This is a genomic window from Acetatifactor muris (assembly GCF_024623325.1).
Classification (GTDB): domain Bacteria; phylum Bacillota; class Clostridia; order Lachnospirales; family Lachnospiraceae; genus Acetatifactor; species Acetatifactor muris.
Window position 1 is genome coordinate 1 of record NZ_JANJZD010000026.1, and the last position, 57,671, is coordinate 57,671.

Consider the following 57,671-nt stretch of genomic DNA (forward strand, 5'->3'; position numbering starts at 1 on the left):
AGAAAATATGTAATCAAGCTTACGGAAGATGAATACAAGGAGCTTAAATCCATAATCCGTAAGAAAGCAACTTCAAAAACAATACGCTGCAGATGCCAGATAATCCTTGACCTGGACGAGTCGCATGGAAAAGTTCTTACCCATGAGCAGAGTGCTAAGTCCAACGGCGTCTGTCTGGCAACAGTCACAAATACTGTTACAAAATACATAAACGGCGGTGTTAATGCTGTCACTGAATTTAAAAGAAGCATAAACTCAGATAATGCAAGGCGCAAGGTTGACGGGCGCGTGGAAGCCCGGCTTATCGAGCTTGCCTGCGGGCCGGTCCCGGAAGGCCACTCCCGCTGGACAATCCGCCTGCTTGAGGAGGAAGCCAGGGTCATTCTGGAAACACCTGTGAGCAGGGAGGCAATCCGGAACGCATTAAAAAAAACAAACTTCGACCTCACAAAAACGACTACTGGTGCATCCCGGCAAAAGAAGACCCGGAATTCATAGCCTGTATGGAGGATATCCTTGATGTATATGAGCTTCCTTATGACCCAAAGCGTCCCGTTGTCTGCATGGATGAAAAGCCTTACCAGCTTCTGGGCGAGGCCAGGGCGCCCCTGCCGATGGTACCTGGGAGCGACCGCAAAACGGATTCCGAATACATCCGAAATGGAACAGTCAGCATATTTGCTTTTGTGGAGCCGCTTGGCGGGACGCACCATGTAAGCGTGCGGGAGCACCGTACAGCCGTCGACTGGGCGGAGGAGATCAAATATCTCGTGGATGTCATGTACCCGGATGCTGAGAAAATCATCCTTGTAATGGACAACCTCAATACCCATAAGCCGGCTTCCCTCTATAAGAAGTATCCTCCGGAGGAAGCAAGACGCATCATCAAAAAACTGGAAATACATTATACCCCAAAGCACGGCAGTTGGCTGGACATCGCCGAAATAGAGCTGAATGTAATGACCCGGCAGTGCCTGTCCCGCCGTATAGCTGACATTGAGCTGCTGCGCAGCGAGCTGTCTGTATGGGAAGCAGAGCGTAATACAACAGCAGCAAAGGTTGACTGGCATTTTAGGACAGGTGATGCCAGAATAAAGCTTAAGTCTCTATACCCCAATTTTACTATCGCCTCTTAAAAGGCGGTAGTAAGGTTAAATATCGTCATGTCAGTACACTAGGCTTAAAATATTCCTCTAATACTTTCTTTGGATTAATAGTAACTATATGGTTTATTATCAATGAAATATTATCAATACTTGAAAATACTGGTAGAATGGGTTGTGAACTACCAGCTTTTTTAAAAAAGATTTTAGTAGAATTGAAAAAAAATATAAATGATAAAGGCACATAAGATTAATCTGAAAAAGTAATTATGCTCCTTGGATGTATTACTTCGTATATGAATAAAATATATACGTCTCCATTTGTTACACAAAAGGTCGATTTACATATCCTTTCGGAATTGGAGAATATTTATTAACAATAGGATGGAAATTAACTCCTAACGATCTAAAAATGCTACTTCTCTTTGGTCAAAAGAGCTCCCAGAAATATGATATAATAAGTACAACATCACTGATCAGTGGCCAAGGTCATTTAGTTAACACCTTAGCCAAAGGAGCTCTCCTCAAAATCCAAACAAGGAGATTCTGCGCCCTAAAATAGATACTGCTAAAAAAACAGTCCAGTAAAAATCCAGGGCATTGAAAAAGCCGGAATTTTTAAAGGACTGTTACTTTTTTACCTATCAGGAGCCTAAATTGTTATTTTCCGATAGCCCCCCTGTCCCGTTTTTCACAGCAGTTTTATTTTGGATGATATCGCTGCAACTCCTTGACTTTTCGACCTCTCCCCGACCTATAGTACCCTCTTTCGCTCCAACAGCCTGAAGCCACCTCACCCCGGCAGACTGGACGCCACGCATAATCCGCCCCAGCCAACCCTGGAGTTAGGGTATGCATCCTCCCCCCGCAGCGCCCGCGCCCCGGCCCGGAGGTAGGCCTTCACCTTCTCCCCGTACAGAAAGGGATCATTCCCCCGCACAATCCCCCACTCCATCAGAAGAGCCGCACTGCCCGCCACGATGGGTGTGGCGAAGGAGGTCCCCGTAAAAGGATTATAGCCTCCGTAAATATCCGGCGCCAGAATCCCCACCCCCGGTGCAGCAAGATCCGGCTTTGCCAGCCCTGCCGCCACTATACCGATGGTCCTGTTGGCATCCGCATATCCCCTTCCTGAGAAATCCGCATAGGACTCGTATGTGCTGTCATAGGCACCCACGGAAATCACTTTTGCGGCTGTGGAGGGAATGGTCAGCGTCACCTCCGGAGTAGACCTGTAAAAACCTGTTCCCGTTCCGCGGACAGCCGCCGAAGGCAGATAGAAATAATATCTTCCCGTCACTACCCGCACAGGCTCCAACCGGATGGTCCACACTCCACTGTTAATATAATTACGTTCCAGCGGCAGCATTTCAAAGTAAATCTCCTCCGGTACCGCATAAGGGGCGGGCTCGCCGAAATAGACCATGATTTCCGTCTGCTCCAGTCGGAGCACATATTTCCCGCCATTGATCATTTCAGGCAGCTGAGCCTCCCGGCCTCCCGGAGAGCGCAGATAAATCCGATAATCATCGCAGTAATTTTTCCACAGCTGGACATTCAGGCTGCGTTCATACTCCGCCACGGCAAGCTCCACGGAAGCCGGCCTGGCCACCGCATTTCCCATACGACTTGGAACCGCCGCACTGCTGCTTCCAAATGCGCTTCCAGAACCGCCCCCAAAACCGGCGCCCGGAATGCTGTCTGAACCCATCGCACCGCCTCCCCCGCCGGTGCCTGTGCGTCCGGCTGTACCTCCGTTCTCCTGTCCCTCCAGCAGATTACCCGCCAGATGTCCTCCGCTGTTTCCCTCGTTTCCGCTTCCCACACAGATCACTGTACGGCCGATCTCAGCCGAATTGTCCAAAAATCTTTCCAGCAGAGAGCTGCCGTCATGAGCACCGTAAGTATTGCCGAAGCTTAAATTGATAACCACTGGCATTTTCAGCTCAATGGCCTTTCTGACAGCATAGGTTACACCGCGCATGATTTCCGTTGTCCGGGGAAAAGAGGATACATCCGGCAGTCCAAGCTTTACAATCAACAGTTCTGCCTCCGGGGCAACTCCCTGATAGGCAGAACTGTTTCCTGCTGCGATGCCCGCCACTGCCGTTCCATGTCCGCTCGTGTCCACACTGGGGAGCAGCTCAAACTGTTGTCCGGCCGTAGCCGCGGATAGAGCCTGGTTAATCTGGTCGGAATCGAATTCCACCCCCAGGCGGAAGCCCTCGGGCGGGCGGCCCGCAAAACTGTCTGCAGTTCCCGGTTCCATTCTATCCTCTGTCTCCGAAATTCCTTCTGCCCCCAGTGTTTGATCCCATAGATACCGTATCCTGGTACTGCCGTCGCTGTTTCTGAATTCCTGCATTCTCCAGTCGATCCCACTGTCCAGAATTGCTACCAGCACACCCTCCCCGGTAAGATAAGGATCCCGAAGCGTCACCTGCGCAATACAGGAATTTGCCGTGGGCGTTTCCACTCCGTAGAAAAACCGTTTCGGCTTTTCCACATATTCTACCTCCTCCAGCTCTGCCACGCGCTCCACCAGCTGTTCCGGCACCGTCAATACCGCATATCCCGCAATCAGATATTCCACGCCTATATTCAATGCCTTCAGCGCATCCAGGCTGCCGTGGTACTTGACAATCAGCTCCCATGTGCGCGTATTTTCATCAAATCCGGTGTTCAGTTCTTCCGTTTTTTCTCTGACTTCCTCGGGTGTCTGCAATGCCAGCTGCAGCAAATCTTCCAGTTTCTGATTCATATAATCTCTGCCGGACCGTCTTGTTCCGTTCCCTTTTTCTTCTCTATACTATATCCGGGACCCGGGAAAATGGTGCTATTCCGAACTGCTTTCCTGTCCGCTGACAGATGCCGCCACTGTGGCGGCATCCGTCACTTCGGGCCCCTCCAAAGAGACTTCCGCATTCTCTGCCGCCTCTCCGGGATCGGCATATTCCTTCTCCTCCTCTTCTCCCCAGAGAGAATCGTATTTTTCCCGCTTCTGTCTCTGGACCATGGCGCCGACATTTTTCGCTGTCTGATACATTTCCATGCTGAATTCCATCAGCTTTTTCTCATCCGCCGCCGGCACAATGGCTCCGCGCATAATTCTGCGCGCCACTTCCATGATTTTCCCCATGTCTGCCGCATAGTCCCGGGCCGCATCCTTCTGCTGGTCCGCCACCGCCGCATTCCAGTATGCACAGTATTGCTCAGATAATTCGTTCAGATAGTCCTGATATTCATTCTGCTTTTCATCCAGCGCATTTAAGGTCAGTTCCAGAGTGGCCGCTTCCGAGGCATATTTCTCCTGTCCGCCCGGTGTCCGTTCCATTCTGGAACGCAGATTCTGCAGTTGTTTTGATACATTTGATTTCTTCAGCCGATAACTTTTTATCTGTTCTCTGTAAATTTTCTGAGCCTCTCCGATTTTCATGATTCCACCATCCTTATCCATGTACAAATGTCTGCATTTCATACCACAGTTTCTGCCGCAGCCTCTCTCCGGTTTTTACATATGCAAACCCGCTGAAAAGCAGCTTTCTCTATTTATATCGTCCTTTTTTCTGAAAAGCGCAATCCCTCACCTCTTCCTGTAAAACGGCAGGAACCTCTAATGATAAAATGCGGCCTGTATGCTGTCGTAGCCGGCTATGCCATCTGCTTTCAGGCCGAGCTTCCGCTGCAGGGCCAATGTCTCCTTTCTCGCCGTCTGCCCATACAGACCGTCTGTGTTCTGATGGTGTCCCAGAATTTCATTACATCTGCGCTGCCACCATCTTACTACCTGCCCCGAGGATCCCACAATGTATTGTCCCCCGGACATTTTGGCTCTCAGTCTGATCTGTTTCCTGACATATCTGGTTTTTGGTCCGTCCAGCCCGTCCTCCTGCAGCCTGGCTCCGTTCTGGTCCCGGATTCCGTCTTCATTTGCCGCAATCTGAAAGTCCAGTATGTTGAGATTCTTCTGAGCCTCCTGTTCCTTCCTGATCGTGCTGCCGGAAAAATCTGTGTAAAACCGGTTCAGGTCCACCTTTCCATGTACCCCCGCCAGTTTTCCTCCGGAAGTAAACTGCCAGATATCCGCCGCGTCCGCCTCGTCTTCCGGCAGCACGGAAATATAGCGGGCATACCAGACATATACCTTCTCCAGCGCCTTCGTAATTTCCGGCATATCGAAATAATTCTGCAGATAATCTCTGTTCGCATAAACCACCGGAACATAACCCGCATCCCGGACACGCCGCAGAAAGGCAACCGTCATATCCGTACACAATCTCTTCGTAACAGCCACACCATGTTTCCTGGCATAGTTAACCGAATCATATTCAAAGTCAAACGCAATCGGACAGGTACTCCAGTATTTTGCCGCCTGTGCTATGGCATAATCAGCTTCCTGCTCTGCCATTTCCACCGTATAAGCATAAGAAAACCAATACAGCACCACATCCACATCCAGATTACAGCATGCCTGGGCATTTACCACATACCGCTCATCAACATTATTTTTCCCGTATCCTGCCCTCAGACCTATGCATCTGCAGCCTGCATCCCGAATACGCTTCACATCCACCTGTCCCTGATGCGCGGAAAGGTCCGGTCCTTCTGTAATTACTTTCTTATTCATTATCGTCCTCCATATATGGACAACCACATTACTGCCGTTATCCGATTCCCAATACTATACGCGGACGATATGCTGCCTGTGCTTTCGGCTGTGAGATTCCCGCTCATTCTATAAAGTCAGATACCGCTGCCGGATTTTGTTCCCGACAGCGGTATCTTTATGTTATTACTTATTTCAGCTGGCCTTCCAGCACCTTTGCCGCCTCCGCAATGCATTCCGGAATGCCCGCGGGATTCTTGCCGCCGGCCTGTGCCATATTGGGACGTCCGCCTCCGCCTCCGCCTACTTTTCCGGCGATGCCTTTGATCAGATTACCCGCGTGGGCGCCTTTGGCAAGGGCGCCTTCTGTAGCCATGGCAATCATATTCACCTTACCGTTCTGGGCTGACAGAAGGACGACAACACCTTCTCCCATCTTCTCCTTCAGCTGATCGCCCAGATCCCTGAGCCCGTTCATATCCACATTGTCAACGCTGGTGGCCAGAAGCTTCACTCCTTTCACCTCCACCACGTTATCCGTTACATCCCCGAGAGCTTCCTTTGCCGCTTTCGCCTTCAATGACTCCAGCTCGGAGGAAAGCGTCTTCACCTCCGCCAGCAAATGCTCACATTTTTCCACCAGTGTTGCCGGAGTCGCTTTCAGCTTCCCGGCAGCCTCGTTCATGGTCCGCTCCAGTTCTTTATAATAAGCAAATACACCATTTCCGGTCAGTGCCTCAATCCTGCGGATCCCTGCGGCAATGCCGTTCTCAGCCAGAATCTTGAAAGCGGAAATGGACGCTGTATTCGCCACATGGGTACCGCCGCAGAGCTCCACGGAGAAATCCCCCATCTTCACCACCCGGACTTCCTCGCCGTATTTCTCTCCGAACAGGGCCATAGCGCCGGTCTTCCTGGCATCCTCCACATTCATGATCTCTGTCACCACAGGCAGGTTCGCCGCAATCTGATCGTTTACGATCTGCTCCACCCGCTCCAGCTCTTCTTTTGTCATGGCGGCAAAATGACTGAAGTCAAACCGCAGTCTCTCACCGTCCACATAAGAACCGGACTGTTCCACATGAGACCCCAGCACTTCCCGAAGTGCCTTGTGCAGCAGATGTGTGGCACTGTGGTTCTTACTGGTATCCCCTCGCTTTGCAGCATCCACGGTAAGCGTTGCGGTATCGCCGACTTTGATCATTCCCTTCGTGACAGTGCCGATATGTCCTACCTTGCCTCCCAGAAGCTTCACCGTGTCCTTTACCTCAAAGCTGCCGTCCGCCGTGGCAATGACTCCCGTATCTGCATTCTGACCGCCCATAGTGGCATAAAATGGAGTCTCTTCCACGATAATGGTACCGTTCTGTCCGTCCGTCAGCGCCTGGACCAGTTCCGTTTCCGTGGTCAGCACGGTGACTTTGGAATTGTGCTGCAGTCTGTCATACCCCACGAACTGTGTGGTAACGGAAGGATCGATGGATTCATACACAGTCACATCCGCCCCCATATAATTGGTCACTTTCCGGGCCTTTCTGGCAGTCTCTCTCTGCTTCTGCATACAGACACCGAACCCCGCTTCATCAATGGTGAAGCCCTTCTCCTCCAGAATCTCCTGTGTCAAATCCACAGGGAACCCGAATGTATCATATAATTTAAAAGCGTTCTCTCCGGACAGCTCTGTGACACCTGCGGCTTTCATCTCCGACTCCATCTGTCCCAGAATGCTCAGGCCCTGATCGATGGTCCTGTCAAACTTGTCCTCTTCCTGAGTAAGTACATTCAGAATAAATGCTTTCTTTTCTTCCAGTTCAGGGTACCCGTCCCTGCTCTCGCGGATCACGGTCTCGCTTAAGACAGCCATAAACTTGTCCCTGATGCCCAGCAGCCTGCCATGCCTTGCCGCACGGCGAATCAGTCGACGGAGTACATAGCCCCGCCCTTCGTTGGAGGGAAGAATGCCGTCGCTGATCATGAATGTAGTAGAACGAATATGATCTGTAATCAGACGGATGGAGACATCCTTCACCGGATCCTTTCCATACTCCGCATTTGCTATCCGGCAGATTCTGTCCCGAATTGCCTTCATGGTATCGATGTCGAACACAGATTCCACATCCTGCACTACCACGGCCAGACGCTCCAGTCCCATTCCGGTATCAATATTTTTCTGGGACAGTTCTGTATAATTTCCGTGTCCGTCATTGTCATACTGGGTGAATACATTGTTCCACACTTCTATGAAGCGGTCACATTCACAGCCCACCCTGCAGTCCGGCCTGCCGCAGCCATACTTGATTCCACGGTCATAGTAAATCTCGGAACAGGGGCCGCAGGGACCTGCGCCATGCTCCCAGAAATTATCGCATTTTCCGTCTTCATCCCGGTAAAAACGGGTGATCTTCTCCCCCGGCACACCGATTTCCCTGGTCCAGATATCGTATGCTTCCTCATCCTCACAGTAAATAGAAGGGTAGAGACGCTCCGGGTCCATGCCTGCCACTTCCGTCAGAAATTCCCAGCTCCAGCGAATGGCCTCATGCTTGAAATAATCTCCGAAAGAAAAATTCCCCAGCATCTCGAAGAAAGTAAGATGACGGGCAGTCTTACCCACATTCTCAATATCACCTGTCCTGACACATTTCTGGCAGGTGGTCACTCTACGTCTGGGCGGAATCTCCTGCCCTGTGAAATAAGGTTTTAAGGGTGCCATTCCGGAATTGATGATCAATAAGCTGTTGTCATTATGCGGCACCAGCGAAAAGCTTTTCATTTTTAAATGCTCTTTGCTCTCGAAAAAGTCAAGAAACATCCTTCTCAGTTCGTTTACACCTATGGGTTTCATGTGTTCCTCCTCCAGAATCCATTGTATACCTTCCGCCGAAAACGCCTTTTTGTGTTTCCGGTATCCATTCCATTATAGCACTTATTTTTGTTTTGTCATTAAAAAATTACCCCTGCATCACGAATTCTGCATCACAAATTTCCCTGCCAGCTGGTACACCTGCCGCACCTTTTTCGAAGACAGATTCCATCTTCTCAGCTCCTCCAGAATCAGCTCCGGATGCCTTCTGCTGATATCCCGCAGAGCATTTCCGGCAGATTTCCGCACATATTCGCTGCCATCCTCCCTGCGCGCCGCCAGAAGCTCCACGGCGATCCGGGGATTTTCCCTGAAAAAGGGACGGTTGGTCCAGATGCGCAGGCCTTCTGACACTGCTCTGCGCACATTGGCATTGTCATCGTTTATCCATTCCTGAATCAGAGGCAGCGCCTGCTCATAACCCACGATTTTACAGTGATTGTCGAAGGCCATTGCCAGAATTTCCTGTACCTTCCAGCTCTTATGCCGGCTTACAGTCTCCCTGAGAAAGGAAAGGGCATCCGGATATTGATGAGCACAGTACCCCAGAAGAAGTACTCCCACTTCCTGAAGCTGGAAATTCGCCTTCTCCCAGAGCGTATATCCTGTCTGAAGGCATTCTTCCAGAGAATTGGAATGATAGAATTTCTGCGCCTCTGTCTTAACCAGCTTTAAGCTGTCCTTTTCCGGAATCGTCTCCTCCAGATAAGTGATAAAATCGTTCATGTCCCTCTCCTCAAACTCCTTAAAATGCAAATTCCTGCTGCTCCATCACTTCGATCTGCGACACGATCACGGTCTCTTCCTCCGACCCCCGCATGTGCTCCGCCTTCAGATACTGCATATCATTCCTCAGATTCGCAGCAATCAATGTCAGCACATAGATATTGTCAAATCGGTTATAGATGGATTCTCCTCCCAGTCCGGAGAGACAGATCAGCTGCGTGTTGGCCTTTCTCGCCATATCCATCAGCGGTTTCAACAGATGCGAGGCATTGGTCTGCGCAAAAGGATTGTCCATCAGCAGAACCTTTCCCTCGTTTCTCTCGGCGAAAATGTCCGAGTCATCCCTGCGCATATAATAAAGCAGCGCCGAAAGAATCACGAATGCGGACAGAAAGCCCTCTCCGCCGGAATTCTTCGCCACATCGGCCCAGGTGATGGGATATTCCCGCTGGGCCTCTATCTTGTACAGTCGAATCTGCACATTGCCGATTCCCACCACAGCGTCATAAAGGCCTTTGGTGGTTATCCTGGTGCCCAGGAACTCCTGTACATTCTGATTCTCCTCCAGCAATGCGATTCCCCTTGCCGTGATGTCATCGAGATAGTCCTCGAGACGCAGCTGGTAAATGCTTTCGTTCTCCGCCCAGTCCGGAGGTTCTATCTTCAGCATCTTCACCGTCCGCTCCCGCACGGTTATGGTGGAATTGCGGTCTATTCTGTTCAGATTATCATGCACCTCTTTCAGATAATCTCCGGTCAGTTCCACTATCTTCGCCTTTTCCTTCTCCACCAGTGAAATATCCACCTGGAGCTTCTCCATCAGGCTCCTGTAAGAGGCAAGGGTGGTCTCCAACTGTCGGATCACGCGTTCCGGCTCCGCTGTCAGCTGCAGCATGGCTTCCAGGGGCTTCTGATAGAATTCTTCCGCAAATCTTTCCTGCCGTATCATCCTGTTCAGAGCCCGCTCCAACTCTGCCCGGGCTTCTCTTCGCCGCTCCATGCAGGAATTATAATCCCGAATCAGAAGACCTTTCTGCTTTGTCAGTTCCGCTCCGATGAGACGGGAGAAATCAAATCCCCATTCCACAGCCTGTCCGCACTCAAAATCCTCATACTCGGCCAGAGCCGCCAGATTGCTTTCATATCCCTGAAGCTTTTTCTCTGTCTGCTTTTCCTCTTTCTCTGTCTCTTTCTGTTCGTATTCCAGTCTCCGGATTTCCTCGTCAAAGCGAATGGTCTGAATGGCCTCTCTGGCCATGGGGACGTCCTTCCGGCATCGCTCTCTGATCTGTCTCTGCTTGCCTTCCCTCTCCTGCCTGAGAAGCGCACAGCGGATTTCCTCTTCATGAACCAGACCGTTCTGCCTGTTTATCCGCTTCTCCTGGTCCTCCAGCAGAATTTCCTGGTGCGTCTCTTCCTTTTTATCATAGGGTACGGCTTTCCAGGCACTCTCTTCCAGAAGATACTTCTCTGCCAGTGATTTCAGCTCTTCCACTGCTCTTACATAACGCTTCTGCGCCTTCTCCGCCCGGCCTTCCAGTTCCTTCTGCTCCGCGCTGATACCCCCTGTGATTACCTCATAACGGGTTTCGGCCTCCTTCGCAGCCTGCTTTGAGATTACCTCCACAGCTTCCGAACCTGTACCGCCTGCTCCGGTATCCTCTTCCGCCAATAGAGAATACTGCCGGTATCCCGCCAGCCGTCCTCTGCTTACCTCCGCCTGACGTTCCAGTGCTGTCAGTTGATTCCCCCTCGTGACCAAAGCCTGCTCCAGTCCGGTGATTCTTTCTTTTTTCAGCTTCTGGAGATTCAGAATGCGCTCTTTTTCCTGACGGTTCTTCTCCAGCAGCCTGCAGTCCTCCCGGAAAGCTTCATAGCTTCGACAAAATCTGTCGAAATCTGACAGGCGCCTGCCCTGATTCAGAATCTGCCGCTCCAGTTGTGCCGCCTGCTGCTCCTTCCGCATCAGTTCATTCTCCTGCGCCTCCAGTTCCTCCCTGCCGCCCAGAATCTCCTGCTCCAGAGCGCAGATCTTCTCCTTCAGAGACCGTATCTCTTCCTTCAGCCCTTCGTAAGCTTCCCTGGTTACTCTCTGTCCCCTGATCTTCTCCTGATGACCGATGTATTCTGTATATTCCGCCTTCTTTGTATCAATCGCCTTTTGCAGCTTCCGGATCCGTATCTCCTGCTCCGAAAGCATTTGCCGCAGCTTCTCCTCATCCAGCAGGTTCTCATTGAACCACAGATAAAAATGCAGACCTCCAAAGGAATTCACCGCACCTTCCCGGGGCTCTCCCTTTTCCAGCTCTTCCCTGCGTATGATGGGAACCGGGGAAGCGGTGTAAACTTTCTCCGTAAATCCGGACAGTCTCTCCAGTTCCTGCCCTGACAAAATGAGAGAATAGGGCAGAAAGGGCTGCCCGGCCACCAGCTCCCTGTTTTGCTGTGCCGAAAGCTGATTCTTTTTCAGCCATTCCATTCCATAGACAAAATGAATCCCGGCTTCCTCCAGCATCCTCCTGAATTCCTCCGATAACTCCAGCACCTGGCCCCGAACCGTCTTCCTGTATTCCTTTTCCAGCCCGTCCGCTTCCTTCTCCATGCCCTGCCGCACCAGATCGGTATCCTGGAGCTTTCGCTGTACCGTCTGCAAAATTTTGTCCGTATCAAAAATTTCCTTCCGGTCCATACCAAAATACCGCAGAATCACCTCCCGGTCCGCCAGCTCCTTCTCGTAGGCAAGCTGCAGATTCTCCGCCTCCTTCCCGGCAGATTCCAGTCTGTTCTTCTCTGCTGTCTTATCTTCCACAAAACGCCTTGCGCTTCTGAGCTGTTCTCTGTACGCTTCGGCTCCCCTTTTTGCTTCGTTTTTCTCCCGTTCGCAAGCCTTCAGCTCCTTCTCATATTCTGCCTGTCTGATCTGCAGAGCTCCGGCCTCATATTCTCCCAGAAGATTTCTGTGCCATTCCTCCCCATAGTCCCGGTTAAACCGGTCCTCCTCTCCGTCAAATACCCTTAACCGCGCATTCAATGCCCCGATGGTTTCTGTCAGGCAGCTTTCCGACTCCCGCAGCTCCTCCAGCTTCTTCTGCTCCTGCACTTTCTCCTGCTCCATCTCCCCAATGGACAGAGAGCACTCTTCCTTTTCCGCTTCCTGCTTCCGGCACAGATCGGTGTAATACTGCCAAAGCACTGTGCCCAGCCGCACTCTTTCCGGCTCCAGATTCTCTCTTCTCTCCCTGCACAGCTGCAGCGCCTGAAATTCTCTGTCTCTCTCCTGCGCACACTCCTCCACATTCTCCTGCTGCTTTCCGCAGGCAAACAGATGAAGCTTTCCCGTGATTTCATCCCTTCTTCTGGTCAGGTCATCTCCCTCTATCCGCAGCATTTCCAGATTGCTCTGTGCAAAGCGTTCCCGGTCTGCAATCTCATGAAATTCTCCTGACAGTTTCCCATATTCCAGATTTTTAATCGCTTCCTCCAGCTCCTCCATCCGCCTGCTTATGGATTCCGCGTTGCTTCTCTCCTGCTCTTCCAGTTCATGCAGCCTGCGGATAAAGTCTGCTATCCGGCTCTTCTGTCCCTCCAGTTCTTCCGACATTTCCCGGTACCTGACAGCGTCTTCCCTGATCTCCTCCGCCTGCGTCTCGAAAGCACGGATGATATCTCTGCGCTGAATTTTGGACTGATTATCCTTGTACTGTCCGGTATATTTCTCCATGATATCCTGGAATTCCTTCATCCGGTTCCTGTCCTGATTCAGCTTATTCTCCACCGCCTCCAGCAGCCATTTTTCCACCAGTCCCTTTTCGTCCCTGCAGTCGGCGAACAGATCCGATAATCCGGACTCCTTCAGATTGACCTTCTTGATGATTGTCTCCCATTCCTTATAATAAATCTGGTATTCCGCCAGCTTCGAGAAATACTGTCTGGACTGAGAGGCATTGCTCATATCATAATAGGAAAACGGAACAGACCTCTCCCTTTTATAATTTTCAAAAAGCTGTCTGCAGGCGGCAAAACTCTTCAGTGTGATATCCTTTTTCGTCTTCTCAACCACAGGGAGATGATAAATATCCTGCTGACAGCGCGTCCGGTATTCCGCAATGAAATTAATCATCTCCAGCTCATCCTGGCGTTCCTCGGAAATCTCCTGACTTCTGCGGACCATCATTCCTGTCAGCACATATCCCGCACTCTGGTCCAGCTTCCATTCCACCAGAATAAATGTAGGCTTGCCGGTGGTAAAATAGCCGGCAAAAGGGCGATCCTTCGCATTCTGGTATCTCCTGTGCACAAAGGGCGCCGTAATCATCTGCACCAGCACCGACTTTCCTCCGCCGTTTCGAAGGGACAGCAGCGTGCTCTCCCCGTTAAACTGAAAGGTCTCGTCACTGATTCTGATGGCATTGTTATTGTAATTCAGATTAATCAGACGAACAGCATTTATTTTACTCAACTTCCTGTCCCTCCAGCACTCTCTTCACCCGCTGAAAATGATTCTGATTCAGCAGATTCCAGTCCATAAACTGATCCAGTTTCCTGGTGGTCTTGATCATCTCGTCCTGCTCCACATACTCAATCAGCCCCTGCTTCTGAAGGAAATTCAGAATATTGTACAGAAAGCCCTCCTTTGTGGTCCTGGCTCTGGAACCCTTTTCATCGGAGCGAAGCGCCTCATAGGCCTCCGCCATATTGGAAAAGGCAATTCCCTGCTTCTCCTCTTCCTCCTCGCCGAACCGCTCTGTCCCCTCTTTCAGCCTGGCGGAAATGCAGTTCTGAAGTTCTCCCACACGCATATAATCCCGGGTCTTACTGGTGGCCCCCTGCCCGTCGTAAAATTCTACCAGCAATGTGAGAATAACGAACTGAGAGAGGTAATAATCCCTGTCCGTCCCATTTGATTTACACAAAGTCTGCTTCAGCTGCGCCTTGGAAAAGCCCAGAAAGGTGTTGTCCTCCCTGGGAATCAGATAGATTACATTCCCATACCGCTCGATATCGCATTCCGCCGACTCGCCCTGAGATTTCACCAGATTCTGAATTTTCTCATTCTCGGCATAGGCGCGAAACAGTCTCTCCTGGGTCTCTTCGCTCAGCTCATGCTGCTCCAGCAGACAATAAAAAATCTCCTGTCCCATCCGAATCTCGTCCATTTCATATGCCATATGTCTTTCCCCCGGTCACCCGAATCAGCACATTTGAGCAACAGATATTTTTCAGCCTGCCCGACTCATCCGGTACATTCTCAAAAATGATGGCCTTTCCATCTTCTATTCTGTAGACCTCTATCTTTTCCATACGCATTCCCCGGCTGTCCTCCAGATTCAGGAGCATTTCATTCAGCTGAAAGCCCCCCGAGAACTCACTGATATAATTCCGCCTCTCCTCCCGCAATACTTCCACGTCAATTTCCCTGCCTTTCAGCAGTTCCACCATGATTTCCTTGAAAATCTGCACATTGGGAATCAGTCCGGAATAAAGCACAGGCTCCCGGCTTTCTCCATCCTGTGTAAACCCTGCCCTGATTTCCTCAAGAGATATCCCGTCCTTCCCCGCCTCCAGAGCCTTTTCCAGCAAAAAGCTCAGGCTCTCCTCATATTTTGCCAGTTTTTCCTGTCTGCGGCGCTCTTCCTCCTCCATCCATGCGTCATCCCCGAATTCCATCACAGCCTCCGCTTCTTCCGACTCCTTTTTCCTCAAAGGTCTCTGAAGCTCTGTGGACTTTTTCAGATTATAAATTTTATCCGGTTCGTTTCCGAAGAGAGGCCGCAGGAAAATCTCCAGCCGCTCCAGCCCTTCCGGCTGTTCCAGAATCTTTTCATACAGCGCATTGCGCAGAGAAAATCTGCGGATAAAAGACATCTGCGCCAACTGCTCCAGCTCCCTGGTATAGAGAGACTTCAGATCAAAATGGCTGTTCAGAATCTTCTGATGCTCGTCGATGGTACGGGCCAGATACCGCTCGATAATGCTGAGATTATTCAGTTTCTCCTCTTCCTTTTCGTCCAGACGCCGGACATTCAGATTCATTTCTTCCAGTTCCTTCGCCCGGCTCTTCACCAGTTCCCTGTAGCTTTGAAATTTCTGCTTGGTATCACTGATAGTATCCAGATTCGCCTCCAGAATCGACTCGTAATCCGCCACCGAATAACTCAGCGCATTCCTGCGAATCCGACCGCAGGCTTCCTCTATCTTCTGCAGCTGAATACGCAGAAGATTAAATACATTCTTAATATCGTCAACCGCCTTGTCATAGCTTTGCTTTTCCAGATGCATTCTGAAAATCATCTCATGAATGGTCAGTTTCATATTGCTTTCGATTTCCAGGGTGGACAGCAGCAGATTATAGCCGTCTTCCGTGAGGTAATAAGAGGTTCTGCGCACCTCCGCATCCACATACACAATCCGGTTTGCCACATAACTAACATTCATGGTCTGATACTGCCGCTCCTCAAAATCGAACCCGTCAAAGTACATAGCTTTCCCCTCATTGGAGAGCACCACATTGACAATGAAGTCTCCCAATGCCTTACAGTCCTCATAACCCATATTTTTCTCAAAATAACGCATGTTCAGGCTGTCCACATAAGCACCGATATCATCTATGGTGCAGTTCTCCTCTTTCAGAGACTGCTCCATGATATACAGCATCACGGCAAAAATCATATTAATCTGCTCGTCCGGCTTCTGGAATCCATGCTGTTTCCAGATGGTTTTCTGACTGCTGTTGGCAAAAAGCAGCACATATGCCCCTACATGCTTCATTCGCTTTGGAAATTGCTTTAAGAATTCGTACTGCATACTTCTCCTTTTGGGCCCCGTGGCTTCCTTTCCCCCCGTCTCACTCCCCTTCGCCGCAATTTTGGCCGGCTTCCCCGAAATCCGCAATATTGATAATCTCCTGGGGAATATACTTTCCGGACTCCAGAATCTGCCTCATACGTTTCCTCGTCTCTTCCGAAAAATGTCGAAAAAAACGTCCGCTCAGATTCCTGTTCTGCTTCTCGCTGGTCTCCGGCAGCAAGTCCAGACCGAACGCCCGTGCCTTTTCCAGCATTTTTTCATAAGCCTCTGCAAAAGGTCTGACCGTTTCAAAGAGTCCCTCCAGACGCTCATAGATGCCGATTCCCTCATAATCCAGATCACCGAAATAGAAAATCTGATTCCGGGAATCATTCATATACGGTTCCACACAAAAGCGAAAATCCTCAAAAGACCTGAGAATCCCCTTTCCCGCACCGTAAATCACCGTTCCAATCTCCACTCCGAAAATGGTCTGCCTGCACACCGCAGCGTTCCGGGTGATACCATCCATAACGCCCAGGAATCTGCGCATACTGTAAAAAGTATCTTTATTTTCCAGAATCAGAAGTGTCTGAGGCGCTTTCCTGCTGCAGGAATAATAAGCCAGCGGTTCCGTGGTCTCATAGACGCTCAGCTGCTCCAGACGGATTCCGCAATGAGCCAGAATCCTTCTCCCCTGTTCCTTTTGCAGGAATTTCTCTCTGCCCCATATCTGAAAGCTTCTCTCGTTCAGCGACACCCGCTCCGGCTGCCCCCATCCCGCCTTTTGCTCTCGTCGTTCCAGGAAATACCGGTTCAGCATTCTGACCCACCGGGCCTCCGACCGGTATACCTCCGGATGTCTCAGATAATAGTCCGTACACAGAACCGGATCCATCCCGAAATTCAGCTCCTCCAGCTCTTCGTGATAATCCGGCTTCTCCTCCTCCGCCCAGTAATACAGATGCAGCGCCGGTTTTTTCCCATTCAGAGGAGAACTTTTCACCGGTCTGATTCTCTGCGCTTCCATCTGGGCAAGCACATAATCGTACTGTGCCTGGTAATCATCAGTCCTGCTTTCTCCAAGCAGCTGTTCCAGCGGGATTTTCTTCATATTTTATATCCCTCATATTTACAGACGACTAAACGCCTGGCACCGGCATTGGTATAAGCCATAATTTCACAACAGTTCAATGCCCTGTCTGAACAGTTACCATCTTGTGAATCTCTGTGGTCATATAGTCGGCAAATTGAACCGTCTTCTCTGTGTCAGCACTGATTTTTTCCCCGGAGGCGTAGCATTGAAGCGCCTTTTGAAGCAATACATGAAACGCTTCCGGCAGATGCTCCAGTCCCCACTCTCCACCGGATTTCTTCGACAGGACCAGCCCCTCCCGAAGATACCCCAGCACTCTGCACAGATTCAATGTCACATAGAGCGGATTTATCAGAATATCCTCCCGGGCATTTTCCATGTCATACAGAATGCTGTCCCTGTAAGCTTCGGCGGGAACTTCTCCGAAGACATCCTCTATGCCTGCTCCCCACAGACAAATTCCATATCTGCGTGTAATCATGAAATGCGCCGCCAGATCTCTGTCCGTTCCCCGCATTTTTTCCACATATTCCTGTGGGTTCCTTTTATACCATTCCAGGTGAGCTTCGGAAAAGTGGAGTTCAAAAGGCGTGGGGTAGACAAAGGGCCTGCAGAACTCCCTCTTTACCAGACTCAACTCCATTCCTTTTCCAGGCCCTTCTTCGTCAAGGCGTACCACATGTTCCATAAAGTCCGCTTTCACAGAATCCGGCACATCTGCATTTACAATCACCAGCAGATCCAGGTCGCTTATCTCCTGCTGAAAACAGCCCATGGCTGCAGACCCGTGCAGATAGACTCCTGTGAGATTCTCACCCAATACCCTTCTGCACATCTCTGTAAAACGGCACAGCAAATCCTCGTAATCCATCCCAGTCTTCTTTTTGTATATAGTTCTCATTCATCTCTTCCTGAACCTCCTCGAAGCGGTGATCTCTCCTTTCCCATACCGATGCCTCGCCCATGCTGTACTGGTACCTGGCGCATGCTGTGCTGATACTCGATGCACATGCCGCATTGGTGCCCGCACACATGCCGCATTATCACTTTGCCACAATGTTCTGCAGCCATACTCCTTTCTTCACCAGCACAAATCCGATAATACATTTCACCCAGTCTGCTATCTGAACCATGGCGAAAATGGCAATGACAGGCAGCGCTGTCATTCGGCTCAGACAGAATGCCACAGGCACGCTGACACACCAGACAAAGACACTGTCGAAGAGAAAAGTTACAATCGTCTTGCCGCCGGAGCGAAGGGTAAAATAGGTGGCGTGCATAAATGCCGCCTGAGGCATGAAAACTGCCTGGGCCAGAATAAACTGTACCGCCACAGCCCTGACTTCGTCGGTGGTCTTGTAAAGCTGTGGAAACAGCGGCGCAATAAAGACCATCAATATGGCTACCCCGATACAGCAGGTGACAGAAAATGCGATAATTTTATTATCCGTATCCCTTGCTTCCTCCATCTTACCCGCGCCGAGAAGCTGCCCTATGATAATTGCCACCGCATCTCCCAGGGCAATAAATACCACATTAAACATATTGTTGATTGTATTTGCTATATTCAGACCTGCGATCACACTCAGACCCCGCACGGAATAGCATTGTGTCAGCATGGCCATCCCCGAGGACCACAAGGTCTCATTAACCAGAAGAGGCGCACCTTTGATAAAAAATTTCCCCACAAGATAACCCGGCACTTTCAGCGTGCGGTAAATGCCTGTAATATAAGAATTCTTCTCCTTGTGCCCATGGGTCCACAGAATGACCACAGCTGCCTCCACATACCTGGAAATAACGGTTGCCACAGCAGCGCCTACCACCCCAAGGGCAGGCAGACCCAGCTTCCCGTATATCAGCAGATAATTCAGGCACAGGTTCACTGTCACTGCGGCTATGCCCGCCTTCATCGGTACCACAGTCTCCCCACATTCCCGAAGCGTACTGACATAAATCTGCAGCATCATAAATGCAGGAAGGCCCAGAAGCATCACCTGCAGATAATTTTTCCCATAATGTAAAGCCGCCGCCAGATCTCCTCCGTCATTGTTCCCGTTCAGATACATCTGAATCAGATTGTTCCCTGAGGTCAGCAGCAAAAGTACGGCGCCGGTGGTCAGAATCAACGCCATCCAGAATTTATAACGGAATGTATGTCTGATTCCCTCGTCGTCCTTCTGCCCGAAATACTGGGCCGTGAAAATCCCTGCGCCGGCCAGTCCGCCGAAAATGCACAGATAATACACCATCAGCAGCTGATTCACAATCGCAACCCCGGACATCTGCTCTGTTCCCACCTGACCTACCATAATATTGTCCAGGAGACCGACAAAATTCGTAATTCCGTTCTGAATCATGATGGGAACCGCCACTGCCAGAACCATTTTATAGAACGCTTTGTCACCGATAAATTTTTTCCCGAATCTTCCTGCCATAAGTCCTCCCCGACCGTCTTCTCTTCTGTCTCCGACCGCTTTTGTCTGTCTCCTGTCCGGCCGATTTCAATCTCGGCCCTCCCACAGAATGCCACTGTCCCGAAAATACATAACAGTTACAAATATATCATATAAAATGAGAAAAAACAAGCCCCCGCCTTGCGGCAGGGGCATTCCAGACAGTTTATTGGATTCCAAAGGTCCAGGCCCCTGGAAATTTACAAAGCAAATCAATAGTTGACGATCTGTCCGAAATCCGGTTTCAGAGATGCGCCGCCCACCAGGCCGCCGTCAATGTCAGCCTGTGCAAACAGCTCGGACGCGTTGGACGCAGATACGGAACCACCGTACTGGATACGGATAGCAGCAGCTGTCGCATCATCATAAATCTCTGCGATACAGTCGCGGATTGCCTTGCAGACTTCCTGTGCCTGCTCTGTGGTCGCCACCTTGCCGGTGCCAATCGCCCAGATAGGCTCATAGGCAACCACTGCGGAAGCAGCCTGCTGAGCAGTCACATTCAGGAACGCAATCTTAATCTGCTGACGAACAAAGTCAATGGTCACTCCCTGTTCTCTCTGGGTCAGAGTCTCACCGCAGCAGATAATCGGTGTAAGATTGTGCTCAAACGCCTTCAGCACTTTCTTATTCACAGTCTCGTCTGTCTCGGCAAAATACTCTCTTCTCTCGGAATGACCGATGATGACATATTTCACACCTGCATCCACCAGCATGGCGGGAGAAATCTCGCCTGTGTAGGCACCTTTCTCCTCGAAATACATATTCTCGGCGCCGATATGAATATTGGTGCCCTTTGCCGCCTCCATCGCAGGAATGATGTCGATGGCAGGTACACAGAATACCACGTCCACAGCGTCATTGGCCACAAGGGGCTTTAATGTATTTACCAGTTCTACGGCCTGACTGGGAGTCATGTTCATCTTCCAGTTGCCGGCAATGATTTTCTTTCTTGCCATAATATAAATCCTCGATTTCTTTTTATTTATCAGAAAAAGCCTTAAACCTTTTTCCTGTGATTTTCCGTCATGCTTACTTCTCAGCCCTGTCTCTTCAGCCAGCCATCAGGCAGACTGGTCAGAGGCGGCGGCAGAACCACACGCTTTCCCACCGCCTCAAATGCCTCTGCCAGATTTGCATCGACTTTTCCCGTGGGATTCGGAGAAATATTAAGCATAAAATTAATGTTTCTCGGAAAATACTCCCGCATTTTCTGCAGAGCCCATTCTGCTCCGGCAGGTTCCGTAACAGGATCTTCCTTTCTCCAGAACCAGGTACCCGTGAGCTTGTTACAGCTCACCCCCGGCCCGGCAAAGCATTCATCTGCTTCCTGACCTGCCGCATTCTCATAAAATACCACATCTGTGCCTTGAAGTCCCTGTGAGCATCCTATGTTCATGAACAGACAATCCGGCTGCAGTGACTTTACCAGACAATCCAGCTCTTCAAAGGGCAGCATTTCATATGACGGGCCTCCCCAGGGTGCATTCCAGCCGTCCACAATCAGAAAGGGAATTTCGCCGTATTGTGTCAGAAGCTCCGTAATCTGCCCTTTGATCAGTTTCTTATGCTCTGCCGTACAGGCCTTCCGGCCGATTCCGGCAGTCAGATCCAGAATGGAAAAATACAGTCCCGCTGTTATTCCCGATGCGCGAAATGCTTCCAGAAATTCTCTCACAACATCTCTCTTACATGCCGCATTTTTCACACAATGCTCCGAATAAGCGGAAGGCCACAATGCAAATCCCTCATGATGCTTTGTCGTCAGCGCTGCAAAACGGCATCCTGCGCTTTTTGCAATAGCCGCCCACTCGCAGCAGTTCAGTTCAGCTGGATTCCACCCCTTTTCATCAAAGGGATAACATCTGGGGGCCCCGCTGTTCTCATGATCAAATTCCCAGTCAATGATATCACTATCCTGAAACTGTACGGTTGCGCTGTTAAAATGGATGAACGTTCCCAGGCGCAAATTGATAAAATCCATCTGATTTTTCTGCAGTCTATCCATATTCCATTCCCTGCTGTTTATGAATTATTTGTCGTTTCTTTTATTTGTCGTCCGCTGCCGCGACCCACGGCGTCGCAGGACTTCTCCGCGGCATGTCTCCGTTTCTTTTATTTGTCGTCCGCTGCCGCGACGCCGGGAAGCACCTTGCCCTCCAGGAACTCCAGAGAAGCGCCGCCGCCGGTGGAGATATGGCTCATCTTGTCGCCGAAGCCCAGCTGATTTACCGCCGCTGCGGAATCACCGCCGCCGATGATGGTGGTTGCATCTGTCTCAGCCAGAGCCTTTGCCACTGCGATGGTACCTGCCGCCAGGGTAGGATTCTCGAATACGCCCATGGGGCCGTTCCATACCACGGTCTTCGCACTTTTTACGGCTTCCGCATACATCTCGGCAGTTTTGGGTCCGATATCGCAGCCCTCTCTGTCCGCGGGCATATTCTCCACACCGTACACTTCCACTTCAATGGGAGCGTCGATGGGGTTGGGGAATGCGGCCACCGTCACGGAGTCAACGGGAAGCAGCAGCTTCTTGCCCAGCTTCTGGGCCTTTTCGATCATTTCCTTACAGTAGTCCAGCTTCTCATTGTCCACCAGAGAACGGCCGATCTCATAGCCCTGTGCTTTCAGGAAAGTGTATGCCATACCGCCGCCGATGATCAGCGTATCACACTTCTCCAGCAGGTTGGAGATAACATTCAGCTTGTCTGCCACCTTTGCGCCGCCCAGGATAGCCACGAAAGGACGTACCGGATTCTCCACAGCATTGCCCAGGAAATTGATTTCCTTCTGCATCAGATAACCAACTGCATTCTCGCCGCCCTTTGCGGTGATGCACTTTGTGACACCTTCCACGGAGGCATGTGCTCTGTGGGAGGATCCGAATGCGTCGCATACATACAGATCAGCCAGGTCAGCCAGCTCTTTGCTGAACTCCTCGCCGTTCTTGGTCTCTTCCTTGCCGCGGAAACGTGTGTTCTGAAGCAGCACCACATCTCCTTCCTTCATGGCTTCCACAGCCTTGGTTGCCGCTTCGCCGGTCACATTGTAATCGGCAACGAACACGACTTCCTTACCCAGCTTCTCGGACAGTCTCTTTGCAACAGGTGCAAGAGATTCGCCTTCGTTGGGGCCGTTCTTCACCTTGCCCAGATGAGAACAGAGAATTACCTTTCCGCCGTCGTCAATCAGCTTCTGAATCGTGGGCAATGCAGCCACGATACGTGTCTCATCGGTAATCTCACCGTTCTTCAGAGGAACGTTAAAGTCACATCTGACCAGAACTCTTTTGCCCTTTGCGTTGATGTCATCAACGGATTTCTTATTCAAGCCCATTTCCTTAAAACCTCCATTTTATACGATTCCATGTCCGTCTGACAACGGACTTTCCTGTAAAGAAATAAAGAGGCCCGGTCCCTAAGACCGGACCCCATAAGGTCGTTATGCCTTTACACCATCTTAAGCCAGCTCGCTGAAATACTTGATGGTACGAACCATCTGAGAAGTATAGCTGTTCTCATTGTCATACCAGGAAACAACCTGTACCAGAGAGTTGCCGTCTTCCATCTTGGAAACCATGGTCTGGGTTGCATCGAAGATAGAACCATAGGTGCTTCCAACCACGTCGGAGGATACGATCTCGTCCTCATTGTAAGCGAAGGACTCAGTAGCTGCTGCCTTCATGGCTGCGTTGATGTCTTCCTTGGTAACCTCACCCTTTACAACCGCTACCAGAATGGTGGTAGAACCTGTAGGGGTAGGAACACGCTGCGCGGAGCCGATGAGCTTTCCATTCAGTTCAGGGATAACAAGGCCGATAGCCTTTGCAGCACCTGTGGAGTTGGGAACGATATTGCATGCGCCTGCACGGCTTCTTCTCAGATCGCCCTTTCTCTGAGGTCCGTCAAGGATCATCTGGTCACCGGTATAAGCATGAACAGTGGTCATGATACCGCTCTGGATTGCAGCGAAATCATTCAGAGCCTTAGCCATGGGAGCAAGGCAGTTGGTAGTACAGGAAGCTGCGGAGATAACAGTATCTTCGGGCTTCAGTGTATCATGGTTTACATTGTAAACGATAGTAGGAAGATCGTTTCCTGCGGGAGCAGAGATAACAACCTTACGTGCACCTGCGGTAATATGTGCGGATGCCTTGTCTTTGGAGGTGTAGAATCCGGTACACTCCAGAACAACGTCTACCTTCAGATCACCCCAGGGAAGATTCTTAGCGTCTGCTTCCTTGTAGATGGTGATGGTCTTGCCGTTCACGGTGATATTGTCCTCGCCTGCTTCCACGGAGTCAGCATATTTATACTTACCCTGGGAAGAGTCATACTTTAACAGATGTGCCAGCATTTTGGGGCTGGTCAGATCGTTGATTGCCACTACCTCATATCCTTCTGCATCGAACATCTGTCTGAATGCCAGACGGCCAATACGGCCAAAACCATTGATTGCAACTCTTACTGCCATTTTTAGATTCCTCCTGAAATATTTTTATATGTTTCGGCAATCCTTGTCCATCTTCGTGGATACAGCGAATTGTCAAAATTTTATCAGCAAGGATATTTTACCCAATCTCGCAGGATAATTCAAGATGTAATTGAAAAATAATTTCCAGATTTTCGGAAATTTTACACTTTGTTTAGAATTTTTGGGTATTTTCAAATTCCGTATTCTGGTATATGATGAGATCAGGCAGCAATTTCATACCAGAAAGGAAACCTTCTTATGATTACAGCAGATTGTCACTTACATTCCTCCTTCTCCGCCGATTCCGATACCCCCATGGAAGAAATGGTCTTACAGGGAATCCGCCTGGGACTGGATACCATGTGCTTTACGGAACACAATGATTTTGACTATCCTGTATCTTCTGATCTCACAGAGGATGCTCTCCTTCTGAACACAGATTCCTATCTTTACGACCTGGCCGGTCTGAAGGAGAAATATTCGGACAAAATCCGCCTGCTTTTCGGTGTGGAGCTGGGTCTGCAGCCGGAAGCCATGCGGCAGAACGCGGTTTATGTCAAATCTTACGAATTTGATTTCATTATCGGTTCCTCCCATGTCTGCCATGGAAAGGACCCCTATTATCCGGGCTTCTTCGAAGGTCGCAGCCGGGAGGCTGCCCTGAGAGAATATTTTGAATCCATACTGGAAAACGTTCGGAAATTCTCCAACTTTGATGTATACGGACACCTTGATTATGCCGTGAGATATGCCCCCGGAAAGGATGAATGGTATACTTATGAGGCATACAGGGACATCCTGGACGAAATTCTGAGCCTTTTAATTCACAAAGAAAAGGGAATCGAGCTGAATACCGGCGGAATCAAAAGCGGAATGCAGGATTTCCATCCCTGCATGGGCGCGCTGAAACGCTATCATGAGCTGGGCGGCGAAATTATCACCATCGGCTCCGACGCTCATAATACCCAGAATATTGCAGGGCATTTTAACCGTGCGGCAGAAGTGTTGAAGGAATGCGGATTCCGGTATTACTGTGTCTTCGAAAAGAGAACACCGGCCTATTACAGACTATAAGGTAAAAGCGCCGCAGCCTCGTTGTCCGGACTGCGGCGCTTACCTGTCGGCGCGGGCATGACATTATGTCCTTTATTCCCTGTCCTCTTCTTCCAGCACTTCGTTGAGTTCATTCCTGGCGTCCATAATCTCGCCGTGTTCACCGTTCTTCAGCGCCGCCTCAAAAGCGGTGATGTATTTATCCAGCTTCTTCCTGCGGCTGCCCAGCGACTCCTCGTACATTCTCTCCGCCCGAAGCAGCACCAGCCGGTTCTCTTCGTAATCCCGGGGCTGAATCTTCAGATAGGCCAGTTCCTCCATCCGCTTTCTGGCTTCTTCGTCCGTCATCTGGCTGTCCTGACCCCTGATAATCATTTTGCGCTTCTCTCCCGTGGATACCACCGTGACCTCAACTTCCAGAAGCGAGTTAATGTCATATGTATAGGTCACATCCACGGACTCCTGTCCCTTCGGCCCCTTTGGAATGTCAATCTCCAGTTCACCCAGAAAAAGGTTATTCCTGGCAAAACGGCTTTCCCCCTGGAGCACCTTGACACGCACCTTACTCTGATTGTCCCTGGCCGTGAACAGCCTCTCCGTATGCGAGGCCGGAATCACGGTATTCCGCTCGATAATCGGACAGAATCTCCCGTCCTCATACTTGCCTTCGTCGTACTCCACCACTACTTCCGTGCCCAGCGTAAAGGAACACACATCTGTGAGAATTACTTCCTTTACTTCCTCGCGCCTCTCCTTCATAGCCGCCTGTATTGCCGCTCCCAGAACCACCGTTTCGTCCGGATTCATCTTCGTGTCCGGGAACTTTCTGAACAGGCGTATCAGAAAATCACGTACAATGGACAGTCTGGTGGCGCCGCCAATCAGCAGCACCTCATCGATCTCTCCCAGCTTCAGTCCCGCATCCGAGAGACTTTTCTTCACAGGCTCCCGAATCTTCATCAGCAGCTCTTCACAGGCATCCTCATATTCTCTGTAGTAAATCGTCTGCTCCAGCTTTTCTTCTCTGTACAGGAAGCTGATTGTCACCTTGTCTGTCTCATTCAGGGCACATTTTGCTTTCTCCGCCTCCCGGAATAACCTGGCCTGCTCTTTCTCGGACAGATTCTGAAGCTGCTGATCTGCCTTCTGCAGAAAAAGTTTCACCATGACTTCCGTGAAGTCCTCTCCCCCGAGATAATTGTCTCCGGCCACCGCCCGGACTTCCAGAATATTGTGATACAGCTCCAGAATAGATACGTCAAAAGTTCCTCCCCCAAGGTCGAATACCAGGAATCTGGTATCTTTGGTTTTGTCATACAGGCCATAGGCCACAGCCGCGGCAGTGGGCTCGGAAATCATGCGCTCCACCTTCAGACCTGCCAGTTCTCCGGCACGCTTCGTGGCCTTTCTCCTCTTATCATCAAAATATGCCGGCACGCTGATCACAGCCTCTGTCACTTCTTCCCCCAGAAAGCTCTCCGCATCCTCCTTCAGAGAGCGAAGCACCATGCTGGACAGCTCCTCCGGTCTGAAATGTCTGCCGCTCAGAATATAGTCCCGTTCGGTACCCATGCTCCGCTTGAAGGTCTCCGCCACCGTATCGGGATACAGACTCTTCCGCTCTCTTGCGGTCTCTCCCACATATACATTGCCTTCTTCATCCACGCTGACCACAGAGGGCGTCAGATTTTTCCCAAGCCTGTTGGGAATGATTTTCGGTCCCTCTTCCGTAAAATATGCAACTAAACTGTTGGTTGTACCCAAGTCAATTCCTACTATCATTTGATTCCTCATTTCCTGTGCTGCTTTTTCTATGCCGCTTTTCAAAGCCCAAAGCCAATATGCGCTTTTTTCATTGTATCACCTGACTGCCTGCGGTGTCCACGGTAATTTTTGCAAATGCATCTCAGCATATCTTTTTCAACAGCCACACAACTGTCACAGAGCATGCATAAACAGCCACAATGGTAAGCGGCAATGTCAATAAGGGCATATGGACGCTTGAAATGCCACATGCTTTATGGCCAGCATATACTCATCCCAGGGCTGGATTTCCAGATTCCTTTGCAGCACTTTCCCGGCCTCTTCCCGCTGTCCCTTTCGCAGCAGCCAGAGAATCCGCGCGCCTTCCATCTCCTTGCACAGAGGACAGGTGCAGAAATGACAGATTTCCGCGCTGTTCTCTCTGTTCAGGATTTCCTCCAGCGCAGCATCGGATTCCGTATAATACCCGGCCAGAAATTCTATCTGCAGATGCCCCTTTTCGCGGTTATAATATGTGCTCTTGCCGTCCCGCTTCTCCTTTTCCAGCCACTGGCAAAGCTTCTGCGCATACTTTTTCCCCTTTTCGTGGTTGCCGCAGAGGATACAGGCAAATACGGTATCACAGATTCTTCCCTCCATGGAATCCGTCTCCATCCCCCTTTGAAACATTTTTTCAAACGCTTTCACAGCGGCAGCTCCTTCACCGAACAAAAGCTCCGTCCAACCTTTGCTGTTATAATATGTCAGATAAGAATTCGTTTCCTTCTTCCTCCTGCCGCCCGAAGAAAATACAGCCTTCACAGCTCTGTCCACAAAATCGGCACGCAGTTCCTTTCTCCACTGTCTCAGAAGCCTGCGGGCTTTCTCTTCCTCTCCGGAGACCTGATACAGTCCCACAAGCTTTTCATAGAGAGTCCATTTTTCCTTCTGATAAAAGCGCTCATAGACTGCAGCAGCCTCCCCGATGCGTCCTGTGCGCAGATGATACTCCGCCAGATTGTCTCCAAATTGCCGGCCTTTGATTTCTCCCGCCAGACTCTCATATTGCCTGTAAGCCTTCAGCGCACTCTCATAATCGCCCAGCAGCGAATACAGATTCCCCATATCCGCATAAATCACCGGCGACATTTCCTTATCCATATACAGAATCGCCTTTTTGATGAAAAAAAGAGCCTTCTCGTATTCTCCAAGGTATTTATGTACAAAGCTCAGACCGTTCAGCGCATAGGGGTTGGCAGGATTTATCAGAAGGGCCTTCTCAAAATCCTCCCGCGCCTCCCCGTGACGATGGGCCGCCCTGTGGAAAATCGCTCTCTCCACCAGCATAAAATCATCCGGATAATTGTATAAATATTCCGTCAATACCGGCAGACCTTTCTCATAGAATCCCTTTCTCCCATTTTCCACATATTTCAGAAAATTTTCCCGAAAGAGTTTCAGTTTGCCGTTCAGCTCACTGATTTCCATGGCTCCGTGCTCCATCTGATATGCGTACGCATCCAGAATCACACTTTTCACCCCGTTTTTCTCCGCATCCTCCAGCACTGATTTCAAATCATCCTGCCTGTCCAAATCCAGAAATACCTTCGCCAAATATTCGTAGGATTTCGGAAAACTGGGAAAATAGCGAATGCACTGGCTGGCGGATTTGATGACGCCGCCTGCATTCAGCTGCCTTCTGTATGCCTCCAGGGAAGAGGCGAACGCAGCGAACACCTGGTACTCATCCGCCAGCTGCTGAGAGAGCTCCAGACTCTTCTCATATTCCTCCAGCTCCATATAAATCTGAGCCTTCTCCAGCAGTACTCCCACATCCTTTGCACCGCCTGTGAGAATGCTGTCGCCTTCTTCCAGCGCCAGCAGAAAATTCTCCCTGTCCCGGAATCCCAGATTATGATAACACTGCATTCGGATTAAATGCGACTGCCGCAGTCTGTCCCTGTCCTTTTTATCCGCGGCTTCGTCGAATTCAGTTCTCTTTTCTATCTTCTCCTTCAGCAGAATTTCCCATTTCCGGGTCATTTCAATGGATTTCTCATACTCCGCCTGCTCCACATAAAGCTTTGCCAGCAGTCCGCTATACTCTGCTTCCTTCTTCGGCGGCAGCAATTTTTCCAGTTTCATGGCCAGCAGAATCCCTCCGGTGATCTTCCCGTCCTGCAGATAACACCAGCACAGCTCCAGAGCCGATTCCCATCCGGCCGTCTCCCGGTATCGTTCCTCCAGCTCCCTCTCCAGCTCCCTGTTCACTTTCCGGAGAATTTCCAGAAACCCATCGTCACTGCCTGCGGCAAGTACCTTTTCCGCACATTTTTTTGCCTCTCTGTATTTCTGTTTCTCATAATACCATTCTGTCAGGCGGACGTTGGCCATATAGTGAGAGGCATTCGCAGATTTCAGTTCCTGATAGCATTCCGCAGCCCGGTCTCTGTACGCTGCCCTTTCTTCTCCGCTGACTTCGCCTGAGGCCTGCCAGAACAGTTCGGCAAAGTTATAGCAGATCATGGCGTCCTTCGGGTACCTGGCCCTCTGCTCTTCCATAAGCGCTGTCGCTTCCGCCCTCTTCCCCTTCCGCAACAGGACATTGGCACGGCTGATCTCCATCACCGGATGCCGGATATTCAGCCTGTCCGCACACTGCACACAGTTTTCCGCCTCTTCCAGATTCTCGTCCCGAAGCGCCTGCCAGCAGCGGTCATAGTACTCCAGGAACAAATCATATTCTGCGTCATCCGCCCCTTCAAACTGATCAAATTCCAGATCTTCTCCCCGTTCACACCGGCCCACAATATAGTAGACGAAATTGGCGGGAAATCTCTCCCGCAGATTCCGGGCGTCTCTCACAATGGAAAGCTTCCGGTCAAAAAGCTTCCAGACCGCGGTAGGCAGCTTAAAATGCTCCGTCAGATAACGCAGCAGCTTCATGCGGCAGTTTTCCTCCTCCTCCAGAGACAGGAACAAATCGTCGTCAAACAGCGCCTTCCATGCCTCCGCATCCCGTCTGGTCCGGATATTGCCGTAAATTGCCGCCGCTCTCTCCAGCCACAGACCGGAAGGGGTCGTATCCCGGGGCATCTCCTCCTCGTCCTCATCCTCCTCGGCAGCATACCTGCAGGCTTCCTCGTACGCACTGCGCAGTCGCTTAAATCCTTCGGGATCATCCTCCGGATTGGTCACTGTAAGTCTGTCCCTGTATGCGTTCTTAATGACCTTCCCATCCTTTGTGCTTTCTATCCCCAATACCAGAAACGCTTCCGTCCGGTTCATGTCAGCTCCCCCTTCTTATTTGATTTCCGCCGGGCCATAATAGCCAAAAGGGGCAGAAGAATCCTTCCGCCCCCATGTTCCCACACTTTCGCAATACAGCCCTTAAAAGCTAAATTTATCTGCAAAATACGCAGCCAGCTTCCCGATTTCCACTCTCTCCTGCTCCATGGAATCCCGGAAACGAACCGTTACGCAGCCATCTGTCTCAGAATCAAAATCATAAGTGACACAGAAAGGCGTCCCGATTTCGTCCTGACGGCGATATCTTTTCCCTATGTTTCCTCTGTCGTCATATTCACAATTGTATTTCCTGGAAAGCTCCGCGTATATTTTCTCCGCGCCCTCCCCCAGCTTTTTCGAAAGGGGAAGCACACCGATTTTCACAGGCGCCAGAGCAGGGTGGAAGCGAAGCACGGTCCGCATATCCCCGCCTTCCAGCTCCTCCTCGTCGTAAGCCGCACACAGGAAGGCCAGCACTACACGGTCGGCCCCCAGAGAAGGTTCAATGACATAAGGTATGTATTTCTCCTTCTTCTCGTCGTCAAAGTAACTCATATCCTCTCCGGAAGTATTGGCGTGCTGTGTCAGGTCATAATCCGTCCTGTCGGCAATTCCCCAGAGTTCCCCCCAGCCAAAGGGGAATAAGAATTCTATATCCGTGGTGCCCTTGCTGTAGAAGCAAAGCTCCTCCGGGCTGTGGTCGCGAAGCCGCATCTCCTCCTCCCTGATTCCCAGAGAGAGCAGCCAGTCACGGCAGAAGCCTCTCCAATACTGGAACCATTCCAAATCTGTGCCCGGCTCACAGAAGAATTCCAGCTCCATCTGCTCAAATTCACGGGTCCGGAACGTAAAGTTCCCTGGGGTAATCTCGTTACGGAAGGACTTACCTATCTGCCCGATGCCGAAAGGAATCTTCTTCCGGGAAGTTCTCTGTACATTTTTAAAATTCACAAAAATTCCCTGGGCAGTCTCAGGCCGCAGATACACAACACTCTTTGCATCTTCCGTAACCCCCTGGAAAGTCTTGAACATCAGGTTAAACTGACGGATATCCGTAAAATTGTGCTTTCCGCAGCCGGGGCAGGGAATGTTATGTTCCTCCACAAATTCCTTCATCTGTTCCTGGCTCCATGCATCCACACTCTCGGTGAGCACAATGCCTTTCTCCGCGCAGAAGTCCTCGATCAGCTTATCTGCCCGGAATCGCTCATGACATTCCTTGCAGTCCATGAGAGGATCGGAAAAGCCGCCCAGATGTCCGCTGGCCACCCAGGTCTGCGGATTCATCAGGATGGCACAGTCCACCCCCACATTGTAGGGACTCTCCTGCACAAACTTCTGCCACCACGCCTTCTTTACGTTATTTTTCAGTTCCACACCCAGATTGCCGTAATCCCAGGTATTGGCAAGGCCGCCGTAAATCTCGGACCCGGGATAGATAAACCCTCTCGCCTTTGCCAGTGCCACTATTTTCTCCATTGTCTTTTCCATTTTCAGCCGTCCCTTTCTTCGTTATAAGTTCAGCAGCAGGCGTTTGCACCGTCCGCCGTCTCCATTCTCATTTCAGCAGAATATACAGAAGCCCGTCTTCCCCGGAAGGTTTTATGCTTCCGTCCTCATTCACCGACGCGCCTTCACTGATAGATTCCACCCTGCCCGGACAGTAAATATCCGCTTTCATATCGGTGATCAGCACCTTTTTATCCGCATCCCACGCAGCCTGAGGCGAACCGTCCTTCACGCTTTTCATGGCCGCATTCCCGGTGTCAAAACCGTTTATCCCGGCCTGCTGCACAGTGCCGAAGAAAAATGTCTCCCCCATATAATCAGAACAGCTCTCCCAGCCGTCAAAGCGATAGGCCACCACCACGCTGCCGCCGGCCAGAGCTTCCACCTTTTCAACGGTCACCGCCGCTTCCTTTCCTTTTTCCGCATTATAATCCGCCGCTTCCTGCTCTGCCATGGCAGCCAGCTCCGCCACATTATAATACGTTTCCCCGAATTCTCCTGTCTGCCATACCGTAACTTCTCCTTCTCCGCCCACAGATACGGCAGGTTTATCCACCACATCCGGCACCTTCGCTCCTCCGCATCCGGTCAGGAGTACCATACACAGACAAATGCTCACCGCAAACTTTCCAATTTTTTTCATAATCTGTACCAACTCTCTGAAATTCTTTAGTCATTGTATCAGAAAGATTTCCTTTTTTCAACACAGAGTTTGCAGAACTTCGAGACTTTTGAATTTATGTCCCACAAATCGCTTCATGTAACAGGCCGCCACCGTTTCCAGCTGCTCCAGAACAGTCTCTGTCACAGTGAAGGTATACAGCTTCTCCACAGGACTCACCGCTATGTACCGCAGTGCGTAAATCGTAGACGCTTCCGGCTCCATGTCACCCGGGAACAGGGAAGCGTCTGCGGAAAAATCCGCTGGAAATTCTCCGTTCACCGCCATTGCCCTGCATTCAAACACACAGCGGACCAGGGGGTTCGGGAGAGAGGCCGCTCCCAGCGCCCGAAGCGACTGGTACAGGAGCTTCAGCATCTCCCGCTCATCGTTGTTCTCCCTGGTGAGATAATCTGCTACTTCCGCAAAATAAATGCCGTAATATGCGCCAATATAATCCGTCCGAAGCTCTTCAAAATAATTCTGAATGTCCGCCTCGGCAAGTGTGTAAGCGTTCTTTCCCTCGTAAAGCTTAAAGCATCCGAAGGAGAAGGGATTGGTCGCTGCCGTCAGACGGCTGCCGGAGCGTCTGGCCCCCCGGGCAAAGGCCGTCAGCTTTCCCCTCTCCTTAGTCAGCAGGCTGATATGCCTGTCGTACTCCCCCACCGGGGTCTGCTTCAAAATGATGCCCGTCACCAATATATATTCCTGCATGGCCGCCTTCTCCCGCAATCCCTGCCATATCCGTCTCCTGTCTGTTGCTGGACACAAAAGACAGGTAGTCTTCTATTCTGCCGCTGTTTTCAAATTGCTTCCAGTATCTCTCTTCCATTTTGCATCCTCCGTATATAAAAAGATATCTTTAGAGTCTGCATTTTCAGCTTTTATATTCGCTTTCAGGTACTGGAAATATCTTTCGGGTTATAGCCGAAATTTTTCAGGAGAAAATCACTGTCACGCCAGTCCTTCTTCACCTTCACAAAAAGCTTCAGGTTAATTCTGGTCTCCATCATATCCTCAATTTCCCGTCTGGCCGCGGAGCCGATTCTTTTCAGCATCTGTCCGCCTTTGCCGATGATGATTCCCTTGTGCGTCTCTCTCTCACAGGTTATGACAGCTTCAATGTGACAGATACTGCCGCATTCCTTCATACTTTCTATACTCACGGCAATCCCGTGCGGAACCTCCTCTTCCAGCAGACGAAGCGCTTTCTCCCTGATCAGCTCCGCCACAATCTGCCGCATGGGCTGGTCAGTAACCGTATCTTCATCGTAAAGAGCGGGACCATAGGGCAGATACCGCAAAATGCATCCCAGCAGTTCGTCCACATTGTTCCCCTTCAGCGCCGATACCGGCACAATCTCCGCGAAGTCAAGCTCCTTCCGGTAGCTGTCGATAAAGGAAAATACTTCCTCCCGGTTCACAGTATCCGTCTTGTTGATTACGAGGATGACCGGAATTTTCACTTTTCGCAGCACTTCGATAATATGACGGTCTCCCGCACCGATATAGTTGGAAGGCTCCACCAGCCACAGGATTACGTCCACCCCTTCCAGAGTGTGCTCCGCCACATTGACCATATAATCGCCCAGCTTGTTTTTCGCTCTGTGGATTCCCGGCGTATCCAGAAATACAATCTGCCCCTCCTCCAGAGTCAGTATAGTGCGGATTCTGTTCCGCGTGGTCTGGGGCTTGTCGGAGGTAATGGCTATCTTCTGTCCGATCAGCCGGTTCATCAAAGTGGATTTCCCCACATTCGGCCTGCCCACCAGAGTGACAAAGCCCGATTTATATGACTTGTTCTCCATGCTTTCTCTTTTCCGCGGTTCGATTGCCCCGCTCTGTTTTATTCTTCCCTTTTTTCCGGCCCGTCATTTTTCTCATCCGGCGCAGGCTGCGGCTGCTTCTCCTGCCAGACAGGTGCCGGACGCTGAAGCTGCTCTTCCAGCTTCTGACGTTTCTTTCTGCGATGCCTCCGCAGAAGCACCACAGGCACCGCTATCCCGGCTCCCCAGATAATCAGATAGGGAATGCTCACCAGAAGCCAGACGGCAAAGTCCGTCGCGCCCTTCTGAATCTTTCCCACATTCTGCAGAAAGCCTTCCGAAATCCGTTCCCGGACTGTAGGTTCCGCTTCCGGCGTCAGGTCTTTCACCTCGGAAATATTCATATGTATCGTACTGTAATCCACCAGATTGTCAATGGTGCGCAGTTTCGATTCCATGCTTTCCAGCTGATAGCGTACTTCCGACAGACGCTCTTCCAGCGTGATGATCTCCTCCACATTCTCCGCCCTGTCCAGGAATTCCAGCAGTCTGTTCTGCTCCGTGCGGAGTGTGTTCCTGCGGCTTTCCATATCCACATAGGACAATGTCACATCATCTGTGCTTTCGCTGCATCTGACTATATTTCCCGCATCGGACACCTTCTCCAGAAAGCTGTCCGTCTTATCAGAGGGAATCCGCACTGTCATATCGGTGCTCCGCATACGCCGGCTGTCGGAAAAGCTGCTGCCGTTAAAGGTATCCATACTCTCCACATAACCGCCCAGCTCCCGAACCCGGGTCTCCAGAACCCTGACCAACTCCTCGAACTCTCTGGTCTCCACCTCCAGGCTGACTTCCCGGATAATCTTGCGGGCATCCCGTATTCCCACATCCTCCGTCTGCAGCAGGTCCGCCGCGTCCCCGCTTATGCTCTCCTGATAAGCTCCGCCCTCCGCATCATAAGCCCCGTTTTCGGAGAACATATCCTCAGCCATCCCCGTCGCTGTCACGTTTCCGTCAGAAGCCCCGCACCCCGTACATAACAGAGCCGCCAGCACAAATGCAGAAAATCCCCTCCAGTTCCCGTTCTTCCTCATAACCTTCCCTTTTCCTTTCCCGGCCAGTAAGCCGATACAATCTCCCTAAAACCGCGGCCGATTCTGTCCGCATATTTTTATAAAAGAATCCGCCTCTGACCTATAGAACGAAAAATGCTAGAAAAGGTTCTCAATTTTCATAAACTTATCCGCTTCCGCCTTTATTTTCTGCTCGCTTCCCACAACACAGAGACAGTCCTCCTCCATAAAGGCCCTGATATACTCTGCCAGTCCCCGGATGTCTTCCGGCTGTGCGGCGATAATTTCATCTCTTTCCCGCTGAATCATATCCAGAGTAATGCCCCTCATATAGGCTTCTCTGGAACGTCTGCCTTTGGCTGCGGCCGTCAGAGGTATATCCAGCTGGCTGAAAGTACCGATGATATACTGTGTCATGGTCCGTTCGTCGGCATCATACCGGGCGATAAAGTCTGCCGCATTCTCATACACATGGATGGTCTGTCCCAGATTGGGATCCCGGTAAGACACAAAATAGCAGTCTCCCATCCTTCCAAATCCGCACATACAGCCGTAAGCACCGCCTTTTACACGGATGTTCGTCCACAGATATTCATACCCCATCATCACGCTCAGCACTTTCAGCGTCCCTTTATAGGGAAGCCCTTTCTTCCGGAAATTCCCCGCACGACAGACATACTGTACCTGCCCGGAAGTCATGAATCCTTCGTTTTTCCTGGAAATTCCCGGCACATAGCTTTCCTGCTTCACTTCACAGGTGTACAGCTTATCCTTAAGCGCAGCCACGGAAGCCTCCAGATTCTCAAAAGCCTGTTCATCCCCGGTGAAGTCCACCATCAGATTCTCCGGGCGGAAAATCATTCTGCACAGGGTCTCAAGCCGTTCTGTCAGAGACTCTTTTTTCTGCTCAAACGCTTTCTCCAGACCGGAGGTAAGGCGATACTGTGCCACCCCCGTCAGCTCGTCGCTCACGGCATATTTCACATCGCCGTAAGACAGCGCCCTGGTCAGGGCCACACTGTGTCCCGCTTCCAGCATATATTCCTGATATCTGGAATTACCCTCCGCCAGAATTTCCTTCAGTCGCTTTGTATCTGTAAAGTCGCTGGTGAGAATCAGTTCCTCCATAAGCTCCATTGCCCTTTCCAGATTGGCATACAAAGCCTTTGTTCCCACTTCCAGCGTTATGGTATATTGTTCCGGCTTCTGCACGTTGGCATAACTGTTGCAGGAAACCACAATCTCTCCGGTGGCCAGATTGATTTCGTTGCACAATTCCGCATAGGAATAATGGGCAGTGTCCACACGGCTGAATACATTCTGCAGAATACCGATATAGGGGAAATAATCTCCGGGAATGTCCTGCACTTTGAACATCAGCCGCAGATAACCGATTCCATTGGTAAACACATTGTGATACAGCGCCGGAACGCCGGCCAGCGTTCTCTCCTGGTTAATCAGAGGCTCCGCCTTCTTTTTCATGTCCTCTCTGGTAAGCAGCGGAATCTTCGCCAGATCCTCCGGCGCATCCCCAGTCTCACGGAAAGCATCCAGTGCGTCCATCATGCTGTGCACATCTGCAATCTCCTCCTGAGACATCCGGCTCTTAATCTCTGCAAGCCTGTCTGCAAGGGCCTTCTCCTGCGCTTTCGCCAGCCCTTCCTTCGGCTGCAGGATCACCATGGCAGCATGAGGATTGTTCAGCAGCCAGCGGTCTATCAGCTTCTCAAAATAACCCTCCTCCACCTTTGCCCTCAGCTTCGCATAAGTCTCATTTGCCTCGATATGAATAAAGGGTTTCCCATCGTCATACATCCAGCTTCCCATCACCTGCAGGCCGTACATCAGTCCCTTCGGATAACTGCCGAAGTCCGCTTCTCTGTACTTGAATTCGTAATGGTTAATGGCCGCCAGCAGCGCCTTTCTGTCAAATCCTTTCCGGACAATCTCTCCCAGCACTTCCCTGATCGTATCCAGGAATTCCTGTTCCCTGCTCACAGCAGTCCCCTTTGCCACCACACTGAAATAGGGCTGCTTCAGATCGTTATCATAAATGCTGTACACATCTCTGCCGATTCCCTTCTCAATCAGGGCCTTCTTCAGCGGAGCCCCGGGCACAGTGCAGAGTGCAAAGTCAAGAATCTTAAACGCCACATACAGCTCTCTGTCCAGAGTGTCTCCCACGGACAGACTCCAGGCCAGATACGTATTCTCCTCCGCACTTTCCCCCTCTCCCACAGGAAATTCCCGCACTCTCCGGACAGGTACGGCAAAAGGTGCTTCTGAAGCCACCACAGAATCCACTTCCAGCGCATCGAATGCGGAAAGATAATGTTCGTCGATAAAGGCAAGCTTCTCCGCCATGTCCATATTGCCGTACAGATAAATGTAGCTGTTGGACGGATGATAATAGGTTCTGTGGAAATCCAGAAACTGCTCGTAGGACAGTTCCGGAATAGTATCCGGGGCACCGCCGGATTCATAACCATATGTGGTGTGAGGATACAGAGCTGTGCTGATCTCCCTGTACAGCACATTGTCGGGAGAGGAAAACGCACCTTTCATCTCATTGTAAACCACGCCGTTGTATGTCAGTTCTCCTGCTTCATCCAGCTCATAATGCCACCCTTCCTGCCGGAAAATGGCTTCATTCCCATAAATATTCGGATAAAAAACCGCATCCAGATAGACGTGCATCAGATTCTGGAAGTCCTGGTCATTGCAGCTGGCCACAGGATACACAGTGTGATCCGGATAGGTCATGGCATTCAAAAAGGTGTTCAGCGAGCCTTTGGCCAGCTCGATGAACGGGTCCTTAATGGGGAACTCCCTGGAACCGCAGAGAACGGAATGCTCCAGGATATGGGCCACGCCGGTGGAATCTCTGGGCGTAGTCCGAAAGCCGATGTAGAACACCTTGTTGTCATCGTCATTGGAGACAAGCGCCACTTTCGCTCCGGTTTTCTTATGCCTGCACAGATAAGTCATACTGTTGATATCCTTAATCTCTCTCTTCTCGATGACCTCATAGGCTGTTAATTCTTCCACTCTCATTTTATTTCTGTTCTCCCTTCCTTACATTTTCGGTGTACTGTATGTCTGTCAGTTCCTTCCTGTCAGCCAGGGAATCTCCCGTCTCTTCCGTCCGGGGAGTCCCCTGTATTCCTCTCATGTGAGAGTAGCCAGAGCCAGCTTGCTGACACGCAGTTCCTGTATCACATATCCCTGCTTCTCTTTCTCCGCCGGCGGCACATTTACCAGCTGTTCCACGGTAAGCATTCTGGTCACATAGCGCTTCTTCCCCGGACCGTTCTGCTTCCTTCCGAATAAAAATTTCTTCTCCTCTATGACATTTACTTTGACTTTCGCCTTCATCTGCCTGTATATTTTTACCAGGAAGCTTTCGGGAGCCAGGTAATACAAATGTGTCTCCAGCGTATCCTCCGGGCTCGCTTCCGGCAGAATATAGTGCTGCATAATCAGCCTGAATTTGAACAGGATGTCCTCCTGTTCCAGAAGTTCCCCGAATGTATACTTACATCCCACATAGATGTTGCCTGTGTCCTGCATACTGTATTTATAATCTTCATATACCGTCTTCTGCATACTCAATATCCTCTATTTTGTATCCGCTCATCCGCATGGCATCCTGAATGGCCTTCATGGAAAGCCCTGTCTCCCGCATCAATTCTTCCGGTGTCACCTTCCTGTGATACTCTCCGGCAAGCTTTCTGGCCTTGTCTGCCACCCGGTTTACCCTGTCCGCAATGCGCTGATCCCTTTTCTCATTTTCCGCATGATCCCGAATAAAATCCTCCATGGCATCCATGATAAGCCGCACCAGCTTTTTCTGGGCCCCGGCGGCATCCGGAGCCCCTTCCAGCGAACTCACAGCCATGGACAACGCCACATTTCCCTCTCCGATCAGGTCCTCCAGCGGTACACCCTGTCCGGTGTAAAGCCTTGCAATATCCGCCACCTCTTTCAGATAACTCTCCGTCAGCCGCTGTCCCGCCTGCCTGTCTCCTGCCATTGCAGAAAGAATGCAGGCCTCCCTCTCTCCATCGCTGCAGACGGGAATCCCTGCTATCTCATCCAGGTAATCCTGCAGATAATTCCTCTCTTCCTCTGTCAGAAACGCATCCGAATCCGGCGGCTCGCCGATTCCCACCCCATGCTTACTCAGATAGTCGTATACCATCTGCAGCTGGGCATCGCTTAAATCCAGAGCGGCGAATTCTTCCCGTACCTGTTCCTCACTGACGCAGTTCCCCTGTTCCCTGGCAAGCCGGCGTACCTTCTCCAGACTCTGTACAAATACTCTCTCATCGGATATCATTTTCTTCCCTTCCCCCGTCTCCCTGTATTGTAACCCGTTCCATACCCATATGCCCGACAGACTACTTCACATGTGTATGCGTAAACAGGTGCTGCTGGCAGTACTCATAATTCCCGTTACATTTGGAACAGAAACGGAATTCCAGAGTCGGATCATCATCCTCCGTCTGGCCGCAGACAGCACATTTATGCTTCGTCACCCTGGAGTTGCGCCTGATGTCCTGTCGGAATTCCACTCTGCGCTTCATCTGCCTCGGCGTCATATGAATATGACTTCTTGAGGTGACAAAGAAAATCAGGAAATTCAGCAGAGAAGAGACAATGGCAATCCTGATTACAAGATTTCCGGAAAACAGGAAATCATACGCCAGTACCAGACCGTATAAAATTCCCAGCCATTTCACTTTCACCGGGACCAGGAACATCAGCAGCACCTGCACATCCGGAAAGGTGGCCGCAAAGGCAAGGAATATGGACATGTTAATATAATATGTGCTGAAAAACAGAGAAGCCATAAAGGAACCATTATAAAGGCCGATGCCTCTGCTTCCCATGAGATACTGAATTCCCAGCCAGACAAAGCTGCCAAGTACGGTGAACAGCATGCCCGACAGCAGATAGACATTATATCGGTAGGTTCCCCAGGTATGCTCCAGGCTGGTTCCAATGTTATAATAGAACAGAAGCATAATAATCGTAAAGGGGTCCAGGGAAGACGGCGGTATAATCACCCAGGTGAAAAGTCTCCAGACCTGCCCGTGCAGTATGGCATAGGGATTCAAGGTGAGATACATGAGAAAATCGGCATTAATCAAGTCAATCACATAACCCACCACATAGCAGAGAATCAATATCAGCGATATATTCTGAATCGCATATTTGCCAAATCTTTTTTCGAAATTACTCATTTTGTTCAGTCCTCCATCTGTTTTGTCCCGCATATATTTTATCATTCCCGTTTCCATAAGTAAACCAGACTTTTCCTTATTTTATATAAAAATCAGTTTTTTTATAAACTTTTCACAGCTTTTACTATTTGCATTTTGCTTTCCTGTGTACTATAATGTCTTAAGTTGTCATGAATTGTTTTAAACCTTTGGAAAGGATGATCTGAATGGACTTCACAAGCAAAACTGCAGTTTCTGACGATGCCAGTCTCGGCGATGCCGGTCTGTGCAATGCCAGTCTTGGAGATGCCAGCCTTGGCATTGATATCGGCTCCACCACAGTCAAAATTGCAATTCTGGACGAAGAACATAATATACTGTTTTGTGACTATCAGCGGCACTATGCCAATATCCGGGAGACACTTGCACAGCTTTTGGAGAAGGCATACCATCAGTTGGGAAATCTCACCCTGCATCCCATGATTACGGGGTCAGGAGGTCTGACTCTGGCCAACTGTCTGAAGGTCCCTTTTATACAGGAAGTCATATCCGTGGCCTCCGCCCTGCAGGAGATGGCCCCCAAAACCGATGTGGCCATCGAGCTGGGCGGCGAAGATGCCAAAATTATTTATTTCGAAGGCGGTAATGTAGAACAGCGGATGAACGGTATCTGTGCCGGCGGCACAGGTTCCTTCATTGACCAGATGGCCGCTCTGATTCAGACAGATGCCTCCGGACTGAACGAATATGCCAGAAATTATCAGTCCCTGTACACCATCGCGGCCCGGTGCGGCGTTTTCGCCAAAACGGATATTCAGCCGCTCATCAATGAAGGTGCCACCAAAGAGGACCTTGCCGCCTCCATCTTTCAGGCTGTGGTCAATCAGACCATTTCCGGGTTGGCCTGCGGCAAGCCTATCCGTGGGCATGTGGCCTTTCTGGGGGGGCCTCTGCACTTTTTATCGGAGTTAAAAGCCGCTTTTATCAGAACGCTGAAGCTGGATGACGAGCATGTGATTGATACGGCTAATTCCCATCTTTTCGCCGCCATCGGCTCCGCGCTGAATGCCGCGGCTGACACCTTCTGCACCATGGAAGAGATCCTCCGCAGGCTGTCTTCGGAGATTAAAATGGAATTTGAAGTGGAACGTATGGAACCTTTGTTTGCCGGTGAGGCAGACTATAATGCGTTTAAAGACCGGCACAGTCAAAGCCATGTGAGCACAGCGGAGCTTTCCGCTTATCACGGGAACGCCTTCCTGGGCATTGACGCCGGTTCCACCACCACCAAAATAGCCCTTGTGGGAGAGGACGGTTCCCTTCTGTATTCCTTTTACGCAGGCAATGACGGAAGTCCGTTAAAGACGGCAATCCGCTCCTTAAAGGAAATCTACGAACAGCTGCCGGAGGATGTACATATTGTCCGCTCCTGTTCCACCGGATACGGGGAAGCCCTGATGAAGGCGGCCTTCCTGCTGGACGACGGTGAAGTGGAGACAGTGGCTCATTACCATGCCGCCGCTTTCTTCAATCCGGAAGTGGATTGTATCCTTGATATCGGCGGACAGGATATGAAATGCATCAAAATCAAAGACCACACGGTGGACAGTGTGCTGCTGAATGAAGCCTGTTCCTCCGGATGCGGTTCTTTTATCGAGACATTTGCGAAATCCCTGAACTACAGTGTGAAAGATTTTGCGGATGCGGCCATTTTCGCTCCCCATCCCATTGATCTGGGCACACGCTGCACTGTGTTTATGAACTCAAGGGTAAAGCAGGCCCAGAAGGAAGGCGCCAGCGTCGCGGACATTTCCGCCGGTCTTGCCTACTCCGTCATTAAAAACGCTCTGTTTAAAGTGATCAAGGTATCCGATGCCTCTGAACTGGGAAAAGAAATCGTGGTCCAGGGCGGTACCTTCCATAATGATGCCGTCCTGCGAAGCTTTGAAAAAATCGCCGGCTGTCAGGCAATCCGTCCTGATATCGCCGGTATCATGGGCGCCTTCGGCGCTGCCCTTATCGCCAGAGAGCACTTCAGCAATGGTTATGAGACTACCATGCTCTCCTATGAGAAGCTCTGTGCTCTGAAGTATGAGACCAGTATGGCCAAATGCCGCGGCTGTACCAACAGCTGCAGACTCACCATCAACAGATTCTCCGGCGGACGCCAGTATATCTCCGGCAACCGCTGCGAACGTGGCATCGGCGGGCAGAAAAATGCTCACAATGTCCCCAACCTTTATGAGTATAAGCTGAAGCGTCTCTTCTCCTATTCTTCTCTGGAGGCGGATAAGGCCGCCCGGGGTGTGGTGGGAATTCCGAGAGTCCTGAACATGTATGAGAATTATCCTTTCTGGCATACCTTTTTCACCGGATTGGGATATCGCGTGATACTCTCCCCCATTTCCACACGTCAGATATACGAGCTGGGCATAGAATCCATTCCCAGCGAATCTGAATGCTATCCTGCCAAGCTGGCTCACGGGCATGTGGAGTGGCTGATCAGACAGAATGTGGATTTTGTATTTTATCCCGCTCTTTTTTATGAAAGAGATGAAGTGGAGGGAGCAAGCAACCATTACAATTGTCCCATTGTCACCTCCTACTCTGAGAATATTAAAAACAATATGGAAGCAATCAGCAGCGGAAAGGTAAAGCTGCGCAATCCGTTTATGTCTTTTCAGAATCTGGAGACAGTGACCGATGCCCTGACAGAGGAATTCTGCGAACTGCCTGCTGAAGAAGTCTGTGCAGCTGCCGCCGCAGGCTGGGAGGAACTGGCAAAGGCCCGAAAGGACATACAGCTAAAAGGAGAGGAAATTCTCGCCTGGCTTAAGGAAACAGGAAAGCACGGCATCGTTCTGGCAGGCCGTCCCTACCACATAGACCCGGAAATCAACCACGGCATCCCCGAGCTGATTACCTCCTTTGACATGGCAGTGCTGACGGAAGATTCCATCTCCCACCTGGGCTGCCCGGACAGACCTCTTATTGTATCCGACCAGTGGATGTATCATTCCCGGCTTTATGCCGCCGCAAGCTACGTGAGGCAACAGGAAAATCTGGATTTAATCCAGCTCAATTCCTTTGGCTGCGGCCTGGACGCAGTTACCACCGACCAGGTGAATGACATTTTATCCGGTTCCGGGAAAATCTATACCTGCCTGAAAATCGATGAGGTAAACAATCTGGGGGCCGCCAGAATCCGAATCCGCTCTCTGCTGTCCGCCATCCGTGTGCGGGAAAAGGCACAAAAGCATCCCGTCTGCTGTTCCACAGCCGCGGAGAAAGTTCCTTTCACAGAGGAAATGCGGGAAAATTATACCATCATCTGCCCGCAGATGTCGCCTGTTCATTTTGAAATCATAGAGCCGGCATTCCGCTCCTGCGGATATAATTTCGTAATATTAGGCAATGACAACCGGCACTCCGTGGACGTGGGACTGAAATATGTCAATAACGATGCCTGCTACCCTTCCCTTCTCGTGGTAGGGCAGCTTATGGAAGCTCTGCTGTCCGGAAAATATGACCTGAACAGAACCGCAATCGCCATGACCCAGACGGGAGGCGGCTGCCGCGCCACCAATTATGTGGGATTTATCCGCCGCGCACTGAAAAAGGCCGGTATGGAGCAGATCCCCGTTATCTCTCTGAATCTGGCCGGACTCGAAAGTAACCCGGGGTTCCATCTGAGCGCCTCCCTGTTGGTCCGGGTAGCCATGGCTGCGGAATTCGGCGATATTTTCATGCGCTGTATCTATCGGATGCGTCCTTACGAAGCCGCACCGGGCAGCGTGAATGCCGTACACAGGAAATGGGTGAGCGAAGTTCAGAAGTTTGTCTCCGCGAAACATATCAGCCTGCGGAAGTTCCGGAGACTGTGCAGAGAGATTATCCGGGATTTTGACCGGATTCCGACACTGGATGTGAAGAAGCCCCGGGTGGGTATCGTGGGAGAAATCCTGGTGAAATTCTCTCCCGCAGGGAACAATCATCTGGTAGAATTGCTGGAGGCGGAAGGTGCAGAGGCCGTGGTACCCGATCTGATGGATTTCATGCTGTACTGTTTTTATAATCAGCTCTACAAGGCAGATAAGCTGGGCATGAGCAAAAAAACGGCCCGCATCTCCTCTCTGGGAATCTGGGCCATTGAACACATTCTCCGGGGAACCATGACAAAAGAATTTAAGAAATCTGTGCACTTTACCCCGCCCATCCCCATCAGAGAAATCGCATCCTATGCGGAACCCATTGTCTCCATCGGCAATCAGACCGGGGAGGGATGGTTCCTGACCGGAGAAATGGTGGAACTAATTCGGGAAGGGGTACCGAATATCGTCTGCGCACAGCCCTTCGGATGCCTGCCCAACCATGTGGTGGGAAAAGGTGTCATCAAGGCTCTGCGGAAAGCCTATCCTGTATCCAACATTGTGGCTATCGATTATGATCCCGGCGCCAGCGAGGTAAATCAGCTGAACCGCATCAAACTGATGCTGTCCACCGCACAGAAAAATCTGATAAAATAACATATTACTTCAGTTCCAAAGTCTTCTCATAAGCGGCAATCACCGCGTTCATAACAGCTCCCCGGAAACCTGCCTCCTCCAGCTTCCGCACTCCCTGAATGGTGGCTCCTCCGGGAGAACAGACAGCATCCTTCAGCGCGCCGGGATGCTGTCCGGTTTCCAGCGCCAGCCTGGCAGCTCCCGTCATCATCTGAGCGGCAAATTTCAGCGCCTGTGCCCGGGACAGCCCACAGGCCACGCCGCCGTCCGCCATGGCCTCCAGAAACATATCCGCAAAAGCAGGTCCACAGCCCGCCACGGCAGACCCGGCATCTATTCCCGACTCCGCAATGTCAGAAAACTGCCCCGCCTCCGCACAGGCATCCAGGAAGAAATTCCTGCTCTCTTCCGTCACATTCCCGCTGCAGGTGTAAAGCACCATCCCTTCTCCAACAGCAACAGGAGTATTGGGCATAATCCGGATGACGGGATACGCCTTTCCTCCTGCCATCTCCCGGATTCTGTCAATAGTCAGACCCGCGGCCATAGTCACCAGCACAAATGGGGTTCGCCGCTGTGCCAGTGCAGGGTTGATTTCCTTCAGCATCCCCTCCATCATCTGAGGCTTCACCCCCAGGAAGAGGTAGTCCGCCTGACATGCTGCGTCACAGTTCGACACCACAGACGCCCCCAGTTCCTCCGCCAGCAGACAGGCTTTCTCCGGAGAACGGTTGGCCAGAAGAATCTGACTGCCCTCCATCCTTCGTCTGACTGCCCTTGCCAGGGCACCACCCATATTGCCGGTACCGATAAACCCAAAAATCAAATTATTCTTCTCCATTGATACACCTCTTACGCGCTTTGTCGTACATAGCAATCCGCATATTCTCTGTCTGCAGATTCCCCCGTCGCCTTCTATCTCACATGACCCTGGCCGTAAATCACATACTTGCTGCTGGTCAGTTCTTCCAGTCCCATAGGGCCTCTGGCATGCATCTTCTGGGTGGAGATACCGATTTCCGCACCCAGTCCAAATTCTCCGCCGTCCGTAAACCTTGTGGATGCATTGACATATACGGCCGCGGCGTCCACCGCGTCCAGAAACCGCTGCGCCTTGAAATAATTCCCGGTGACAATGCTCTCCGAGTGTCCGGTTCCGTGGGCATTGATAAATGCAATGGCCTCCTCCAGATTCTCCACTGTGCGTACCGCCAGAATATAATCGTCATATTCCGTATCCCAGTCGCTCTCCGAGGCGGGCACCGCCCGATCTCCCAGTATCTTCCGTGCCCTTTCATCCGCCCGCAGTTCCACCTTTTTCTGTTCCAGCGCAGGCAGCGCTTCTTTCCAGAAAGCCTCCGCCACATCCTCCTGTACCAGGACACATTCCACCGCATTGCAAACCGATGGCCTGGAACATTTTGCATTATAGAGAATCTCTGCCGCCATGCCCGGATCTGCTTCGTTGTCCACATAGATATGGCAGATTCCCTCACCGGTGCGGATGACCGGAACACTGGCCTCCCTGGCCACAGTCCGTATCAGATCCGCCCCGCCCCTGGGGATCAGTACATCCACATAACCATCCAGATGCATCAGTTCGTTTGCCGTCTCACGGCTGGTGTCCTGAACCAGCGAAATGCAGCCTTCCGGCAGCCCCGCAGAAACCAGTGCCTCCCGCATCAGTGACGTGACACAGCGGTTGGAATGAATGGCCTCCTTTCCGCCCCGCAGAATGCAGACATTGCCGGACTTCAGGCACAGCGCCGCCGCGTCAACAGTCACATTGGGCCTCGCTTCGTAAATAATGGCAATCACCCCCAGCGGCACTCTTCTGCGTCCGATGATCAGACCATTGGGACGGGTCTCCATTTTATCCACACGGCCGATGGGATCGGGCAGAGCAATAATCTGCCGCACTCCCTCCACAATTCCTTCTATCCGTTCCGGTGTCAATGTCAGCCTGTCCAGCAGTGCAGGCCGCATTCCGTCGGCCTGTGCGGCCTCAACATCCCGCCTGTTGGCATCCAGCCATTCCTGCTGCCTCTCTCTCAATATCCCGGCAATCGCCTCCAATGCGGCATTCTTTCCCGCAGTTCCTGCTGTGGCCAGCGTATGGGAAGCTTCCCTTGCCGCCTGTCCCTGCTGTTGTAATATAGTCATAGATTGCTTTCCTCCCGTCCCTGTTCTCATATAACTGACATGGCTGCATTTCCGGACACCGCCGTTTACTTTCCTTCTGCGGATGCCAGGAAACGAGTTCCGATAGCCCTTTCTTCCACGATTCCATATAGATCTTCCATTCTGGCTCCGTTTGCAATCACCATGTCGCATCCCGCCGCCATGGCAATTCCGGCTGCTGACAACTTGGTCGCCATCCCGCCGGTTCCCCGCCAGGTGCCCGCACCACCTGCCATCTCAAAGATCTCCGGTGTCAGTTCCTCCACGCGATGAAGCAGCTTTGCCCCGGGATTTTCTTTCGGGTCAGAATCATACAATCCGTCAATATCGCTGAGCAGCACCAGCAGATCCGCCCCACACAACTTTGCCACAATGGCGGAAAGGGTATCATTGTCGCCCAGAACCTTGTGATTCCCGGTCTCAATCTCGGCGGAGGAAACGGAATCATTCTCGTTTACCACCGGAATGACCCCCATCTCCAAAAGGGCGGAAAAAGTTCTCCGCAGATGTTCTTCTCTGACAGGAATCTCCACATCGTCTCCCGTCAGCAGAATCTGTGCCGCGGACTGATTGTACTCCGCAAAAAACTGGTCGAAAATGTGCATCATTCTGCACTGCCCCACGGCCGCTGCCGCCTGCTTCATCCGCAGTTCTTTCGGCCGTTCCTCCAGTCCCAGCCTGGATGTGCCCACTGCAATGGCACCGGAGAACACAAGTATCACCTCATGCCCGGCTCCTTTCAGATCCGCCAGAATTCTGGCCAGCTGTTCCATCCGCCGCAGATTCGGTGCGCCGGACTCATGGGTCAGAGTGGAGGTTCCTACCTTCACCACTATACGTTTTTTATCTTTCAAGGCCTGCCTCCCTGGTTGTAAAATATAAGCTGCCTGCTCTGAACTTTCCGGTAAAACGAGAGCAGGACAGTCAATAAACATTCCCAGTATAACACAGTTTATTTTCTTTTTAAACCTCTCTTTTTATTTTAAATATCTCTTGTCATTCCTTTCATTCTGTGCTATAATTTATTTCGTTGTGAAAGTCTTCCCATTGCTTTTTTGCAGTGGAGATGCCGGCGTGTCGGAATGGCAGACGAGGCAGACTCAAAATCTGTTGTGGGCAACCACGTGCGGGTTCAAGTCCCGCTGCCGGCATTGTTTTTGGTGGCTGAAAACGTTGATTTATCAAGGTTTTCAGCCATTTTCATTTTGTTAGCATTTTGATTACCTTGATTACCTTTTATACTCTCATTTATTTTTTTGACCACTTCACGCTTATATTCCATTCCTGTGATGTCATATGTGTAATTCTGCTGATTTACCTCTTCTGTATGACCAAGTAATGATGCAGCAACAGTTGACGAAACCCCTTCACACCTCATTCTACTGTTAAAAGTTCTTCTGATTGCATGTACACCTTTTACAGTTATCCCCGTTTGAATACATTTATTGCGCATACAATCTGAAATTGTTCTTCCATGGATTCTTCCCTCAGAATTAGAAAATACAAAATCGTCATAACATCCTGACTTTTCCTGTAAACGGATTATTTTGCGAAATAGAATTATCATTTCATCAGAAATTGGAAATTGTCTGGATTTATAGGTTTTTGTACCTGAAATAAAATAATCTCCATTAATGCGATCATATTTTTCTGATCTACATATTATCATAATTCTATTGTCTAACTGGATATCACTCCATTTCAAACCAGCCAACTCTCCTGTTCTCATTCCAGTATATATTGCAAGTTCTACTGCATACGAAGGAAGATATTCTGGTTTTTCAAGATGATCCGTGGTTAATTGCTTCATTATTATAGATATCTCATCATTACTTAACACACGTTCATCAATAGGACGTTTGTTCCTGTTATAGAATTTTACAAATGACTTAGTATCTACATACTGACATGGATTATCTACAATTTTCTTATTAATCTTTGCACTGTGGAATACACCAGAAATATATCCCCATAAGGCTTTACCGGCTTTTTCCTTCAAATCAAGTTCTTTAATCCTACTAATAATAAAAATTGTAATATCCTCTTCTGTCATATTCCTTATGTCCATTTTTTCAAAATATGATCCTTTGAAAAATCTTTGGTAATCAGAATTGTATTTCGAAACTGTATTAGAAGATACACCATATGCTATTTGTTTTCTCTTCCATGTTTCAAAATTTGTATCAAATCTATTTTCTACAATATCCTGTTCCCGTTTTAACTTATTTTGTTCTTTTACTTCGTCAGAATAATATTCTATTACCAGATTTTTTATAGCCTCTTCTGAGGCTCGTTTTTTCAACACCCTCCTATTTTTTTCATCAGGTAGATAAGTATACCATTTGCCATCCTTACCCTTCCAGATTGCATACTGATGTTTTTTTAACAATTCCTTTCTCTTATTCATTTCAATTTGTTCTTGCACGTATGATAAATCAATCATACCATTTGCAACAGCATATTTCAACAAACTTTCATCCATCTACTAATTTAAAGGAACCAGGATATCCTTTTGTGCGCACAGCTCCAGCTCCTTCCCTCTTTAATTTATGATGTATTTTTTATTTTCCAGTACTTCCAATACCTCCGTTTCGTTTTGCATCAATTTTATTGTTGTCTGCAGAACCATATTCTACAAAAACAGCCTGTACGAATGCTTCACCTGTTTTAACTTCTAATTCTTTGTCTCCGTAATTTCTTATGCATATAAAAATATGTCCTTCATTATCAGCATTTATGTAATCCGCATCTATTACTGGAATTGTGTTAGCGATAGCCATATGCTTCTTAATTCCAAGACTACTCCTTGGGAATAATAGCATTACATAATTAATATTCATTTGGCATCTTATACCTGTTGGAATCATCATTGAATCACCAGGCTTTATCCTTATATCACATGGAGTGAAAAAATCGTGTCCGGCACTATATTTTGTTTTACGAATTGGAAGTTTTATATTTTTATATATTTCTGTGATTATATGATCTGATCTGTTACCAAATGTGTCAATCCAGTCGCCTAGAAACTGTTTTAGACTTACTTTCTCAAACTGCGCTACTTTCTTCAAACTTTTCTTCCTCTTTTCGTTTCCTTTTGTTTTCGCATGGAATACACTGGCCATAATGGTATTCTTTGTTCTTTAAATTGCATTTTACCTTTATTCTGGCTTTGTTACTTTCATCAATTATTCCATAAGTACATTGTTCACATTCAGATGTTAAAATCATATTCATTCAGTTTACCTTTGTAGCTTTCAATTTATTTAACACTTTTAATATTTCTTTTTCTATCTGAGGTATAATTCTATTTTTACCAAATTCCTTATAATAATATGGAGAGTACAATATGTTATTTGAATCGCACACGTTAAACCATATTCGTTTTGTATCTTCATCAATTCCTAACTTACAAAAGATCAAAGGTATTCCATTATATTTATAAACGGGGAATTTATAAACATACTCTTCTAACTCATGATCAAATTTGAATCCAACTTTTTTCATTTGGTTTATATTAATATCAAGTTTATATTGGTTTTCTGCTAGTCTGTCCATAAAACTATTTCTCCTTTTTGCAATGATTGCTTAATATTAATAAGCCTTTGGTTTTTACTGCCTCTGTATGGAAGAGTTATGTCACGCTGTGAATCTATGTATCTTCCGTCTACTAAGACATCACAGTTTAATAAAATATTCTTTCGCTTCCATATATAGTAATCATATAAAATGTCACTATTATGTGCTGTTATAACATTATTAAATGATGTTTCGTATTCCATAATAGATTCCCATGTATACCCCGTGAGCATACTTCTTTAGTGAGCTATCTTTTATACATACCACTCTCCGTTTCGTTTTTTCCAAATTCTTTGATTACTGCTTCCACGAAATGATAGTGTTATGTCTCTTTTTTCAATTTCAAATTGCCCATCTATTAAAACATTACATAGATTCAATAACTCCCTCATCTCGTAGTTTTCTATTATTTGTTCCATTAAAAATCCTGTATAACACCAAATATTATTATTGGGAATATGAATTTTTAATATAAATTCTTTTATTTCTACTGCCGAATACATCGGATCTCCACCACTAAGAACCAATGCAGACAAAAATGGTCTTTTATCAATTTCAGAATTAATCACATTAATTAATTCATTAGATATTTCTTTTCCATAATTAAAATCCCATGTGTCTTTAGAGTGGCATCCATTGCAAAAATGTTTACACCCGCTGAAGAAAATGGTACAAGCCACTCCTTCAGCGTCAGCAGTAGACTCATAATTAATCCCTGCTACATGCAACATATTTATTCTCCAAAATTTGTATACGCACTATGCTTTACACGTTCTTTGACTTCTGCTTGTTTCCCATCGTTGAAATTTCTGTAGTCTGTTGTTAGATACCCCGTTACACGCCTTAATTGCTGAATATTTTTACTTCCACATTCAGGACAACAGTCATTAAATTCCCCTTGATAACCACAATCAAGACAACTGTCAATAGGGAAATTAAATGCAAGATATGGAATATCTAACTCATTAAAAGCATAGTCAATAATATCTTCTACTGCCTTTATATTCTTTACAAAAGTTGATTCAAGTTCAATGTATGTTATACAGCCAGATGTAGCGTACTTTGTAAACGGTGCTTCTACACGTAACTTGTCATAAATTGAAATCTTTTGCCACACTGGAACATGAATACTATTTGTCAGGAATTCATGACTCGTTACATTTCTAATTATTCCATATTGACTTCTAAGAACATTTAAAGCTGTTCTGCAAAGTCCTTCTGCTGGTGTAAAATATGTTCCAAAATTCAAATCATTTCTTTCACTTGCTTCTTTGGCATAATTATAAATATGTTTTACTACAGAAAGAGCAAACTTATGGACTTCTTCATCTTCTGCATGATTTTTACCAAACAATGCGACACAAGTTTCTGCCATTCCAATAAGACCAAACCCTAACGTTCCATGTTTAACTGCATTCTCAACCGTCTCATCACACTCCCTTGCTCCCTTGATTGTATTGTTTTGATACATAAAAGGTGCTGCTTTAGGAGATTGAGATTTTATAATTTCATATCTCTCTAACAATCCTTTTTCACAAATATGGAGTGCATCATCTAATGCATTCCAAAATCCATCTAAATCTGCTTTATCTCTTTTGCCAAGGCAAATACCATATTCAATACCAAGTTTGGGTAGAATAATTGTATTTGGTACATTGTTGCCTCTTCCTTGCCGAATATATCCAAGTCCATGACGATCATATCCTATTAACGTGCGACATCCCATAGTGCTTAAATATGTATCAATTTCTCCGTCAGTTTCATGTGCTTGTGACCAATTACCATTCACCCAATTTGGATAAATCCTTTTTGACATAGATTGTAATGCTAACTTTTTTAAATCATAATTTGGATCACATTCTTTTGCATTTACTCCATTTTTATATTGGAAAATGCTTATTGGGAAAATACTTGTCAAATGATGTTCGCCTATACCATCAATACTTGCTTCCATAATCCATTTTGTAACTAATCTTCCCTCAGTGGAAGTATCTCTGCCTAGATTAATTGATGTAAATGGCACCTGTGACCCTTGTCTGCTTTCAAGAGTGTTCAAATTATGGAAAAGACCTTGTGTTGCTTGTTTCCCTTCTGATTCAAGCATTTCAATAGCATACTTATATGCCTTTTGATACGTCTTTGCTTCTTTATTGTCTATATCTAGCTTTTTAGGAATAGAATTTATATATTCAATGGATACATCAGAAACCCATTTTAATCCATCCTTAAAATGTTTAGAAAAACTCATTTTTACAAATGGTGCCAAATCGTAATCTAAATGTATAGAACCAACACCACCGAATTGCACTTGACTTTGACATTGAAAAGCAACAGCTACTAATTGACAAGCCGTGCTGAATGAAGCAGGTGGTCTTACATCCCCATTTCTTGTTTTAAATCCATATGTAAAAATTTCTCCAAAATCAAGATTTAAACAATTGTGAACGCCATAAATTGCTTTCTCTAAATCATGCTGATACACCAACATATCTTTATGTGCTTGTGCGACTTCGTCACTTAATCCATCATATTCAAGAGCAATTGTTTTTCCAATATCAGCAGAAGCTTCTTTTTCTCTACCAGAAAATGAACGTTCATCTACATTAGCATTTGCATTTTCTATGTCAGAAGCACTTGCTCTTTTCATAATTTTTTGAATAATTTTACTATTTTTTTCTCGTATTCTATTTCTATCATTTCTATATATAATATATTTTCTTGCTACATCCTTACGATTGCTCGCCATTAGTCTCTCTTCTACCTGATCCTGAATCTCTTCAACAGTCATGCTTTTGTTCAACGATTCTATGTAATTTGCAATATCTCTAGCTTTTTCTTTTGCATAAGACGTTTCTTCACCATCAACATCAATGAATGCTTTTAGCACAGCTATTTTAATTTTCTCTTTGTCAAATTGAACTTTACGCCCATCTCTTTTCTGTACTGTCAATAAATACTTCCTCCGTTAATCTATATAATCTTTCTTTCCACACCTTAAACAAATATAAGCATGTCTTTTCTTACCTTTTTTGTCATATACCGTTCTTACTCCACCAGTATATTTATGTACAAATAACCACCTTTTCCAAAATGGTTTCATTTTTATTTCTGTAACTTTTATCTTATACCACCTACTTTCCTGAGCCAATGAAACAGGCATTTAATCATTATTTTCCGGTTTCCATTTTTGAATATTATTGTAGAATCCAATTTTAAAGTTGTCATTTTCAGAATCCATAATGACTTTTACAGGTTCTACCAAATTCAAACTAAAAATTCCGAATATGCTTTTTCCCTCTACCACATATTGATTCTGCTTAACAAGAAAGTCTCCATCATGATATTTACTACATATAGACACAAATTCTTTCGCTTTTCTATTGTATTAATACTAATCTTCATTTAATCTATATCTCTGTATATCTCCAAAAACATTCTTTTTACCTGATCATTCTTTAATGCTTCCTCATTATATTTGTACTCCTATACGTTATACATCCTTTCTGTTTCTAAAATTTCATTTACAACATCATTAATATCAGTTCCCTCATTGTTGTCAACTACAAGATTTACTTCTCTTTCTAATCCTAAAAACATTCCATAGTCTCTTTCAGTACGGTTACATATTTCGTCTTTGTCTTTATAGTCAAACTTATCAATTCCACATCTGTCTATATATCTCTTTACTCTTGTACCAAGATTACTTCTTACAAGAACAGTAAAAATATTATTTTGGGGACAGTTTTGTTTTACTTGTCTAAATCCATTCGGAGTAAGCACAACAACTTTATTACCCTCTAAATAATCTGATTTTAATGATCCATATAATCTGTCATATGTATATCTGTCATACTCTGCTAAAATGCCTGCGTTTAACATCGTGGCAAATGAATTCTGGTCAGTGAAATAGTAATCCTTGCCATTCACTTCTCCATCCCTCGGTTTCCTTGTGGTATACGAAATAATCTTTTCAAAACCATGATGTGTTGCCAGTTCATTCTCAATTGTAGATTTCCCTGACCCAGATGGCCCTAATAAAACAATAATCATATGTACTAATTCTCCTTTTTCTGTACTCTTCCACAAGATTTTTTCTCTGGGCAATAGCCAAGATAATCACATTTTGGTACAAATAAATTATCTACGATCCATGTCCATTCATCAGAGACTTTATATAATGCGGTACAAATATCTCCAAATAATTTTCTATATTCATGATACGCACGATTACACATGCGCTGGTGTGACATATCTACAAGATTACGTAAATTACGTTTATCAACAATTTTAGTTGTCATTCCAAGCGGAAGTAATAATGCTGAATCTTCTCTTGGAGTTCCAATATCTTCTAACTCTATCAGTGCTCTATTAATTTGATGAATTGCCTCTGTATAGATTTCATATCTTTTTTCATCATTTCTAATACTATCTGGGACAACATAACCAAATCCATGTTCATAATCTATATATCTTGTACTTGCCTGTAAACGTGTTGGTGCCCCACCCAAATGTGTATACCATTCACGAATTACTCTTGCAGAATATCCATCAATAATCATTTCTACATTTACATATTCGAGAGTCCTTCCATGATTAGCTGTAATACAATCCATCCCACGTTTATAATTCTTTTTATTGTCTGTAATATCTGCTCCCCAGCACACACCTGCTCTTTTACCGATTAATGTTATTGGATATTTTGTTGTTTCCTCTAGAATTATTACTGATCCCATTTAAATTCCTCCATTTCTTCATTGAATCTTATTACCTCTTCTTCATTGCAGCTATGTATTTCGACATCAAGTGGTTTTCTCAAATCAACTGTAAGAATTCCCAAAGTTGATTTAGCATCAACTCTATAACTATCTTTAATTACATCAATGTCGCTTTTAAATTTCATCGTAATGCCAGTAAAATGATTAACTTTTTCAATAGTATTTAACACTACAGTTATTTTTGTATTCGTTTTCTCACCTTCCTATTTTGTTTTTAATGTATAAAAATTATGAGCGCCATCTTCAAATACTGGTTCATATTTTAATTTTTTATTGCTATCAAAAAATAAACTTCCTTGTGTTGTATCATCAAATAAATATGCATATTCACATGCAAGTATTGTTTTGTCTGATACATCAACATTTTTATATCTTTCATTTGACATAGTTTCAAATTGTCCAGGAATGAGTATTTCAGAAAGCTTGTTTGGAAAACACTCATGATCAAGTCTGTTATAAATTACATTTACTACATTTACTTTTTGTTCAAATGAATATTCATCACCAACTTCAGCTTGTACCACACGAAAAAGTAACTCTAATTCTTCCTCAGTAAAGTGGTCATATATAGTTTCTGGTGGGTCTATTATGTGTGAATACTCATCAATAATATTTTTATAAGTAATAAACCATTCTCCTTTATCCGTAATGTTTTCTATTTCTATCATTTTTTGATTCATTTCTTCTGTTGCTATATCAATTTCAAAATTTGATGATATTGGTATTTCATCTACAAGTTCACAATTATTTTTCTCTATGACCTTTATCTCTATTTCTTGTGCTACCATAGGTTTAGCCTTACTCTTTTCACTATATCCAATTAGCGGAATAATAAGTAAGTATATAAAAAATGTCATTACTGATAGTAAAATTTTTATCATTTTATTCATTTGTTCTCCAGTAAATTTTGAGTTATATTTGATATGTCTATGAGTTACATTTATTACTTCTCTGTTTGAATTGTGTTAGAAGTTACAATAGATTAGTCATAACTTATACTTTTACCAATTTCTCTTAATCCTATATAGATTGGGAACTGCAAACTTTCAAGTCCTGTTTTCTTATCCTTACTAATTTCTTTATATTTTACTTCAACAACTCTTCCTATAAGATTATCCCTGTCTTTCCAAAATTTTGTTCTGGTTTCATCATCGAATCCACTGCCAACATTAACAGTATTATCCTTATATTTAACAACTAATGCTCCAAGAGTACCTTTTAATCTTCCATCACCTTCCAAAACCTTTATTACTGGAAGATCCATACTATAAAATCTCTTGATTTTTATCAAATCTGTAGTTCGTTTACATTTGTATAAGGCATCCTTGTTTAACATAAGACCTTCCCACCCTTGTTCAACAGCATAATCAAGCCATTTCATAATTTGTGATTGGTCTGTCCCCTCATAAACCATAGTCACTATTTCTATATTTTGAAGTTTCTTTTCTTTAATTACTTCACCCAAGGCATTCAGCATCTTTCTTCGCACCTTATACTTGGAAGATGATTGCTTATTTAAAATCTCTTCTTCTGGGAAATAGTCAAAGATTACGAATTTTATCTCTTCTTTTGACTCCGCATCTGAATTGATTATCCCTGTCCCAATTCGGAAATTCTCTCCATCTGGTAAATTATCAAAGTTTTTCCGGATAAGTTCTCCATCATAAAACCATCCCATTCCAAGCTGTTTTAAATCAGATATAATATGCTTCATGCCAGTAAATTCTTTACCTTGTCTACTGATGAGTTTACCTTGATAAAATGAAGCACGATTCCCATTCATCTTTTGGCTGAGAGCAAACCACTCTTCTTCCCTCAGTTTCAACTTGTCATATGAAGCGCCCAATTGTACTTCCCAGGTGTCAATTAATCTTGGGATACATTTATTCACCAGTTTTTCATCAACGCCTAACCTAAATTTCTTTGTAATTAACTGCTCATAGAATTCTCTATCGTCTTCATGGCCAAACAAGAATGCTTGAATCTCGTAAATATCTTCGTCTTTTCCAGTATTATTTTTTGAAAGATAATCCATTACGTTTTCAAAAGTGCTATATACACCTAAGAAATATGCGGCCGTTTCTGTGCTTGGCATTACTTTCTTTTTAATTTTCTTGGTACTAATCCCAGTTACAATATTTCCATCTAATAAGAACTTCAAACACATCTTAAATAACTCATTATCCTTGTTTGCTGTAATA

Annotated in this window: 47 protein-coding genes and 1 tRNA gene (1 of these 48 running past the window's edge); 6 read left to right on the forward strand and 42 right to left on the reverse strand. The window is 47.8% G+C overall.

The features are described from left to right. The 3 genes from NSB25_RS20720 to NSB25_RS29960 all read left to right on the forward strand — a co-directional run. On the forward strand, positions 1 to 498 hold a 498-nt coding region (locus NSB25_RS20720), incomplete at its 5' end, for a helix-turn-helix domain-containing protein (protein WP_257479308.1). Next, on the forward strand, positions 468 to 1,136 hold the full coding sequence (locus NSB25_RS20725; protein WP_257479309.1) for an IS630 family transposase: 669 nt from the start codon (positions 468 to 470) through the stop codon (positions 1,134 to 1,136). The genes NSB25_RS20720 and NSB25_RS20725, both read left to right, overlap by 31 nt. After that, positions 1,109 to 1,351 (forward strand): phage holin family protein, encoded by a 243-nt coding sequence (locus tag NSB25_RS29960; protein WP_103241501.1) that lies wholly within the window; start codon positions 1,109 to 1,111, stop codon positions 1,349 to 1,351. The genes NSB25_RS20725 and NSB25_RS29960 overlap by 28 nt, the downstream gene beginning before the upstream one ends. A gap of 545 nt (positions 1,352 to 1,896) precedes the next feature. On the opposite strand, the gene NSB25_RS20730 is transcribed toward NSB25_RS29960, so the two are convergent. The 15 genes from NSB25_RS20730 to gap form a co-directional block, all read right to left on the reverse strand. After that, a complete protein-coding gene (locus tag NSB25_RS20730) occupies positions 1,897 to 3,864 on the reverse strand; it encodes a S8 family peptidase (protein WP_242982566.1) in 1,968 nt (655 codons plus the stop codon). Between the two features lie 75 nt (positions 3,865 to 3,939). Beyond that, positions 3,940 to 4,581, reverse strand: a complete 642-nt coding sequence (locus NSB25_RS20735) for a hypothetical protein (RefSeq protein WP_103241491.1) — start codon at positions 4,579 to 4,581, stop codon at positions 3,940 to 3,942. A 135-nt stretch (positions 4,582 to 4,716) separates the two neighbouring features. After that, entirely contained in the window at positions 4,717 to 5,730 is a 1,014-nt protein-coding gene (locus tag NSB25_RS20740) for a GH25 family lysozyme (RefSeq protein WP_103241490.1), read from the reverse strand. 169 nt (positions 5,731 to 5,899) lie between these two features. Then, positions 5,900 to 8,554: an alanine--tRNA ligase gene (gene alaS, locus NSB25_RS20745; RefSeq protein WP_103241489.1), complete on the reverse strand. Its 2,655-nt coding sequence runs from the start codon at positions 8,552 to 8,554 to the stop codon at positions 5,900 to 5,902. A 117-nt stretch (positions 8,555 to 8,671) separates the two neighbouring features. Continuing rightward, positions 8,672 to 9,298, reverse strand: coding sequence for a DNA alkylation repair protein (locus NSB25_RS20750; RefSeq protein WP_103241499.1), 627 nt, complete (start codon positions 9,296 to 9,298; stop codon positions 8,672 to 8,674). 19 nt (positions 9,299 to 9,317) lie between these two features. Continuing rightward, the gene (locus NSB25_RS20755) at positions 9,318 to 13,757 is read right to left on the reverse strand and encodes a coiled-coil domain-containing protein (RefSeq protein WP_103241488.1); all 4,440 of its coding nucleotides are present in this window, start codon (positions 13,755 to 13,757) and stop codon (positions 9,318 to 9,320) included. Next, a complete protein-coding gene (locus NSB25_RS20760) occupies positions 13,750 to 14,466 on the reverse strand; it encodes a DUF6063 family protein (RefSeq protein WP_103241487.1) in 717 nt (238 codons plus the stop codon). Before NSB25_RS20760 ends, NSB25_RS20755 begins: the two co-directional genes overlap by 8 nt. Continuing rightward, entirely contained in the window at positions 14,456 to 16,189 is a 1,734-nt protein-coding gene (locus NSB25_RS20765; protein WP_330406188.1) for a hypothetical protein, read from the reverse strand. Before NSB25_RS20765 ends, NSB25_RS20760 begins: the two co-directional genes overlap by 11 nt. Beyond that, complete coding sequence (locus NSB25_RS20770; RefSeq protein WP_103241486.1) at positions 16,143 to 17,198, reverse strand: Wadjet anti-phage system protein JetD domain-containing protein; 1,056 nt, start codon at positions 17,196 to 17,198, stop codon at positions 16,143 to 16,145. Before NSB25_RS20770 ends, NSB25_RS20765 begins: the two co-directional genes overlap by 47 nt. Before the next feature lie 76 nt (positions 17,199 to 17,274). Continuing rightward, positions 17,275 to 18,081, reverse strand: a complete 807-nt coding sequence (locus NSB25_RS20775) for an aminoglycoside adenylyltransferase domain-containing protein (protein ID WP_242982565.1) — start codon at positions 18,079 to 18,081, stop codon at positions 17,275 to 17,277. 142 nt (positions 18,082 to 18,223) lie between these two features. Further along, positions 18,224 to 19,618: an MATE family efflux transporter gene (locus NSB25_RS20780; protein ID WP_103241485.1), complete on the reverse strand. Its 1,395-nt coding sequence runs from the start codon at positions 19,616 to 19,618 to the stop codon at positions 18,224 to 18,226. 230 nt (positions 19,619 to 19,848) lie between these two features. Then, complete coding sequence (tpiA, locus tag NSB25_RS20785) at positions 19,849 to 20,595, reverse strand: triose-phosphate isomerase (protein ID WP_103241484.1); 747 nt, start codon at positions 20,593 to 20,595, stop codon at positions 19,849 to 19,851. Between the two features lie 80 nt (positions 20,596 to 20,675). Beyond that, on the reverse strand, positions 20,676 to 21,644 hold the full coding sequence (locus NSB25_RS20790) for an alpha-L-fucosidase (protein WP_103241483.1): 969 nt from the start codon (positions 21,642 to 21,644) through the stop codon (positions 20,676 to 20,678). A gap of 107 nt (positions 21,645 to 21,751) precedes the next feature. Then, on the reverse strand, positions 21,752 to 22,975 hold the full coding sequence (locus tag NSB25_RS20795; RefSeq protein WP_103241482.1) for a phosphoglycerate kinase: 1,224 nt from the start codon (positions 22,973 to 22,975) through the stop codon (positions 21,752 to 21,754). 123 nt (positions 22,976 to 23,098) lie between these two features. After that, positions 23,099 to 24,112, reverse strand: coding sequence for a type I glyceraldehyde-3-phosphate dehydrogenase (gene gap / locus NSB25_RS20800; protein WP_103241481.1), 1,014 nt, complete (start codon positions 24,110 to 24,112; stop codon positions 23,099 to 23,101). Positions 24,113 to 24,370: 258 nt separating this feature from the next. On the opposite strand from gap, the gene NSB25_RS20805 reads away from it, so the two are divergent. After that, complete coding sequence (locus tag NSB25_RS20805) at positions 24,371 to 25,186, forward strand: histidinol-phosphatase HisJ family protein (protein ID WP_103241480.1); 816 nt, start codon at positions 24,371 to 24,373, stop codon at positions 25,184 to 25,186. Between the two features lie 72 nt (positions 25,187 to 25,258). Here the strand turns inward: NSB25_RS20805 and NSB25_RS20810 are convergent, their stop codons facing one another. The 12 genes from NSB25_RS20810 to NSB25_RS20865 all read right to left on the reverse strand — a co-directional run bounded on the left by NSB25_RS20810 (position 25,259) and on the right by NSB25_RS20865 (position 40,463). Next, positions 25,259 to 26,947 carry an Hsp70 family protein gene (locus tag NSB25_RS20810; protein ID WP_103241479.1) on the reverse strand — a complete coding sequence of 563 codons (1,689 nt, stop codon included), beginning with the start codon at positions 26,945 to 26,947 and terminating at the stop codon, positions 25,259 to 25,261. A 198-nt stretch (positions 26,948 to 27,145) separates the two neighbouring features. Then, a complete protein-coding gene (locus tag NSB25_RS20815) occupies positions 27,146 to 30,196 on the reverse strand; it encodes a tetratricopeptide repeat protein (protein WP_103241478.1) in 3,051 nt (1,016 codons plus the stop codon). Between the two features lie 102 nt (positions 30,197 to 30,298). Beyond that, positions 30,299 to 31,687 carry a glycine--tRNA ligase gene (locus NSB25_RS20820; RefSeq protein WP_103241477.1) on the reverse strand — a complete coding sequence of 463 codons (1,389 nt, stop codon included), beginning with the start codon at positions 31,685 to 31,687 and terminating at the stop codon, positions 30,299 to 30,301. A 67-nt stretch (positions 31,688 to 31,754) separates the two neighbouring features. Then, positions 31,755 to 32,348 carry a hypothetical protein gene (locus tag NSB25_RS20825; protein WP_146040145.1) on the reverse strand — a complete coding sequence of 198 codons (594 nt, stop codon included), beginning with the start codon at positions 32,346 to 32,348 and terminating at the stop codon, positions 31,755 to 31,757. A gap of 57 nt (positions 32,349 to 32,405) precedes the next feature. Then, positions 32,406 to 33,080: a DNA repair protein RecO gene (gene recO / locus NSB25_RS20830; protein ID WP_103241496.1), complete on the reverse strand. Its 675-nt coding sequence runs from the start codon at positions 33,078 to 33,080 to the stop codon at positions 32,406 to 32,408. Beyond that, the gene (locus NSB25_RS20835; protein ID WP_146040144.1) at positions 32,995 to 33,198 is read right to left on the reverse strand and encodes a C40 family peptidase; all 204 of its coding nucleotides are present in this window, start codon (positions 33,196 to 33,198) and stop codon (positions 32,995 to 32,997) included. The genes recO and NSB25_RS20835 overlap by 86 nt, the downstream gene beginning before the upstream one ends. Positions 33,199 to 33,262: 64 nt before the next feature. Continuing rightward, complete coding sequence (gene era / locus NSB25_RS20840; protein WP_103241475.1) at positions 33,263 to 34,174, reverse strand: GTPase Era; 912 nt, start codon at positions 34,172 to 34,174, stop codon at positions 33,263 to 33,265. 38 nt (positions 34,175 to 34,212) lie between these two features. Next, complete coding sequence (locus NSB25_RS20845) at positions 34,213 to 35,229, reverse strand: DUF4349 domain-containing protein (RefSeq protein ID WP_103241474.1); 1,017 nt, start codon at positions 35,227 to 35,229, stop codon at positions 34,213 to 34,215. 117 nt (positions 35,230 to 35,346) lie between these two features. Further along, on the reverse strand, positions 35,347 to 38,262 hold the full coding sequence (locus NSB25_RS20850) for an insulinase family protein (protein WP_103241473.1): 2,916 nt from the start codon (positions 38,260 to 38,262) through the stop codon (positions 35,347 to 35,349). Between the two features lie 114 nt (positions 38,263 to 38,376). After that, the gene (locus NSB25_RS20855; protein WP_103241472.1) at positions 38,377 to 38,814 is read right to left on the reverse strand and encodes a hypothetical protein; all 438 of its coding nucleotides are present in this window, start codon (positions 38,812 to 38,814) and stop codon (positions 38,377 to 38,379) included. Further along, positions 38,795 to 39,547, reverse strand: coding sequence for a hypothetical protein (locus tag NSB25_RS20860; protein ID WP_242982564.1), 753 nt, complete (start codon positions 39,545 to 39,547; stop codon positions 38,795 to 38,797). The genes NSB25_RS20855 and NSB25_RS20860 overlap by 20 nt, the downstream gene beginning before the upstream one ends. Positions 39,548 to 39,608: 61 nt before the next feature. After that, positions 39,609 to 40,463 carry a hypothetical protein gene (locus tag NSB25_RS20865; protein ID WP_103241494.1) on the reverse strand — a complete coding sequence of 285 codons (855 nt, stop codon included), beginning with the start codon at positions 40,461 to 40,463 and terminating at the stop codon, positions 39,609 to 39,611. Between the two features lie 197 nt (positions 40,464 to 40,660). Here NSB25_RS20865 and NSB25_RS20870 point away from each other — a divergent pair, with 197 nt between their 5' ends. Then, on the forward strand, positions 40,661 to 44,959 hold the full coding sequence (locus tag NSB25_RS20870) for a 2-hydroxyacyl-CoA dehydratase (protein ID WP_103241471.1): 4,299 nt from the start codon (positions 40,661 to 40,663) through the stop codon (positions 44,957 to 44,959). Positions 44,960 to 44,963: 4 nt separating this feature from the next. Here the strand turns inward: NSB25_RS20870 and proC are convergent, their stop codons facing one another. From proC to proB, 3 genes are all read right to left on the reverse strand, one after another. Further along, a complete protein-coding gene (proC, locus tag NSB25_RS20875) occupies positions 44,964 to 45,779 on the reverse strand; it encodes a pyrroline-5-carboxylate reductase (RefSeq protein WP_103241470.1) in 816 nt (271 codons plus the stop codon). Positions 45,780 to 45,853: 74 nt separating this feature from the next. Beyond that, positions 45,854 to 47,101 carry a glutamate-5-semialdehyde dehydrogenase gene (locus NSB25_RS20880; protein WP_103241469.1) on the reverse strand — a complete coding sequence of 416 codons (1,248 nt, stop codon included), beginning with the start codon at positions 47,099 to 47,101 and terminating at the stop codon, positions 45,854 to 45,856. Between the two features lie 65 nt (positions 47,102 to 47,166). After that, a complete protein-coding gene (proB, locus tag NSB25_RS20885) occupies positions 47,167 to 47,973 on the reverse strand; it encodes a glutamate 5-kinase (RefSeq protein ID WP_242982563.1) in 807 nt (268 codons plus the stop codon). A 214-nt stretch (positions 47,974 to 48,187) separates the two neighbouring features. On the opposite strand from proB, the gene NSB25_RS20890 reads away from it, so the two are divergent. After that, a tRNA-Leu gene (locus tag NSB25_RS20890) sits at positions 48,188 to 48,270 on the forward strand. On the opposite strand, the gene NSB25_RS20895 is transcribed toward NSB25_RS20890, so the two are convergent. From NSB25_RS20895 to NSB25_RS20950, 12 genes are all read right to left on the reverse strand, one after another. Next, positions 48,252 to 49,589 carry a tyrosine-type recombinase/integrase gene (locus NSB25_RS20895; protein WP_172455232.1) on the reverse strand — a complete coding sequence of 446 codons (1,338 nt, stop codon included), beginning with the start codon at positions 49,587 to 49,589 and terminating at the stop codon, positions 48,252 to 48,254. The genes NSB25_RS20890 and NSB25_RS20895 overlap by 19 nt on opposite strands. Before the next feature lie 91 nt (positions 49,590 to 49,680). After that, positions 49,681 to 50,187, reverse strand: a complete 507-nt coding sequence (locus NSB25_RS20900; RefSeq protein WP_103241467.1) for a dCTP deaminase/dUTPase family protein — start codon at positions 50,185 to 50,187, stop codon at positions 49,681 to 49,683. Then, positions 50,165 to 50,353 (reverse strand): hypothetical protein, encoded by a 189-nt coding sequence (locus tag NSB25_RS20905; protein ID WP_103241466.1) that lies wholly within the window; start codon positions 50,351 to 50,353, stop codon positions 50,165 to 50,167. Before NSB25_RS20905 ends, NSB25_RS20900 begins: the two co-directional genes overlap by 23 nt. Next, positions 50,354 to 50,674, reverse strand: coding sequence for a hypothetical protein (locus tag NSB25_RS20910; protein WP_103241465.1), 321 nt, complete (start codon positions 50,672 to 50,674; stop codon positions 50,354 to 50,356). Beyond that, positions 50,662 to 50,898, reverse strand: a complete 237-nt coding sequence (locus NSB25_RS20915) for a 4Fe-4S cluster-binding domain-containing protein (protein WP_242982562.1) — start codon at positions 50,896 to 50,898, stop codon at positions 50,662 to 50,664. The genes NSB25_RS20910 and NSB25_RS20915 overlap by 13 nt, the downstream gene beginning before the upstream one ends. A 51-nt stretch (positions 50,899 to 50,949) precedes the next feature. Beyond that, the gene (nrdG, locus tag NSB25_RS20920) at positions 50,950 to 51,426 is read right to left on the reverse strand and encodes an anaerobic ribonucleoside-triphosphate reductase activating protein (protein ID WP_103241463.1); all 477 of its coding nucleotides are present in this window, start codon (positions 51,424 to 51,426) and stop codon (positions 50,950 to 50,952) included. Between the two features lie 2 nt (positions 51,427 to 51,428). Beyond that, positions 51,429 to 53,645: an anaerobic ribonucleoside-triphosphate reductase gene (gene nrdD / locus NSB25_RS20925; RefSeq protein WP_103241462.1), complete on the reverse strand. Its 2,217-nt coding sequence runs from the start codon at positions 53,643 to 53,645 to the stop codon at positions 51,429 to 51,431. Between the two features lie 533 nt (positions 53,646 to 54,178). After that, entirely contained in the window at positions 54,179 to 54,745 is a 567-nt protein-coding gene (locus NSB25_RS20930) for a nucleoside/nucleotide kinase family protein (protein ID WP_103241460.1), read from the reverse strand. 5 nt (positions 54,746 to 54,750) lie between these two features. Beyond that, positions 54,751 to 55,428, reverse strand: coding sequence for an FAD-dependent thymidylate synthase (locus NSB25_RS20935; RefSeq protein WP_103241459.1), 678 nt, complete (start codon positions 55,426 to 55,428; stop codon positions 54,751 to 54,753). Then, positions 55,416 to 55,595 carry an HPr family phosphocarrier protein gene (locus NSB25_RS20940; protein ID WP_146040142.1) on the reverse strand — a complete coding sequence of 60 codons (180 nt, stop codon included), beginning with the start codon at positions 55,593 to 55,595 and terminating at the stop codon, positions 55,416 to 55,418. The genes NSB25_RS20935 and NSB25_RS20940 overlap by 13 nt, the downstream gene beginning before the upstream one ends. A gap of 78 nt (positions 55,596 to 55,673) precedes the next feature. Further along, positions 55,674 to 56,360, reverse strand: coding sequence for a cell wall hydrolase (locus NSB25_RS20945; protein WP_103241457.1), 687 nt, complete (start codon positions 56,358 to 56,360; stop codon positions 55,674 to 55,676). Between the two features lie 92 nt (positions 56,361 to 56,452). After that, a protein-coding gene (locus tag NSB25_RS20950) for an ATP-dependent DNA ligase (RefSeq protein WP_103241456.1) crosses the window boundary here: on the reverse strand, positions 56,453 to 57,671 show its 3' portion. Its footprint extends 68 nt past the window's final position; only the last 1,219 of its 1,287 coding nucleotides appear in the window; its start codon lies off the right edge, out of view — the gene reads right to left on this strand; the stop codon is at positions 56,453 to 56,455.

Bases quoted from the DNA above. Each gene is read 5' to 3' on its own strand.
- NSB25_RS20730 (WP_242982566.1), bottom strand. From the start codon at position 3,864: ATGAATCAGAAACTGGAAGATTTGCTGCAGCTGGCATTGCAGACACCC.
- NSB25_RS20735 (WP_103241491.1), bottom strand. From the start codon at position 4,581: ATGAAATGCAGACATTTGTACATGGATAAGGATGGTGGAATCATGAAA.
- NSB25_RS20740 (WP_103241490.1), bottom strand. From the start codon at position 5,730: ATGAATAAGAAAGTAATTACAGAAGGACCGGACCTTTCCGCGCATCAG.
- alaS (WP_103241489.1), bottom strand. From the start codon at position 8,554: ATGAAACCCATAGGTGTAAACGAACTGAGAAGGATGTTTCTTGACTTT.
- NSB25_RS20750 (WP_103241499.1), bottom strand. From the start codon at position 9,298: ATGAACGATTTTATCACTTATCTGGAGGAGACGATTCCGGAAAAGGAC.
- NSB25_RS20760 (WP_103241487.1), bottom strand. From the start codon at position 14,466: ATGGCATATGAAATGGACGAGATTCGGATGGGACAGGAGATTTTTTAT.
- NSB25_RS20770 (WP_103241486.1), bottom strand. From the start codon at position 17,198: ATGAAGAAAATCCCGCTGGAACAGCTGCTTGGAGAAAGCAGGACTGAT.
- NSB25_RS20775 (WP_242982565.1), bottom strand. From the start codon at position 18,081: ATGAGAACTATATACAAAAAGAAGACTGGGATGGATTACGAGGATTTG.
- NSB25_RS20780 (WP_103241485.1), bottom strand. From the start codon at position 19,618: ATGGCAGGAAGATTCGGGAAAAAATTTATCGGTGACAAAGCGTTCTAT.
- tpiA (WP_103241484.1), bottom strand. From the start codon at position 20,595: ATGGCAAGAAAGAAAATCATTGCCGGCAACTGGAAGATGAACATGACT.
- NSB25_RS20790 (WP_103241483.1), bottom strand. From the start codon at position 21,644: ATGGATAGACTGCAGAAAAATCAGATGGATTTTATCAATTTGCGCCTG.
- NSB25_RS20795 (WP_103241482.1), bottom strand. From the start codon at position 22,975: ATGGGCTTGAATAAGAAATCCGTTGATGACATCAACGCAAAGGGCAAA.
- gap (WP_103241481.1), bottom strand. From the start codon at position 24,112: ATGGCAGTAAGAGTTGCAATCAATGGTTTTGGCCGTATTGGCCGTCTG.
- NSB25_RS20805 (WP_103241480.1), top strand. From the start codon at position 24,371: ATGATTACAGCAGATTGTCACTTACATTCCTCCTTCTCCGCCGATTCC.
- NSB25_RS20810 (WP_103241479.1), bottom strand. From the start codon at position 26,947: ATGATAGTAGGAATTGACTTGGGTACAACCAACAGTTTAGTTGCATAT.
- NSB25_RS20815 (WP_103241478.1), bottom strand. From the start codon at position 30,196: ATGAACCGGACGGAAGCGTTTCTGGTATTGGGGATAGAAAGCACAAAG.
- NSB25_RS20820 (WP_103241477.1), bottom strand. From the start codon at position 31,687: ATGGAAAAGACAATGGAGAAAATAGTGGCACTGGCAAAGGCGAGAGGG.
- NSB25_RS20825 (WP_146040145.1), bottom strand. From the start codon at position 32,348: ATGAAAAAAATTGGAAAGTTTGCGGTGAGCATTTGTCTGTGTATGGTA.
- recO (WP_103241496.1), bottom strand. From the start codon at position 33,080: ATGCAGGAATATATATTGGTGACGGGCATCATTTTGAAGCAGACCCCG.
- NSB25_RS20835 (WP_146040144.1), bottom strand. From the start codon at position 33,198: ATGGAAGAGAGATACTGGAAGCAATTTGAAAACAGCGGCAGAATAGAA.
- era (WP_103241475.1), bottom strand. From the start codon at position 34,174: ATGGAGAACAAGTCATATAAATCGGGCTTTGTCACTCTGGTGGGCAGG.
- NSB25_RS20845 (WP_103241474.1), bottom strand. From the start codon at position 35,229: ATGAGGAAGAACGGGAACTGGAGGGGATTTTCTGCATTTGTGCTGGCG.
- NSB25_RS20850 (WP_103241473.1), bottom strand. From the start codon at position 38,262: ATGAGAGTGGAAGAATTAACAGCCTATGAGGTCATCGAGAAGAGAGAG.
- NSB25_RS20855 (WP_103241472.1), bottom strand. From the start codon at position 38,814: ATGCAGAAGACGGTATATGAAGATTATAAATACAGTATGCAGGACACA.
- NSB25_RS20860 (WP_242982564.1), bottom strand. From the start codon at position 39,547: ATGATATCCGATGAGAGAGTATTTGTACAGAGTCTGGAGAAGGTACGC.
- NSB25_RS20870 (WP_103241471.1), top strand. From the start codon at position 40,661: ATGGACTTCACAAGCAAAACTGCAGTTTCTGACGATGCCAGTCTCGGC.
- proC (WP_103241470.1), bottom strand. From the start codon at position 45,779: ATGGAGAAGAATAATTTGATTTTTGGGTTTATCGGTACCGGCAATATG.
- NSB25_RS20880 (WP_103241469.1), bottom strand. From the start codon at position 47,101: ATGACTATATTACAACAGCAGGGACAGGCGGCAAGGGAAGCTTCCCAT.
- NSB25_RS20905 (WP_103241466.1), bottom strand. From the start codon at position 50,353: ATGAATATGATTTTAACATCTGAATGTGAACAATGTACTTATGGAATA.
- NSB25_RS20910 (WP_103241465.1), bottom strand. From the start codon at position 50,674: ATGGACAGACTAGCAGAAAACCAATATAAACTTGATATTAATATAAAC.
- NSB25_RS20915 (WP_242982562.1), bottom strand. From the start codon at position 50,898: ATGGAATACGAAACATCATTTAATAATGTTATAACAGCACATAATAGT.
- nrdG (WP_103241463.1), bottom strand. From the start codon at position 51,426: ATGTTGCATGTAGCAGGGATTAATTATGAGTCTACTGCTGACGCTGAA.
- NSB25_RS20930 (WP_103241460.1), bottom strand. From the start codon at position 54,745: ATGATTATTGTTTTATTAGGGCCATCTGGGTCAGGGAAATCTACAATT.
- NSB25_RS20935 (WP_103241459.1), bottom strand. From the start codon at position 55,428: ATGGGATCAGTAATAATTCTAGAGGAAACAACAAAATATCCAATAACA.
- NSB25_RS20940 (WP_146040142.1), bottom strand. From the start codon at position 55,595: ATGAAATTTAAAAGCGACATTGATGTAATTAAAGATAGTTATAGAGTT.
- NSB25_RS20945 (WP_103241457.1), bottom strand. From the start codon at position 56,360: ATGAATAAAATGATAAAAATTTTACTATCAGTAATGACATTTTTTATA.